At 63.1% G+C, this 57,671-nt stretch carries 52 protein-coding genes (2 of these 52 only partly in view); 46 read left to right on the top strand and 6 right to left on the bottom strand.

What is annotated here, in order from left to right:
* The 20 genes from U0004_RS22040 to U0004_RS21945 all read left to right on the top strand — a co-directional run.
* Positions 1-696 carry the 3' portion of a LysR family transcriptional regulator gene (locus tag U0004_RS22040; protein WP_070254084.1) on the top strand. It extends 279 nt beyond the left edge of the window, so only the last 696 of its 975 coding nucleotides appear in the window; the start codon falls outside the window, past its left edge; the stop codon is at positions 694-696.
* A gap of 257 nt (positions 697-953) precedes the next feature.
* Positions 954-3,806, top strand: a complete 2,853-nt coding sequence (locus U0004_RS22035) for a 2-oxoglutarate dehydrogenase E1 component (protein WP_034789088.1) — start codon at positions 954-956, stop codon at positions 3,804-3,806.
* A gap of 117 nt (positions 3,807-3,923) precedes the next feature.
* Positions 3,924-5,180 (top strand): 2-oxoglutarate dehydrogenase complex dihydrolipoyllysine-residue succinyltransferase, encoded by a 1,257-nt coding sequence (odhB, locus tag U0004_RS22030; RefSeq protein ID WP_070254083.1) that lies wholly within the window; start codon positions 3,924-3,926, stop codon positions 5,178-5,180.
* Between the two features lie 94 nt (positions 5,181-5,274).
* Positions 5,275-5,664 carry a PspC domain-containing protein gene (locus U0004_RS22025; RefSeq protein WP_070254082.1) on the top strand — a complete coding sequence of 130 codons (390 nt, stop codon included), beginning with the start codon at positions 5,275-5,277 and terminating at the stop codon, positions 5,662-5,664.
* Entirely contained in the window at positions 5,654-7,084 is a 1,431-nt protein-coding gene (lpdA, locus tag U0004_RS22020) for a dihydrolipoyl dehydrogenase (protein WP_070254080.1), read from the top strand. Before U0004_RS22025 ends, lpdA begins: the two co-directional genes overlap by 11 nt.
* A gap of 70 nt (positions 7,085-7,154) precedes the next feature.
* Positions 7,155-8,252, top strand: coding sequence for a cell division protein ZapE (zapE, locus tag U0004_RS22015; protein WP_034789077.1), 1,098 nt, complete (start codon positions 7,155-7,157; stop codon positions 8,250-8,252).
* Between the two features lie 19 nt (positions 8,253-8,271).
* A complete protein-coding gene (locus U0004_RS22010; protein WP_231958004.1) occupies positions 8,272-8,991 on the top strand; it encodes a hypothetical protein in 720 nt (239 codons plus the stop codon).
* Positions 8,992-9,130: 139 nt separating this feature from the next.
* Positions 9,131-9,331, top strand: a complete 201-nt coding sequence (locus U0004_RS22005) for a YdcH family protein (protein WP_034752051.1) — start codon at positions 9,131-9,133, stop codon at positions 9,329-9,331.
* A 43-nt stretch (positions 9,332-9,374) separates the two neighbouring features.
* Positions 9,375-11,429 (top strand): ATP-dependent DNA helicase, encoded by a 2,055-nt coding sequence (locus U0004_RS22000; protein ID WP_070254078.1) that lies wholly within the window; start codon positions 9,375-9,377, stop codon positions 11,427-11,429.
* 270 nt (positions 11,430-11,699) lie between these two features.
* Positions 11,700-12,305: a toll/interleukin-1 receptor domain-containing protein gene (locus U0004_RS21995; protein ID WP_034752049.1), complete on the top strand. Its 606-nt coding sequence runs from the start codon at positions 11,700-11,702 to the stop codon at positions 12,303-12,305.
* A 19-nt stretch (positions 12,306-12,324) separates the two neighbouring features.
* Positions 12,325-14,805, top strand: coding sequence for a tetratricopeptide repeat protein (locus U0004_RS21990; RefSeq protein WP_071653621.1), 2,481 nt, complete (start codon positions 12,325-12,327; stop codon positions 14,803-14,805).
* A 94-nt stretch (positions 14,806-14,899) separates the two neighbouring features.
* Positions 14,900-15,637, top strand: coding sequence for a 5'/3'-nucleotidase SurE (gene surE, locus U0004_RS21985; protein WP_034789072.1), 738 nt, complete (start codon positions 14,900-14,902; stop codon positions 15,635-15,637).
* 9 nt (positions 15,638-15,646) lie between these two features.
* A complete protein-coding gene (locus tag U0004_RS21980; protein ID WP_070254077.1) occupies positions 15,647-16,537 on the top strand; it encodes a protein-L-isoaspartate(D-aspartate) O-methyltransferase in 891 nt (296 codons plus the stop codon).
* A 42-nt stretch (positions 16,538-16,579) separates the two neighbouring features.
* Positions 16,580-17,497 carry a peptidoglycan DD-metalloendopeptidase family protein gene (locus U0004_RS21975; protein ID WP_070254075.1) on the top strand — a complete coding sequence of 306 codons (918 nt, stop codon included), beginning with the start codon at positions 16,580-16,582 and terminating at the stop codon, positions 17,495-17,497.
* An 8-nt stretch (positions 17,498-17,505) separates the two neighbouring features.
* Positions 17,506-18,537 carry an RNA polymerase sigma factor RpoS gene (gene rpoS / locus U0004_RS21970; RefSeq protein ID WP_034789065.1) on the top strand — a complete coding sequence of 344 codons (1,032 nt, stop codon included), beginning with the start codon at positions 17,506-17,508 and terminating at the stop codon, positions 18,535-18,537.
* 239 nt (positions 18,538-18,776) lie between these two features.
* Positions 18,777-20,117: a 23S rRNA (uracil(1939)-C(5))-methyltransferase RlmD gene (gene rlmD / locus U0004_RS21965; RefSeq protein ID WP_070254073.1), complete on the top strand. Its 1,341-nt coding sequence runs from the start codon at positions 18,777-18,779 to the stop codon at positions 20,115-20,117.
* 561 nt (positions 20,118-20,678) lie between these two features.
* Positions 20,679-22,634, top strand: coding sequence for a glycosyl hydrolase family 18 protein (locus tag U0004_RS21960; RefSeq protein WP_269462220.1), 1,956 nt, complete (start codon positions 20,679-20,681; stop codon positions 22,632-22,634).
* Between the two features lie 78 nt (positions 22,635-22,712).
* Positions 22,713-23,759: a cupin-like domain-containing protein gene (locus tag U0004_RS21955; protein WP_081345453.1), complete on the top strand. Its 1,047-nt coding sequence runs from the start codon at positions 22,713-22,715 to the stop codon at positions 23,757-23,759.
* A gap of 286 nt (positions 23,760-24,045) precedes the next feature.
* Positions 24,046-25,191, top strand: coding sequence for a cyclopropane fatty acyl phospholipid synthase (gene cfa, locus U0004_RS21950; protein ID WP_115057551.1), 1,146 nt, complete (start codon positions 24,046-24,048; stop codon positions 25,189-25,191).
* A gap of 28 nt (positions 25,192-25,219) precedes the next feature.
* Positions 25,220-26,065 carry a LysR family transcriptional regulator gene (locus U0004_RS21945; protein ID WP_070254069.1) on the top strand — a complete coding sequence of 282 codons (846 nt, stop codon included), beginning with the start codon at positions 25,220-25,222 and terminating at the stop codon, positions 26,063-26,065.
* A 59-nt stretch (positions 26,066-26,124) separates the two neighbouring features.
* Here the strand turns inward: U0004_RS21945 and U0004_RS21940 are convergent, their stop codons facing one another.
* Positions 26,125-26,811: a Bax inhibitor-1/YccA family protein gene (locus tag U0004_RS21940; RefSeq protein ID WP_034752039.1), complete on the bottom strand. Its 687-nt coding sequence runs from the start codon at positions 26,809-26,811 to the stop codon at positions 26,125-26,127.
* A 221-nt stretch (positions 26,812-27,032) separates the two neighbouring features.
* Here U0004_RS21940 and ndk point away from each other — a divergent pair, with 221 nt between their 5' ends.
* From ndk to U0004_RS21845, 19 genes are all read left to right on the top strand, one after another.
* Entirely contained in the window at positions 27,033-27,449 is a 417-nt protein-coding gene (gene ndk, locus U0004_RS21935) for a nucleoside-diphosphate kinase (RefSeq protein ID WP_034752036.1), read from the top strand.
* A 125-nt stretch (positions 27,450-27,574) separates the two neighbouring features.
* The gene (rlmN, locus tag U0004_RS21930) at positions 27,575-28,750 is read left to right on the top strand and encodes a dual-specificity RNA methyltransferase RlmN (protein ID WP_034752035.1); all 1,176 of its coding nucleotides are present in this window, start codon (positions 27,575-27,577) and stop codon (positions 28,748-28,750) included.
* A gap of 11 nt (positions 28,751-28,761) precedes the next feature.
* On the top strand, positions 28,762-29,538 hold the full coding sequence (gene pilW, locus U0004_RS21925) for a type IV pilus biogenesis/stability protein PilW (RefSeq protein WP_231958013.1): 777 nt from the start codon (positions 28,762-28,764) through the stop codon (positions 29,536-29,538).
* Positions 29,539-29,620: 82 nt separating this feature from the next.
* Positions 29,621-30,520, top strand: coding sequence for a helix-turn-helix domain-containing protein (locus U0004_RS21920; RefSeq protein WP_327076244.1), 900 nt, complete (start codon positions 29,621-29,623; stop codon positions 30,518-30,520).
* 38 nt (positions 30,521-30,558) lie between these two features.
* The gene (ispG, locus tag U0004_RS21915; protein ID WP_034789045.1) at positions 30,559-31,833 is read left to right on the top strand and encodes a flavodoxin-dependent (E)-4-hydroxy-3-methylbut-2-enyl-diphosphate synthase; all 1,275 of its coding nucleotides are present in this window, start codon (positions 30,559-30,561) and stop codon (positions 31,831-31,833) included.
* A gap of 69 nt (positions 31,834-31,902) precedes the next feature.
* Positions 31,903-33,264, top strand: coding sequence for a histidine--tRNA ligase (gene hisS, locus U0004_RS21910; protein ID WP_034789042.1), 1,362 nt, complete (start codon positions 31,903-31,905; stop codon positions 33,262-33,264).
* A 54-nt stretch (positions 33,265-33,318) separates the two neighbouring features.
* Positions 33,319-33,987, top strand: a complete 669-nt coding sequence (locus U0004_RS21905; protein ID WP_070254064.1) for a YfgM family protein — start codon at positions 33,319-33,321, stop codon at positions 33,985-33,987.
* An 85-nt stretch (positions 33,988-34,072) separates the two neighbouring features.
* On the top strand, positions 34,073-35,218 hold the full coding sequence (bamB, locus tag U0004_RS21900; RefSeq protein WP_070254062.1) for an outer membrane protein assembly factor BamB: 1,146 nt from the start codon (positions 34,073-34,075) through the stop codon (positions 35,216-35,218).
* A gap of 4 nt (positions 35,219-35,222) precedes the next feature.
* A complete protein-coding gene (gene der, locus U0004_RS21895; protein WP_034752028.1) occupies positions 35,223-36,569 on the top strand; it encodes a ribosome biogenesis GTPase Der in 1,347 nt (448 codons plus the stop codon).
* A 241-nt stretch (positions 36,570-36,810) separates the two neighbouring features.
* On the top strand, positions 36,811-37,047 hold the full coding sequence (gene hfq, locus U0004_RS21890; RefSeq protein ID WP_008450615.1) for an RNA chaperone Hfq: 237 nt from the start codon (positions 36,811-36,813) through the stop codon (positions 37,045-37,047).
* 114 nt (positions 37,048-37,161) lie between these two features.
* A complete protein-coding gene (gene hflX, locus U0004_RS21885) occupies positions 37,162-38,385 on the top strand; it encodes a GTPase HflX (protein ID WP_034752026.1) in 1,224 nt (407 codons plus the stop codon).
* Positions 38,386-38,387: 2 nt separating this feature from the next.
* Complete coding sequence (hflK, locus tag U0004_RS21880) at positions 38,388-39,680, top strand: FtsH protease activity modulator HflK (RefSeq protein WP_070254060.1); 1,293 nt, start codon at positions 38,388-38,390, stop codon at positions 39,678-39,680.
* A complete protein-coding gene (hflC, locus tag U0004_RS21875) occupies positions 39,680-40,567 on the top strand; it encodes a protease modulator HflC (RefSeq protein WP_034789029.1) in 888 nt (295 codons plus the stop codon). Before hflK ends, hflC begins: the two co-directional genes overlap by 1 nt.
* 270 nt (positions 40,568-40,837) lie before the next feature.
* Entirely contained in the window at positions 40,838-41,998 is a 1,161-nt protein-coding gene (locus U0004_RS21870; protein WP_070254058.1) for an ATP phosphoribosyltransferase regulatory subunit, read from the top strand.
* A gap of 3 nt (positions 41,999-42,001) precedes the next feature.
* Positions 42,002-43,315, top strand: coding sequence for an adenylosuccinate synthase (locus U0004_RS21865; RefSeq protein WP_034789024.1), 1,314 nt, complete (start codon positions 42,002-42,004; stop codon positions 43,313-43,315).
* Between the two features lie 66 nt (positions 43,316-43,381).
* Entirely contained in the window at positions 43,382-43,927 is a 546-nt protein-coding gene (locus tag U0004_RS21860; protein WP_034752020.1) for a phosphoribosyltransferase, read from the top strand.
* A 65-nt stretch (positions 43,928-43,992) separates the two neighbouring features.
* Positions 43,993-44,502 carry a GNAT family N-acetyltransferase gene (locus U0004_RS21855; protein WP_070254055.1) on the top strand — a complete coding sequence of 170 codons (510 nt, stop codon included), beginning with the start codon at positions 43,993-43,995 and terminating at the stop codon, positions 44,500-44,502.
* The gene (locus U0004_RS21850) at positions 44,472-45,425 is read left to right on the top strand and encodes a WD40 repeat domain-containing protein (protein ID WP_167468687.1); all 954 of its coding nucleotides are present in this window, start codon (positions 44,472-44,474) and stop codon (positions 45,423-45,425) included. Before U0004_RS21855 ends, U0004_RS21850 begins: the two co-directional genes overlap by 31 nt.
* Complete coding sequence (locus tag U0004_RS21845) at positions 45,422-45,727, top strand: NIPSNAP family protein (protein ID WP_034789018.1); 306 nt, start codon at positions 45,422-45,424, stop codon at positions 45,725-45,727. Before U0004_RS21850 ends, U0004_RS21845 begins: the two co-directional genes overlap by 4 nt.
* Before the next feature lie 6 nt (positions 45,728-45,733).
* Here U0004_RS21845 and U0004_RS21840 read toward each other — a convergent pair whose 3' ends face one another.
* From U0004_RS21840 to U0004_RS21825, 4 genes are all read right to left on the bottom strand, one after another.
* Positions 45,734-46,393, bottom strand: a complete 660-nt coding sequence (locus tag U0004_RS21840; protein ID WP_070254052.1) for a glutathione S-transferase family protein — start codon at positions 46,391-46,393, stop codon at positions 45,734-45,736.
* Positions 46,394-46,512: 119 nt separating this feature from the next.
* Positions 46,513-47,940 carry a Dyp-type peroxidase gene (locus U0004_RS21835; protein WP_070254051.1) on the bottom strand — a complete coding sequence of 476 codons (1,428 nt, stop codon included), beginning with the start codon at positions 47,938-47,940 and terminating at the stop codon, positions 46,513-46,515.
* Positions 47,941-48,014: 74 nt separating this feature from the next.
* Complete coding sequence (locus tag U0004_RS21830) at positions 48,015-48,479, bottom strand: hypothetical protein (RefSeq protein WP_139144070.1); 465 nt, start codon at positions 48,477-48,479, stop codon at positions 48,015-48,017.
* Positions 48,480-48,772: 293 nt separating this feature from the next.
* Positions 48,773-49,834: an AI-2E family transporter gene (locus U0004_RS21825; RefSeq protein ID WP_070254049.1), complete on the bottom strand. Its 1,062-nt coding sequence runs from the start codon at positions 49,832-49,834 to the stop codon at positions 48,773-48,775.
* Between the two features lie 202 nt (positions 49,835-50,036).
* Here U0004_RS21825 and U0004_RS21820 point away from each other — a divergent pair, with 202 nt between their 5' ends.
* On the top strand, positions 50,037-50,663 hold the full coding sequence (locus U0004_RS21820; protein ID WP_034789007.1) for a flavin reductase family protein: 627 nt from the start codon (positions 50,037-50,039) through the stop codon (positions 50,661-50,663).
* A gap of 8 nt (positions 50,664-50,671) precedes the next feature.
* Here the strand turns inward: U0004_RS21820 and U0004_RS21815 are convergent, their stop codons facing one another.
* Positions 50,672-51,328: a FadR/GntR family transcriptional regulator gene (locus U0004_RS21815; protein WP_254676035.1), complete on the bottom strand. Its 657-nt coding sequence runs from the start codon at positions 51,326-51,328 to the stop codon at positions 50,672-50,674.
* 409 nt (positions 51,329-51,737) lie between these two features.
* Between U0004_RS21815 and U0004_RS21810 the strand changes: the two genes are divergently transcribed.
* The 6 genes in view from U0004_RS21810 to denD are tightly spaced (at most 20 nt apart) and all read left to right on the top strand, a layout consistent with a single transcriptional unit that may run on beyond the window.
* Positions 51,738-53,006: an MFS transporter gene (locus U0004_RS21810; protein WP_327076262.1), complete on the top strand. Its 1,269-nt coding sequence runs from the start codon at positions 51,738-51,740 to the stop codon at positions 53,004-53,006.
* Positions 53,007-53,020: 14 nt separating this feature from the next.
* A complete protein-coding gene (gene ltnD / locus U0004_RS21805) occupies positions 53,021-53,920 on the top strand; it encodes an L-threonate dehydrogenase (RefSeq protein WP_070254047.1) in 900 nt (299 codons plus the stop codon).
* A 20-nt stretch (positions 53,921-53,940) separates the two neighbouring features.
* Positions 53,941-55,242, top strand: coding sequence for a 3-oxo-tetronate kinase (gene otnK / locus U0004_RS21800; RefSeq protein WP_081345452.1), 1,302 nt, complete (start codon positions 53,941-53,943; stop codon positions 55,240-55,242).
* Positions 55,239-55,883, top strand: a complete 645-nt coding sequence (gene otnC / locus U0004_RS21795) for a 3-oxo-tetronate 4-phosphate decarboxylase (RefSeq protein WP_034788996.1) — start codon at positions 55,239-55,241, stop codon at positions 55,881-55,883. Before otnK ends, otnC begins: the two co-directional genes overlap by 4 nt.
* A gap of 20 nt (positions 55,884-55,903) precedes the next feature.
* Complete coding sequence (gene otnI, locus U0004_RS21790; RefSeq protein ID WP_070254042.1) at positions 55,904-56,695, top strand: 2-oxo-tetronate isomerase; 792 nt, start codon at positions 55,904-55,906, stop codon at positions 56,693-56,695.
* A 2-nt stretch (positions 56,696-56,697) separates the two neighbouring features.
* Positions 56,698-57,671 carry the 5' portion of a D-erythronate dehydrogenase gene (gene denD, locus U0004_RS21785; RefSeq protein ID WP_070254034.1) on the top strand. The gene runs 4 nt beyond the window's last position, so only the first 974 of its 978 coding nucleotides appear in the window; the start codon lies at positions 56,698-56,700; the stop codon falls past the right edge of the window.

Below are 57,671 nucleotides of genomic sequence, written 5' to 3'. Positions count from 1 at the left end.
TTGCGCATCACCTGTTCGCAATCCCTGACGCAGACGGCGCTGGCTGGCGCAGTAACCGCTTACCTGCGGCGCTATCCGCGCGCCGCCGTCGACCTGCAGATGGAGAACCGCGCCGTCAACCTGGTGGAGCAGCGCATCGACCTGGCGATCCGCATCACCAACGCGCTCGAGCCGAACCTGATCGCGCGCCAGCTGGCCAGCTGCGCCTCGGTGGTGTGCGCCGCACCATCGTACCTGGCGGTGCACGGCACGCCGCGCCGGGCGCAAGACCTGGCCCTGCACAACTGCCTGACGTACACGTATTTCGGCAAGAGCCTGTGGCAGTTTACGCATGACGGGGAAGCGCTCACTGTCCCTGTCAGCGGCCGCCTGTCGGCGAATGAATCGCTGGTCCTGCTGGTGGCCACGGTGGCGGGGGCGGGCATCGCCATGCAGCCGCGCTTTTCGGCCACGCCGCTGATCGCCAGCGGGCAGCTGGTGGAGCTCTTGCCCGCGTACCAGCCGCAGGACATGGGCATCTACGGCGTCTACACCTCGCGCCAGCACATGTCGCCCCTGCTGCGCACCATGCTCGACTTCCTGGTGGAGTGGTTTGCCGGTGATCCCGATTGGTTGGCGGCCATCGCGGCGGCGCCGTTGCCGGGCAGACCAGATGGACGCAAGCGGCACACCGGCAGGGCCGCCGATGTGTTGTAAGCATAACAGTGACAGGCTTGCAAGCCCGGGAAAATCAACAACACAGCTTACATTTGCTTGCCAAATAAAATTCAACTAGGCGTTGTTGCGTTACAATACCGCGTGCTATTCTAAATGACGGTATGCAGAATGCTGGTGCAATAAAAAAGCCCTTCCCCACAACTTGATGTGCAATCCGCTAACCGGTCAGGCCGTGTCGCGGAAGGTTAGATTAACCCGCTAATTCCTCGCGAAGCGCGAAGAAAGGTGAGCAATATATGCAGCAATTAACGACCAACTCCTACCTGTTCGGTGGGAATGCTCCGTACGTGGAAGACCTGTACGAGGCGTATCTGAACAATCCAGGCTCGGTACCCGATAACTGGCGTTCCTACTTCGACGCAATGCAGCACGTGCCTGCCGTCGATGGCACCAACAAGCCTGACGTGGCGCATGCCTCCGTCGTCGCCTCGTTCGCCGAGCGCGCAAAAGCAGGTCCGATCCGCACAGTGACCGCTTCCTTCGATGCTGAAATGGGCCGCAAGCGCGTCGCCGCCACGCAGCTGATCGCCGCTTACCGCTACCTCGGTTCGCACTGGGCCAACCTGGATCCGCTGCAACGCCAGGAACGTCCGATGATCCCGGAACTGGAACCGAGCTTCTACGGCTTCACCGACGCGGACATGGACACCGTGTTCAACATCAGCAATACCTATTTTGGCCCCGAGACCGCCACCCTGCGCGATCTGCTGAACTATCTGCGCGATACCTACACGCGTTCGATCGGCGCCGAATTCATGTACATCTCCGACCCGGCCGAAAAGCGCTGGCTGCAAGAGAAACTGGAAGCGATCCGCTCCACCCCGAATTTCACCCCAGAGAAAAAAATCCACATCCTCGACCGCCTGACCGCGGCTGAAGGCCTGGAACGCTATCTGCACACCCGTTACGTGGGTCAGAAGCGCTTCTCCCTGGAAGGCGGCGAAACCTTCATCGCCTCGATGGATGAAACCATCCAGCGCGCCGGCGAAAAAGGCGTGCAGGAAATCGTTATCGGCATGGCCCACCGCGGCCGCCTGAACGTGCTGGTGAACACCCTGGGCAAGGCGCCGCAGGAACTGTTCGAAGAATTCGAAGGCAAGCATGGCGACGACCTGCCTGCCGGCGACGTGAAGTACCATCAAGGCTTCTCGTCGGACATCTCCACCGCGGGCGGCCCGGTCCACCTGTCGCTGGCGTTCAACCCGTCGCACCTGGAAATCGTCAACCCTGTGGTCGAAGGTTCCGTCAAGGCCCGCATGGATCGCCGCGGCGACGCGCAGGGCGCGCAAGTGCTGCCTATCCTGGTGCACGGCGATGCCGCTTTCGCCGGCCAGGGCGTGGTCATGGAAACGCTGAATCTGGCGCAAACCCGTGGCTACCACACCGGCGGCACGGTGCATATCGTGATCAACAACCAGATCGGTTTCACCACCTCGGATCCGCGCGATGCCCGCTCGACCCTGTACTGCTCGGACGTCGTCAAGATGATCGAAGCACCGGTCCTGCACATCAACGCCGATGATCCGGAAGCCGTGGTGCTGGCGACGCAGATCGCGCTCGACTACCGCATGGAATTCAAGAAGGACATCGTCCTCGACATCATCTGCTACCGCAAGCTTGGCCACAACGAGCAGGATACGCCGGCACTGACGCAGCCACTGATGTACAAGAAGATCGGCCAGCATCCAGGCACCCGCAAACTGTACGCGGACAAGCTGGTAGCGCAAGGCGTGATCCCTGCCGATGGCGGCGACAAGATGGTGGCCGCATTCCGCGACGCCATGGACGCCGGCAAGCATACCGTCGATCCGGTCATCTCGAACTTCAAGAACAAGTACGCCGTCGACTGGCTGCCGTTCCTGAACAAGAAATGGACCGATTCGGCCGATACCGCCGTGCCGATGACGGAACTGAAACGCCTGGCCACCCGCATCACCACCGTGCCGGAAGACTTCAAGGTCCACTCGCTGGTGGAAAAAGTACTGGGCGACCGTGGCACCATGGGCCGTGGCGAAATGAACCTGGACTGGGGCATGGGCGAACACCTGGCCTACGCATCGCTGGTATCGTCCGGCTATGCCATCCGCCTGACGGGCCAGGATGCCGGCCGCGGCACCTTCGTGCACCGCCACGCCGTCTTGCATGACCAGAACCGCGAGCGTTGGGATGCAGGTACCTACATTCCGCTGCAAAACGTGTCGGACAACCAGGCGCCGTTCACCGTCATCGACTCGGTGCTGTCCGAAGAAGCCGTACTGGCCTTCGAATACGGCTACTCGACCGCTGAACCGAACACGCTGACGATCTGGGAAGCCCAGTTCGGCGACTTCGCCAACGGCGCGCAAGTGGTGATCGACCAATTCATCAGCTCCGGCGAAGTGAAGTGGGGCCGCGCTTCGGGCCTGGTCATGATGCTGCCGCACGGTTACGAAGGCCAGGGTCCTGAGCACTCGTCCGCGCGTCCGGAACGCTTCCTGCAGCTGTGCGCAGATAACAACATGCAAGTGGTGCAGCCGACGACGGCTTCGCAGATCTTCCATTTGCTGCGCCGCCAGATGGTGCGCCAGTTCCGCAAGCCGCTGGTCATCCTGACGCCGAAGTCGCTGTTGCGCAACAAGGATGCCGGTTCGCCGCTGACCGACCTGGCCAAGGGTGGTTTCCAGACTGTCATCGGCGAAGTCGACGACAAAATCGACGCCAAGAAAGTCAAGCGCGTGGTCGCCTGCTCTGGCAAGGTCTACTACGACCTGGTCAACGCACGCAAGACCCGTGGCCAGACCGACACGGCCATCGTGCGCCTGGAACAGCTGTATCCGTTCCCGCACAAATCGTTCGCTGCCGAACTGAAGAAGTTCCCGAACCTGGTCGAAGTCGTCTGGGCGCAGGACGAGCCGCAAAACCAGGGCGCCTGGTTCCAGATCCAGCACAACATCTTCGAAGGCCTGGAATCGGGTCAGCGTCTGGCCTACGCCGGCCGTCCTGCTTCGGCGTCGCCTGCTGTCGGTTACTATGACAAGCACTACGCCCAGCAAAAAGATCTGCTGGAAACGGCATTCTCGAAGCTGAAGGGTTTTATCCTGACCAAGTAAGTGGCAGGATAGCGGGTGCCATGCGCATGCATGGCGCCTGTTCGCATACATCGTGACGGAGCGCCGCCCTTGCTACGCAGGGGCGGCGCCGCAATAACAAAATAAACGGAGTTTTACATGGCACAAATCGAAGTCAAAGTTCCCCAGTTGTCGGAATCGGTTGCAGAAGCGACCCTGCTTGCATGGCACAAGAAAGTCGGCGAACCAGTTGCGCGCGACGAAAACATGATCGATATCGAAACCGATAAAGTGGTGCTGGAACTGCCGGCGCCTGCCGCTGGCGTGATCGTGCAGATCATCAAGGATAACGGCGCCACCGTCGTCGCCGGCGAAGTCATCGCCATCATCGACACCGACGGCTCGGCCAAGGTCAGCCCGATGGAAGTGTCGGCCGTTGCCGCGCCAGCCCTGGCTGCTGCAGCGCAAGACACCGCCAACGCTACGGCGCCAGCCGCTGCAAGCAAAGGCGATGTCGCCATGCCTGCCGCTGCCAAGATCCTGTCCGAAAAAGGCCTGTCCGCTGGCGACGTCGCCGGTTCCGGCAAAGACGGCCGCGTCACCAAGGGCGACGCCCTGGCCGCTTCCGCCAAGCCAGCTGTCGCGCCACTGGCGCCAGCCGCTGCCAAGCCAGCGCTGCAACAAGTTGCCACGCCGTCGGCCGCCAGCCTGGGCGACCGCCCTGAAGAGCGCGTGCCGATGAGCCGCCTGCGCGCACGTATCGCCGAGCGCCTGCTGCAATCGCAATCGACGAACGCCATCCTGACCACGTTCAATGAAGTGAACATGCAGCCGGTCATCGACCTGCGCAACAAGTACAAGGACAAGTTCGAGAAAGAGCACGGCGTCAAGCTGGGCTTCATGTCCTTCTTCGTCAAGGCCGCCGTCGCCGCCCTGAAAAAGTACCCGATCATCAATGCCTCCGTTGACGGCAACGACATCGTCTACCACGGCTACTTCGACATCGGTATCGCTGTCGGTTCGCCACGCGGCCTGGTCGTGCCTATCATCCGCAACGCGGACCAGCTGTCGATCGCCGACATCGAGAAAAAAATCGGTGAATTCGGCGCGAAAGCCAAGGAAGGCAAGCTGACCCTGGACGACCTGACGGGCGGCACGTTCTCGATCTCGAACGGCGGTACCTTCGGCTCCATGCTGTCGACCCCGATCATCAACCCGCCACAATCGGCCATCCTGGGCGTGCATGCGACCAAGGACCGCGCTGTCGTGGAAAACGGCCAGATCGTGGTACGTCCGATGAACTACCTGGCCATGTCCTACGACCACCGCATCATCGACGGCCGCGAAGCCGTCCTGGGCCTGGTGGCGATGAAAGAATCGCTGGAAGATCCTGCACGCCTGCTGCTGGACCTGTAAGCACCGTAGTCCCCCGGCGTCGCCGCCGGGGCAATGTAGCTGATACCCCTTGCCAGAAGACGCAGCTGGCTGATCTCAATGAAAGAGGATTCCCATGAACGTCTCTGAAGAAATCAAGCGTCTGCACGAGTTGCACCTGGCGGGCGCCCTGAGCGACGCGGAATTCGCGCAAGCGAAAGCCAAGTTCCTGAGCAATATCAACCTGGACAAGCCGGACAGCGCGTCCGGCGCCGGCGCCGATGCGGCTGCCGGCCCGGCGAACGACCTGGTGCAGGAATTCAACCGCCTGCGCCGTTCACGCAACGACCGCTGGCTTGGCGGCGTCTGCGGCGGCCTGGGCCGCGCTTCCGGCATGGAAGCGTGGATCTGGCGCCTCGTCTTCGTCCTGTTTACATTGACCTTCGGCTTCGGCGTGGTGATTTACCTTCTATTGTGGATTTTCGTACCAGACGAAGAGATTGGAATAACAAAACATGAGTACTAAACAATTTGACGTAGTTGTCATCGGTGCGGGCCCTGGCGGCTACATCGCCGCCATCCGCGCAGCGCAGCTGGGCTTTTCCGTCGCCTGCGTCGACGAGTGGTCGAACGCCAAGGGCGGCGCCGCTCCTGGCGGTACCTGCACCAACGTCGGCTGCATCCCGTCGAAAGCGCTGCTGCAATCGTCCGAGCATTTCGAACACGCGGGCCACAGCTTCGCCGAGCACGGCATCGATGTCGCCGGCCTGAAGCTGAACCTGGGCCAGATGCTCAAGCGCAAGGACACGGTCGTCAAGCAAAACAACGACGGCATCCTGTACCTGTTCAAGAAGAACAAGATCGCCTTCTTCCACGGCCGCGCCGCTTTCGCTGCCGCCGCCGCTGGCACGTATGAGATCAGCGTGACGGGCGAAGCCAACGAAACCCTGACGGCCAAGCACGTGGTCATCGCCACGGGTTCGAACGCGCGCGAACTGCCGGGCGCACCATTCGACGAGAAACTGATCCTGTCGAACACGGGCGCACTGGCCATCGACGCCGTACCAGCCAAGCTGGGCGTCATCGGCGCCGGCGTGATCGGCCTGGAAATGGGCAGCGTATGGCGCCGCCTGGGTTCCGACGTCACCGTGCTGGAAGGCCTGCCGGTCTTCCTGGGCGCCGTTGACGAGCAGATCGCCAAGGAAGCGTCGAAGCTGTTCACCAAGCAAGGCTTGAAGATCAACCTCGGTTGCAAGATCGGTGCTATCACGCCGGGCAAGAAAGACGTCACCGTGGAATTCGTGGACGCCAAGGGCGAAGCGCAAAAAGCCGTGTTCGACAAGCTGATCATCTCGATCGGCCGCACGCCGAACACGAATGGCCTGGGTGCCGACAAGGTCGGCCTGCAGCTGGACGAGCGCGGCTTCATCGCCGTCGACGGCGACTGCAAGACCAACCTGCCGAACGTATGGGCAGTGGGCGACGTCGTGCGCGGCCCGATGCTGGCGCACAAGGCGGAAGAAGAAGGCGTTGCCGTGGCCGAGCGTATCGCCGGCCAGCATGGTCACACCAACTTCAACACGATTCCCTGGGTGATCTACACCTCGCCGGAAATCGCGTGGGTCGGCAAGACCGAGCAAACCCTGAAGGCCGAAGGCATTGCCTACAAGGCCGGCACCTTCCCGTTCATGGCCAACGGCCGTGCGCGCGCGCTGGGCGACACCTCGGGCATGGTGAAATTCCTGGCCGATGCGACCACCGACGAAATCCTCGGCGTGCACATCGTCGGCCCGATGGCGTCCGAACTGATTTCCGAAGCCGTCGTGGCGATGGAATTCAAGGCCTCGGCCGAAGACATCGCGCGCATCTGCCACGCTCACCCATCCCTGTCGGAAGCGACCAAGGAAGCGGCACTGGCGGTTGACAAGCGCACGTTGAACTTTTAATTGTAGTTAGTCCTACGGGGGCGCTCGCGGATTTTTTCCGCCGGCGCCCTTGTGCGTTAAAGCGAATCCCATGAACGTAGAAGAGTTTTACCAGCACGCGTTGCAGAAGCGTGATTTCAAGGCCGATGCCGCCCAGCGGCGCGCGGTCGACCGCCTGCAGCTGTGCTATGACGAGTGGGTGGCCTACAAGGGCCAGCGCTCGAGCACCTTCAAGCGCCTGCTGAACCGTCCTGCCGTGCCGAAAGGCGTGTATATGTGGGGTGGGGTGGGGCGCGGTAAATCGTTCCTGATGGACAGTTTTTACTCGGTCGTGCCCCTGGTGCGCAAGACGCGATTGCACTTCCACGAATTCATGCGCGGCGTGCACCAGCAGCTCGATGAATTGAAAGGCGTGGCCGACCCGCTCGACGAGGTGGCCAAGCGCATCGCCAAGAAATACCGTTTGATCTGTTTCGATGAATTCCACGTCTCCGACATCGCCGACGCGATGATCCTGTACAACCTGCTGTCGGCCCTGTTCGCCAACGGCGTGTCCTTCATCATGACTTCGAATTACGACCCGGACCTGCTGTATCCGGACGGCCTGCACCGCGACCGCATGCTGCCGACCATCGCGCTGCTCAAGGACAAGCTCGACGTGATGAACGTGGACGCCGGCGTCGATTACCGCGGCCGCGCGCTGGAGCAGGTGGAAAGCTACTACACGCCGCTCGGCGCGGACACGGACAAGGCCCTGCGCGACGCTTACACGCGCATCGCCGAGACGGCCGATGAAGACGCGCGCATCCGCATCGAGAGCCGCGAAATCCATTGCCTGCGCCGCGCCGGCGGCATCATCTGGTTCGATTTCGCCACCCTGTGCGGCGGTCCCCGCTCGCAAAATGATTACCTGGAAATCGCCAGCCGCTTCCATACGGTGATATTGTCCGGCATACCGGCCATGTCGGCGGCGCAGTCGTCCGAAGCGCGCCGCTTTACGTGGCTGATCGACGTGTTTTATGACCAGAAGGTCAAGCTGATCATGTCAGCCGAAGTGCCGCCGGATGAGCTGTACACGAACGGCATGCTGGCCAATGAGTTTCACCGCACCGTTTCGCGTATCATCGAGATGCAATCGCGCGAATACATGGAAAAAGAACAGCGCGGCGCGGCCGACGCGATCGTTTGAGGCAGGGATAAGGAACATGATGGCAAATACACTATACAAGCTGGGCGCGGCGCTGGGCCTTGCCTTGGCGTTGTCCGCCTGCGCGCATCAGGGTAGCGCAGCATTGGATGAGGTCGGCGCGCCGCAGGTGCCCGCCACCTTGTCGGTGGAAGAAGCGGACGCCAAGCTGAAGCAGTCGGCCAGCGAGCGCGAGGCGGCGGAAAATGAGTTTGCCGCGCGCGAACTCGAGTGCTACAACAAGTTTTTCGTGAATAACTGCCTGGACCAGGCCAAGGAAAAGCGCCGCCTGATCCTCGTGCGCCTGCGTGCCGTCGACGCGGAAGCGAATTACTTCAAGCGGGCCGAATCCGTGCGCCTGCGCGATATCGACCTGGCCCGGACGCAGGAAAGTGCGCGCCTGGATGCCGAGCAGCGCGCCGCGGCCGTGCCCAAGCCCGTGAAAGTGGTCGCGCCCGAGCCGGCGCCACCGAAGGCGCAAGGCAAGAGCGTGGCCGAGCGCGAAGCCGAGCACGCGGCGAAGATGGCGAAACAGGCTGCCGCCGATGCCGCCGAAGCGCCGCGCCGCGCGGCCCGTGAAGCGCAGTATGCGAAAAAACAGGCGGATGCCGTGGCACGCCAGAAACGCGTGGCGCAACGCCTGGCCGAGCGCCAGGCCGAAGCGCATGCCAAGGCTGCCAAGGCGGCTGCCGCCGCTGCCAGCACGCCGGCCGTGGCTGTGCCTGTGCCGCCTGCCAAATAAGACCTGTCGCGCAGGGGGCATGCCGGAAATGGCGTGCCCTAACGCGCGCGGCAGGTTAAACTACGCACTATGGCTGCCTGTGTACGCTGCGCGCGCCGGTTTCCCATTACTGTTACCAACACTGCCTGGAACGCAACACATGAGCGATGCACAGCAAATAGAGCGGCGCCTGATTGAACTCAACGTGGAACACCGCGATCTCGATGCCGTCATCGAGTTGCTGATACTCGATGGTCACCATGACGAGCTGCAGCTGCGCCGCCTGAAAAAGCGCAAATTGCAATTGAAGGATCACATCACCTTGCTGAAAATGCAGTTGGTGCCCGACGTTCCCGCCTGAGGGGCGCCAGTAGCGTCCAGTCCAGCCTTCACCTAAGTATATTTTGACCGATCACAATTTATTGCCCGCAAGTCCAGATGGCCAGCCTGCCGATCTGCCAGTCAGTCTGCCAGCCGAACCCCAGGCGGCGCCTGGCAAGCATGATGCCGACATCGAGCGCCTGTTTGGCGCCGGCGGCCCGCTCGGTCCGGCGGTGGGCAGCTACAAGCCGCGCCGTTCGCAAACGGAGATGGCGAAAGCCATCGCCAGCGCCATCGACAGCCAGACGACCCTGATCGCCGAGGCCGGCACGGGCACCGGCAAGACCTTTGCCTACCTGGTGCCGGCCCTGATGTGGGGCGGCAAGACCATTGTATCCACCGGTACCAAGAACTTGCAGGATCAATTGTTCCTGCGCGATATACCCACCGTGCGCGCCGCGCTGCAGGCGCCCGTTTCCGTCGCCTTGCTGAAAGGCCGCTCGAACTACGTCTGCCATTACCACCTGGAACGCACCCTGCAAAACGGCCGCATGACGTCGCGCGACGACGTGGGCCATCTGCGCGAAATCTCGCGCTTCATCAAGATGACCAGCTCGGGCGACAAGGCGGAACTGACCAAGGTGCCGGAAAACGCCATGATCTGGAACCTGGTGACGTCCACGCGCGACACCTGCATGGGCGCCGAGTGCCAGTATTACCAGGATTGTTTCGTCATGAAGGCCCGCAAGGAAGCCCAGCAGGCCGACGTGGTGGTGGTCAACCACCATCTGTTCTTTGCCGACGTGGCCCTGAAGGACACGGGCGTGGCGGAATTGCTGCCATCGGCCAACACCATCATCTTCGATGAGGCGCACCAGCTGCCCGATACGGCCACTTTATTCTTTGGCAATACGGTATCGACCTCGCAAATCCTGGAACTGTGCCGCGACGTGCTGGCCGAAGGGTTGGCGCATGCGCGCGGCATCGACTGGGCCAAGACGGTCACGGTGGTGGAAAAGGCGGCGCGCGACCTGCGTTTGACCTTCCCGCAGGATATCGTGCGCCTGTCCCTGCCGCAGATCGCCCCGTCGAGCGACTTTTTCCCCGCGCTCGACACCCTCAAGGATGAGCTCGACGGCATGGTGGCCGTGCTGGAAACCCAGGCGGAACGGGCGGAAACCCTGGAGCAGTGCAGGGTGCGCGGCGTCGAGCTGGCGCAGCAGCTGAGCGGCTGGAAGTTCGATCCGAAGGCCAAGGTAGCGGCCGGCGAAGAAGCCGTGTTCTGGGTGGAAGCGTTTTCCAGTTCCTTGCAGTTGCATAAAACGCCATTGTCGATCGCGCCGATCTTCAACAACCAGCGCGAAGGCACGCCGCGCAGCTGGATTTTCACGTCCGCCACCCTGGCCGTGAAAAACGATTTCAAGCATTTTTCCGAGCAGATGGGTTTGACGGGCGAACCATCGCACACGTGGCCGAGTCCGTTCGACTATGGCCAGCAAGGCTTGCTGTTCGTGCCGCAAAACCTGCCGCAACCGAATTCGCTGGGCTACACGGATGCCGTCATCGATTGCGCCCTGCCCATCATCGAGGCGGCGGGTGGGCGCACCTTCTTCCTGTGCACCACCTTGCGCGCCGTCAAGCGGGCCGCCGAGCGCCTGGCCGACGAATTCAAGCAGCGCGGTCTGAACTTCCCCCTGTTCGTACAGGGAGAAAAGGGCCGCACGGAATTGCTGGACCAGTTCCGCGCGGCCGGCAATGGCGTGCTGATCGGTAGCCAGAGCTTCTGGGAAGGCGTCGACGTGCGCGGCGATGCGCTGTCCCTGGTGATCATCGACAAGCTGCCGTTCGCGCCGCCCGACGATCCCGTGCTGGCCGCGCGCATCGAAGTGATGGAAAAGCAGGGCAAGAATGGATTCATGCACCACTCGCTGCCGGAGGCCATCATCAACCTGAAGCAGGGCGCGGGCCGTTTGATCCGCGACGAGGGCGACCGTGGCGTGCTGATGATCTGCGATCCGCGCCTCATTTCCAAGCCGTACGGCAAGCGCATCTGGCAAAGCCTGCCGCCGTTCAAGCGCACGCGCGACACCGCCGAAGTGGTGGAGTTCTTCCGCAGCCTGCCTGCCAAGGGCGCTTAAGCCCTGCTTGCCGGCGCCGTCCGCGCGCCGGCGTATTTCCCTTTGTTATCAAGCGAGTAGCGTTTTGTGCGCGGCGCCGCCTTGCGCGCCTGGCATGCCAGAAATCGGCGCGATCACGCCAGTTTCTGGCTTTTTTCTGCATGTCCAGGACGCCAGACACATCTTTGTGCCAGCGCAAACAGGCTTGTTGCCGAGCGGTCTACAGTGAGCTCATGCCTTGCAGGATCAAGGCGCGGCGATGGCAGGCCGCACGGGGAACAGGGGGATGCCATGGAGATCCGCTACGGCTGTTTCTTGAGCTACGCGCACGGCCAGTATGCGTTCATGAACAAGTTCAAGAATGACCTCATCGAGGCGCTGGCGTGCTATCTGGAGCCGCACCTGGACCGCGAGGAAGTCCTGTTCATCGACAGCGAGCAGCTGGGTGGCGGCGACGATATCGACCTGCGCGTGGCGCGCGCCATGTGCCAGAGCGTCTGCATGATCGTGCTGTACACGCCCAAATATGAAGCGCACGGCTATACGCGGCGCGAATTTGCCGCCATGCAGCTGATCGAACAGGAGCGGCGCGCCTGGTATGAACTGCCCAGCCACTTGATCATCCCCATCATCATGACGCGCCATCCGGACGGCTTGCCGCCGCAAATCACGGAGTCGGGCCTGTACGTCGATTTTTCCGGCTACACCCTGGCCAGCGGCGACTTGAAATCGAATCCGCAATACCTGCCCGATATCGAACGCATCGTGCAGCGCATCGCCACGCATTACCACTTGCTCAAGCGGTCAACACCGCCCGGCCACGATTGCAGCCGTTTCGTGTTGCCCGATATTCCACCGGAATGGCGCGCCATTCCGCCTCCCCACTTTCCGCGTTAATCACGTAAAAGGTCCTGTCATGGAATGCCAACGCCTCTCCCTGCCGCCTTTGAGCGCCCCTGGCGAAGTCGTCACCTTCTATTCCTACAAGGGCGGTACCGGCCGCACCATGGCCCTGTCGAACATCGCCGTCCTGCTGGCGCGCCGTGAAAACGCCAGCGTGCCCGTGCTGATGCTCGACTGGGACATGGAAGCGCCGGGCCTGCACCATTATTTCGAGCAGCACGAGGAGCGGCCGGGCGTGCTCGAGTTCTTCGAAGCGTGCCGCCAGCAGCTCGAGCGCATCAGCCTGGAAACGGCGGGCGGACGCGCCAGCGGGCAGGCCAGGGGGCGCGAAGATGGAGGACGCGAGGATGCGGCGCTGGCCCAGCGCGTGCTCGACGCCATCGACTGGCAGCAGTACGTGGTGCGCGTCGACCAGGGCAGCCCGCTGTACCTGATGCGCGCGGGGCGCTTCGACGCCAGCTACAGCGAGCGCCTGGCGCAGATGCGCTGGGATCAGCTGTTCGACACGTGCCCGGCCCTGTTCCGCTGCTTCGCCGATACCCTGGCCCAGCATTTCCGCTATGTGCTGGTCGATTCGCGCACGGGGCGCACGGACAGCGCCGGCATCTGCACCACCTTGCTGCCGAAAAAACTGGTGGTGGTCTTCACGCCGAACCGGCAAAGCCTGGAAGGCGTCGATGCGCTCGTCACGCGGGCCATCGAGTACCGCCGCAGCCATGAAGACGAACAGCGTCCGCTGCTCGTGTACCCCTTGCCCTCGCGCATAGAAATGGGCGATGGCGCGCAGCGCGCCGAGTGGCGCCGCGGCGACGCGCACAAGGGCATCGCCGGCTTCCAGCCCATGTTCGAGCGCCTGCTGCGCGCTTCCTACGGCTTGCCGCAGATCGCCCTCGACAGCTATTTCGACGAAGTCCAGCTGCAGCAGACGAAAACCTTTGCCTACGGCGAGCAGCTGGCCGTGCGCATCGACCAGGGCGGCGACCGCTTTTCCCTCACGCGCACCTTCGAGGCGTTTTTGCACTGGCTGACGGGCGGCTACTTCCCCTGGCAATCGAGCCGTGAAATCGCCTTGCTGGGGGCCATCAGCGAAGCGCGCCAGGCCTTGCTGGCCGAGCCGGGCCGCGCCGTGGCCCTGCCGCTGGCGCGCGATCTGGCCCGTCTGGGCGAGCTGTACCGCAAGGATGGACGCAGCGGACAGGCGCTCGAGGCCTTCCGCCAGAGCGTCGAGATCCGCGTGCGCCTGCTGGGCGAGGAGCATCCCGACAGCCTGGCGTGCAAGAGCGGCATGGCGCGCCTGCTGCGCCAGCTGGGCAAGTTCGATGAAGCCCGCTTCCTGGAAGAGGACGTGCTCGACGTGCGCGAGCGCGTGCTGGGCAGCGAGCATCCCGACACCTTGGCTGCCCGCGCCTGCCTGGCGAAGACCCTGTTGCTGCAGGGGGAGCTGGCGGCGGCGCTGCTGCTGCAGGATGCCGTGTTGGCAAGCCATGCGCGTCAGCTGGGCGGCGAGCATCCGCTGACCCTGGAAGCGATGGATGGACGCGCCGCCACCTTGCTGCGCATGGGCCGGCTGGCGCAGGCGCAGCAAGTGCTGGCCACGGTGGTGGCGGCGCGCGAGCGCCTGTTTGGCGCCGAGCATGGCGATACCTTGCGCAGCAAGCTGGCCCTGGCGCAGGCCTTGGGGCGCGAAGGCGACCTGGAAGGGGCGCGGCGCCTGTTCGCTGCCGTGCTGCAGGCGCAGGAGCGGCGCCTGGGCAGCGACCATGCGGCCACCCTGGCCACGCGCGATTTGCTGGCCGATATCGTGGCCGGGCAGGGTGACTGGGCCGGCGCGCGCCAGTTGCATGAAGACCAGGTGGCGGCGCGCGAGCGCACGCGCGGGCTCGACCATCCGGAAACCCTGATGAGCCAGCGCAAGCTGGCCGAGGCGCTGCTGCGGCGCGGTGAACTCGATGCGGCGCGCAGCGTGCAGGAGCAGGTGCTGGAAGTGCATGCGCGCCTGCTGGGCGAAGACCACCTCGATACCTTGCACAGCAAGACGCAATTGGCCGGCACCCTGCAGCAGCAGGGTGACAGCGCGGCCGCGCGCCTGCTGGAAGACGCCGTGCTCAGCGGCAGCGACCGGCTCTTGAACGCGCCCGTCACGGGGCATGCGGACAGCGTGCTGGACGGCGCGCGGCATTTGCAGGAAACCATCCTGGCCGGCCGCGCCAACGGGCACGAAGGGGCCGAGCCGGATACCCTGGCCAGCATGATCTCGATGTTGCAAGGCATGATAGAACGCGAACAGTATGCGCAGGCGGGCGAACTGGCCGAACATCTGAAGTCCTGCCTGCTGCGCCCGGGCGTACCGGGCAAGCTGCGCAGGCGCGGCATGGCGCAGCTGAAAAGAATGTACAAATTACAAGGCGACCTGAATGCCTTGCTGGCCTTGCAGGAAGATGAAGTGCAGGCGCTGGAAGGGGCGTTGTCGGAAGCGCGCATCGAGCAGCGCTGATGCGGCGCGCCATGTCCGCGCGGCAGCAGAAATAATGCTGTCTATCGGCGTGCGGCATGCGCAGTGTTGGCATCGCTTCGGGTAAAATCCCGTTATGAGAATTCTTATCAGTAACGACGACGGTTACCTGGCGCCAGGCCTGGCGGCCCTGGCCGACGCGCTCGCACCCATTGCCGACATCGTCGTGGTGGCGCCCGACAGCAACCGCTCGGGCGCATCCAATTCGCTGTCCCTGGACCGGCCCTTGTCCGTGCACAAGGCCGCCAACGGCTTTTACTTCGTCAACGGCACGCCCACCGATTGCGTGCACGTGGCGCTGACGGGCATGCTCATCGAGCGCCCCGACCTGGTGGTCTCCGGCATCAACAACGGCCCCAACATGGGCGACGACACCTTGTATTCGGGTACCGTGGCGGCTGCCACGGAAGGCTATCTGTTCGGCATTCCCGCCATCGCCTTTTCCCAGTCGCAGTTCGGCTGGGCCAACCTGGACGCGGCCGCCCGCGTGGCCAGGGAAATCGTCGAGCGCCAGTTTGACGCCCTGCAGAAACCGTATCTGCTGAACGTGAATATCCCCGCCATCCCTTACGAGCAAATGCAAGGCGTGGTGGCCACGCGCCTGGGCAAGCGCCATTCGGCCGAGCCCGTGATCCGCGCGCTCGACCCCCGTGGCCGTGAAATCTTCTGGATCGGTCCTGCCGGCGCGGCCAAGGAAGGCGGTCCGGGCACGGACTTCCATGCCGTTGAGCATGGACAAGTATCGATCACGCCGCTGCAGATCGACCTGACCCATACCACCCAACTCGATGCACTGGCAAAAGGCCTGGCATGAGCGCTCACTATGACCGATAAGCCGCGTACCTTCCCCCTGTCCCTCGATTCGCTGGCCGGCAAGCCCGCCAGGCAGGGCGGGGGACAGTCGCTGGCCCAGTCCAGGATCGCCACGCCGCAGACGGCCACGCAGAATGCGGCGCAAAACGCGGCGCGGGGCGTGGCGCAGCCGTACGGCACGCACGCGGCCATCGCGCCGTCGCGCGCCCAGGCCATCGCCAATGAGCGGGCGCAGCCTGCGGTGGTATCACCGCCGCGACAAAACCCGCTCGTTTCGGAGGCCGTGCGCCGGGCCATGGTAGCCCGCGTGGCGAAGCAGGGCGTCAAGGACCAGGTGGTGCTCGACGCCCTGCAAGCCGTGCCGCGCCACATGTTCATGGACGAGGCGCTGGCGTCGCAGGCGTATATCGACGCCTCCTTGCCCATCGGCCACCACCAGACCATTTCGCAGCCGTACATCGTGGCGCGCATGATCGAAGTGATGCGCCAGGGCGGCAGCCTGCAGCGCGTGCTGGAAATCGGCACGGGCTGCGGCTACCAGGCGGCAGTGCTGTCGCTGGTGGCGAAAGAGGTGTATTCGATCGAGCGCATCCGGCCCCTGCACGAGCTGGCGAAGGCCAATCTGCGTCCGCTGCGCGTGTCAAATCTGCGCTTGCAGTACGGAGATGGTATGCTTGGCCTGCCGCAGGCGGCGCCCTTTGACGGGATCATCCTTGCCGCAGCCGGCCTGGAAGTCCCGCAAGCCCTGCTGGAACAGCTGGCGCCCGGCGGGCGTCTGGTTGCGCCGGTGGGGGCTAAATTGCAACACTTACAACTCATTACCCGGGTGGGGAAAATGGAATGGACTAGCCAAACCCTGGAAGATTGCCATTTCGTACCTTTGCGCCCGGGCACCATATGATCCCCGGATCAGCTAGCAAGCAGGACATACAATTACATGCGAATGATTAAGAAAAGTAACATACTTCTATGTAGCATCACCTTGGCCGCGCTGTTGAGCGGTTGCGGCACCACGGGCGTCCAGGCGCCCGTCGTGGAGCGCCATCCATCGAGCAGCAGCGCCGCAGCCAGCGATCCGCGCGACCGCGACCCGGCTTATTACACGGTCAAGCGTGGCGACACCCTGTTGCGCATCGCCCTCGAGCACGGGCAGAATTACCGCGACCTGGTGGCCTGGAATGACTTGAGCAACCCGAACGACATCAAGGTCGACCAGGTGCTGCGCGTGTTGCCGCCAAATGGCGACACGGGCGGCGCGCAAACGTCGGCCATCGTCATGCCGCCGGTGACGGAAGTCAAGCCGGCCGCGCCTGTCGTGCCGAAGAAAACGGGCCCGCGCGGCGAGAAGCGCGCGTATTCCGACGCCACCCTGGCCGAATTGCGCGCCGATGGCGGCACCGGCGACGTCAAGCCTGCGCCGGCCCCGGCAGCAGCCGTCGCCACCGCACCGGCCGCCGCCGCGGCAGCCCCTGCGGCATCGGCGCCCGGCGACGAGAAAATCAGCTGGATGTGGCCTTCCGAAGGCAAGGTCATCGGCACTTTCGACGAAGGCAAGAACAAGGGCGTCGATATCGCCGGCAAGGCGGGCCAGCAGGTGGTGGCCGCCGGCGCGGGAAAAGTCATGTATGCCGGGAGCGGAATCCGTGGTTATGGTAATCTTGTCATCGTGAAGCACAGTAATAGTTTATTGTCGGCGTATGCGCATAACCGCAGCATCCTGGTGAAGGAAGGGCAGAACGTCAACAAAGGCCAGGCCATCGCCGAAATGGGCGATTCCGATGCCGACCGCGTGAAGCTGCACTTTGAAATCCGCCAGCAGGGCAAGCCTGTCGACCCTTCGAAATTCCTGCCTAACCGTTAGGTAAAGCAATGACACACGCGCCGCACGATCAGCTGGACGATGACCCGGAACCCCCGGAAGACGGGGCAGACGAAGTCGTGACGGACGATGCCGGCGAACTCGACGGCATTGACGCCGTCGACGCGGGCGAGGGCGGCGAGGTGGCCAGCGTCAGCGTGCTGGTTGAAAGTGTCGATGAACTGAAAAAAGTGCTGGCGGCCGAGCTGTCGACCGATACCACGCAGCACTATCTGAACCAGATCGGCACGCGGCCCCTGCTGACGGCGGCGCAAGAGGTGCATTACGCCACCCTCGCCAAGCAGGGCAATTTTGAAGCCCGGCAAACCATGATCGAGCACAACCTGCGCCTGGTCGTGTCGATCGCCAAGCATTACATCAACCGCGGCGTGGTGTTGCTCGACATGATCGAGGAGGGCAACATCGGCCTGATGCGGGCCATCGACAAGTTCGAGCCCGAGCGCGGTTTCCGTTTTTCCACCTACGCCACCTGGTGGATACGCCAGAGCATCGAGCGCGCCATCATGAACCAGGCGCGCACGGTGCGCCTGCCCGTGCACATGGTGCGCGAACTGAATCAAATTCTGCGCGGCAAGTACCACCTGGAAGCCCAGCACCACGATGGCAAGGATGCCACGGCGGAAGACATCGCCCACCTGGTGGGCCGACCAGTGGAAGAGGTGCAGGATATCCTGGCCCTGTCCGAGCACGCCACTTCGCTCGACGCGCCGCTCGACAACGACCCGCAATCGTCGCTGATGGACATGTTGCCCGGCGCCAGCGAAGACGGTCCTGACGCGCGCGCGGAGCACCATGAAATGACGGTGCTGGTGCGCGACTGGCTGACCAAGCTGCCCGACAAGCAGCGCGTGGTCATCATGCGCCGTTTCGGCCTCGACAACGACGATCCGGCCACCCTGGAAACCCTGGCCGAGGAAATGGGCGTGACGCGCGAGCGCGTGCGCCAGATCCAGCAAGAGGCCTTGATCAAGCTCAAACGGGCCATGGCGGCACGCGGCGTCGTGCGCGACTCCTTACTGTAGCAAGTCTGATAAAACGCCCATGGCGGCGTTGCATGGCCTCGCCGTACTGTCGTACTGTCTTCGGCCACGCGCCTTGCCCTGCGCATTTTCTCAGGCTTGCTGCCCGGTGCGGGCTTGAGCGGCTTTTGCCTGTCGCGATCTGCTATCATACGCCCCGCTCGCGGCGCCTGACCTTTCCCCCATTCTTTCAAGTTCCAGCGCGGCCCTGCGTCCTGGCCCACTCTTACCTATTGATCGCTATGCAAGAAAATATCATCGAAATCAAATCGCTCGACATGGACGCCCGTGGCGTTGGCCATATTGAGAACGAAGACGGCTCGCCGGGCAAGGTTGTGTTTGTCGAAGGCGCATTGCCGGGCGAGCGCGTCAGCTTTGTGACGTTCAAGAAAAAGAAGAACTGGGAAATGGCCCGCATGACGGCGCTGCACCGCGAATCGTCGATGCGCGTGACGCCCAAGTGCAATCATTTCGACAATTGCGGCGGCTGCTCGATGCAGCACCTGGAACCGTCGGCGCAGGTGGCGATCAAGCAGCGCGTGCTGGAAGACAACTTGTGGCATATCGGCAAGGTGCGTCCGCAGAGCATCATGCGCCCCATGTATGGCCCGACCTGGGGCTACCGCTACCGCGCGCGCCTGTCCGTGCGCCACGTCAAGAAGAAGGACGCCGTGCTGGTGGGCTTCCATGAAAAGAAATCGGCTTTCGTGGCCGACATGGATAGCTGCGAGATCTTGCCGCCACACATCTCGGCCATGCTGCTGCCGCTGCGCGGATTGATTGCTTCGCTGTCGATCTTCGACCAGATGCCGCAGATCGAACTGGCTGTGGGCGAAGACGTCACCGCCATGGTCTTGCGCATCATGGCGCCGTTGACGGCGGACGATGAAACGAAACTGAAGGCCTTTGCCGACGAGTACGGCGTGCAATGGTGGCTGCAAGTCAAGGGCCCGGAAACGGCCGTGCCGTTCTATCCGCTGGACAAGCAATTGCATTACCTGCTGCCGGAATTCGGCGTCAAGATGCCGTTCAAGCCCGTCGATTTCACGCAGGTGAACCACCACATCAATCGCGTGCTGGTGTCGAAAGCCTTGCGTTTGCTGGAAGTGCAGCCGACAGACCGCGTGGCCGACCTGTTCTGCGGCCTGGGCAATTTCACCTTGCCGCTGGCCACGCAAGGCAGCGAGGTGGTCGGTATCGAAGGCAGCACCACCCTGACGGAGCGGGCGCTGGAAAACGCGCTGGCCAATGGCCTGGCGGAAAAAACCTCGTTCTCGACGCGCAACCTGTTCGAAGTGACGACGGACGACCTGATCGCGCTGGGCAAGTTCGACCGCATCCTCGTCGACCCGCCGCGCGATGGCGCCATGGCCCTGTGCCAGGCGCTGGTCGGCCTGTCGCAAGTGCGTCCGGACCTGCTGCCGAAACGCATCGTCTACGTTTCGTGCAGCCCGTCGACCCTGGCGCGCGACGCCGGCATCCTGGCGCTGGAAGCCGGCTATGTGCTGAGCAAGGCGGGCGTGGTGAACATGTTCCCGCACACTTCCCACGTGGAATCGATGGCGGTCTTTGATCTGCTCTGATGGCACACCTGATAAAACGTCCATAGCTGCGTTGCCTTGCCTAGCCGTACTTGCGTACTGTCTTTGGCAAGGCGTCTTGCCCTGAACGTGGAAAAACGTCCATAGCTGCGTTGCCTTGCCTAGCCGTACTATTCGTACTGTCTTCGGCAAGGCGCCTTGCTCTGAACGTTTTTCAGGCGCGCCGAGGGTATCCCGGCCGCTTGCACAGGTTCCGCTTTTTCTCCCACCTCCACACCAATACCACTTACAGCGTGTTATAAAACTGGTCTGTATTTTCCCGATCCAGCGTCTTTTTACATCCTTCCTCTGCCGTTTTTTCATTGTCCAGTAGGACAACACGCCATTTGCCTCCGCCGCTGCGCTTCTTGCGCAAAGTGGTATTGCCCACTTTGAGGCCACTTCAAAACCACTTGACCGCCTATTTTTTCAGCAGCATGCTGTTCTTGCAACTGCAAAAAACAAAATCACAGGGTAGCTCTTCATTGAAGCAAAGTGGTATTTCCGCAAACCTGAACAGGAGACAACGTGGAAAATTTAATACTCAAAAAAACGATCAGGAACATGATGGTATGTCTGGCCAGCGGTGGCGTGCTGGCGGCATGCGGCGGTGGCGGCGGTGACGCCGGCGCGCCGGCTGGGTCGCAATTGCTGGCGGCCAGTACCGTGGTCGCTTGCGTGCCGTGGCAAGAGGGCGGCACGTATAACGCGGGCACGGTGGTCACCTACCTGGGCGCCAACTATACGGCCCTGGTGACGCAGACGGATCACGTGGGCTCGGGTTGGAATCCCGTTTCCACGCCGAGCCTGTGGAGCGCCGGCGGCACCTGCGACGGCGGCACCACGCCGACGCCGACTCCCACCCCAACGCCGACTCCAACTCCCACGCCAACCCCGACCCCGGTGCCTACGCCGACTCCAACCCCCACTCCGACGCCAACGCCAACCGGCGGCACCTGCGCGCTGGCGTGGGTGGCCGGCACGGCTTACAGCGCGGGCGCCACCGTCAGCTATGCGGGCACGAATTACCGCGCCAACTACTGGACGCAGGGCGACAATCCGTCGACCAGCAGCGGCGCCGCCGGCACGGGCAAGCCGTGGACCAGCCTGGAGATCTGCAGTACCACGCCGACACCTACTCCAACGCCGACGCCAACCCCGACTCCAACACCGACACCGACGCCGACGCCGACGCCGACGCCGACGCCGACGCCGACTCCAACACCTACTCCCACACCAACGCCAACGCCAACGGGCCGCGAAGTCGGCTCCTATTTTGCGCAGTGGGGCGTGTATGGCCGCGACTATGAAGTGGCGAACGTGCACACGAGCGGCGTGGCCGACAAGCTGACCTTCATCAACTATGCCTTCGGCAACATCTATCCGAAAAACGGCGGCTATGAATGCGCCATGATCACCAAGACGGAGCCGGGTGCGACGAATCCGAATTCGCCGGACGCGGGCACGGGCGGCGATGCCGAGGCCGACTACATCCGCACGCCGAAGCGCACCGTCGATGGCCAGGCGATTCCTTGGGATGCACCGTTGTCGGGCAACTTCCTGCAGCTGAGAAAACTCAAGGCGGCGCACCCGAACCTGAAATTGTTCATCTCGCTGGGCGGCTGGAGCTGGTCGAAGAACTTCTCCGTCGGTTCGGCCACGGATGCGCTGCGCAAGCAGATGGTGCGTTCCTGCATCGATATCTACATCAAGGGCAACCTGCCGGTGCAGGGCGGTCGCGGTGGCGTGGGCGCGGCGGCCAACATCTTTGACGGCATCGACATCGACTGGGAATATCCGGTCGGCGGCGGCCAGCCGTACAACACGGTCAGCCCCAACGACAAGCGCAACTTCACCTTGCTGATGGCGGAATTCCGCAGCCAGCTCGATGCGCTCGGTGCAGCCAACGGCAAGCGCTACCTGTTGACGGCCGCTGTCGGTGCCGGCAAGGACAAGATCGACAACACGGAACCGGCCCTGTACTCGCAGTACATGGATTGGATCAACCTGATGACCTACGACTTCCACGGCGGCTGGGAAAACAGCACCAACTTCAACGCCCAGCTGTTTGCCGATCCTGCCGATCCGTCGACGGGCATGGCACGCGAATACGTGGGTGACAAGGCGGTGCAGTACATGATTGCCGCCGGCGTGCCGCGCGACAAGCTGCTGCTGGGCATACCGTTCTATGGCCGCGGCTGGACGGGCGTGGCGCCGGGGCCGAATGGCGATGGCCTGTACCAGGCGGCCACGGGCACGGCGCCGGGCACCTACGAGTCGGGTATCGAGGACTATAAAATCCTCGTGGCCAAGGCTGGCACGCGCTATTACCATCCCGTGACCAAGCAGCTGTACCTGTACACGGGGGCGGGCGGCCAGTGGTGGAGCTATGATGACCCGACCGTCATCGGCACCAAGGTGAAATATGTGAAGGACCAGGGCTTGCGCGGCGCGTTCTCGTGGGAACTCGATGGCGACGCGAATGGCGTGCTGGCAACCGAGGTGTGGAAGGTGCGGTAATACTGCGCTAGAGTAGGAGGCGGCCGGGCGGCATACGCTGCCCGGCCGCTTGTTCACATAAAAAACAGGAGACGGGCGATGGCGGCGGTATCGACATTCGGAGTCAAGCAGAAAGAACAGCAGCCGGAACAGGAGCTGAGCCGCGAATGGCGCAGCTGGATCGCGGAAAACCTCATGCTGGGCAGCCACCCGTCGGCGCTGATGCCGGTGCTGCAAAAGGCAGGCATTACGGAGCCCCTGGCGCGCCGCGAAGTGGAGCTGGCGCTGCAGAGTCCCTACCTGGCCGGCGCCGTGCGCCTGTCGAACCGGCTGGCCAAGCGCGACTGGGTGATCGACATCCAGCGCAAGCTGAACCAGTTGCGTCCACCCGAGATTCCCCGCCGCGAGAAACTGACGGCGCACGAGTTCCTGACGGAGTTCTATTCCACCAACCAGCCGGTGATCATCACGGGCATGATGGACGACTGGCCCGCCATGGCCAAGTGGAGCCCGGCCTATTTCCGCGAGCATTACGCGCAGCGCGAAGTGGAAGTGCAGTTCGGCCGCGAGGCGGATGCGCAGTACGAAATGAACAGCGTGGCGCACAAGCGCAAGATGGCGTTTGGCGAGTACGCCAGCCTGGTCGAGGGCAGCGGCGCGACCAACGATTTCTACATGACGGCGAATAACAATTCGCAGAACCGGCAGGCGCTGCGCGAGCTGTGGGATGATATCGGCCAGCTGCCCGAATACCTGGAGCAGAGTGGCGGCCTCACGGGTTTTTTATGGTTTGGCCCGGCCGGCACGGTGACGCCATTCCACCACGACCTGACGAACAACTTCATGGCGCAGGTGCAAGGGCGCAAGCGGCTGCGCATCATGGCCGCCTGCGAGGTGGCGCGGGTGTACAACCAGCGCCACTGTTTTACGCCCGTCGACGGGCGCGATATCGACCTGCAGCGCTATCCGCTGATGGCGGACGTGCAAGTGCGCGAATGCGTGCTGGCGCCGGGCGAGATCCTGTTTCTGCCCGTCGGCTGCTGGCATTTCGTCGAAGCGCTCGACATATCGATGACGGTGGCGTTTACCAATTTCAAATGGGATAACGATTTTTACAGCAAGTATCCGCCGAATCACGACTTTTGATCGTGGGCTAAGCTGCCGCGAACAGCCGCCGTACAGGCGGCTTTTTTCATGCTTCAGAGCGTTTCGTGCAAAAAATATTTCCATGGAAAAATTGATTCAAATCATTTCACAGCAAATATTTTGATATGAATGGCCATGATGTTTCATTATCCAGATGGCGATGGCGGGCGGATAATTTTATGGCTGGCGCGGCGCCGGGCTGCGGAGTGGACTTGCCGGCGCGCCAGCACCGACAACCATCTGGAGGCGGCAGGGCATGAACACGCAGCACACGACACAAGCAGCAATGCAGTTGCAGCAAACACCGAAAATCACCATGGACACGCGGTTGACGCGCGAGGCGGCCGAGCTGCTGGCGAAGGCCGACATCCATTTGAATGGCCGCGCCGCCTGGGACATGCAGCTGCGCAAACCGGGCGTACCGGAGCGCGCCTTCGCCAGCGGCAACCTTGGTTTGGGCGAAGCGTACATGGATGGCGACTGGGATGCGAACCAGCTTGACGAATTCTTTTGCCATTTGCTGCGCGCCAGGGTGGCCGACGACGTGCGCCCCATGCGCCTGGCCTTCCATGCGCTGACTGCGCGCCTGTTCAACCTGCAGACGGAACGCCGCGCCTGGATGGTGGGCAAGGAGCACTACGACCTGGGCAATGCCTTCTATGCGGCCATGCTCGATCCGCGCATGACGTATACCTGCGGCTACTGGAAGGATGCCGGCAACCTGGCCGAGGCGCAGGAAGCCAAGCTCGATCTGATCTGCCGCAAGCTGCGCCTGGAACCGGGCATGCGCGTGCTCGATATCGGCTGCGGCTGGGGCAGCTTCATGCGCTATGCGGCGGAGAAATACCAGGTGCGGTGCGTGGGCGTGACGATCTCGAAGGAGCAGGCAGAATATGCGCGCGGCATGCCGGGCGGCGAGCACCTGGACTTCCGCCTGCAGGACTACCGCGACACTGATGAAAAATTCGACCGCATCGTCAGCATCGGCATGTTCGAGCACGTGGGCCACAAGAACCATCGCACCTTCATGGAAGTGGCGCACCGCTGCCTGGAAGACGACGGACTGTTCCTGCTGCACACGATCGGCAAGAACAAGCGCCATTCCACGTGCGATCCGTGGATCGACAAATACATCTTCCCGAATGGCGACTTGCCGTCGCTTGGCCAGATCGGCGACGCCATCGATGATCTGTTCGTGGCCGAGGACTTGCATAACTTCGGCGCCGACTACGACAAGACCCTGATGGCCTGGCATGCGAATTTCGAGCAGGCGTGGCCGCGCTTTGCCGCCCAGCTGGGCGAGCGCTTCCACCGCATGTGGTCCTACTATCTGCTGTCCTGCGCCGGCGCCTTCCGCGCGCGCGACCTGCAGCTGTGGCAATGGGTGCTGGCCAAGCAGGGCGTGCTCGGTGGCTACGAGCGTGTCAGTTGAGATGTGCGGCAACTGATATGATGGATTGATGGATATCAATCAAGCGCGTACCTTCCTGGAAGTGGCGTCCTGCGGCAGTTTCATCATGGCCGCTGAACGCATGCACGTGACGCAGACGGCCGTCAGCGCCCGCATCCGCTCGCTGGAGCAGCAACTGGGGCGCCAGCTGTTCGTGCGCAACAAGGCGGGCGCGCGCCTGACGTCGGCCGGCGAGCGCTTCATGCGCCATGCGGCCACCATGGTGCAGGTGTGGGAGCGGGCGCGCCACCAGGTGGCCTTGCCGCCCGGGCGCGACGACGCCGTCAGCATCGGCTGCGAGCTGAGCCTGTGGCAGCCGCTGCTCGGCGACTGGCTGATACGCATGAGCCGCGACTGTCCCCAGATCGCCTTGCGAGCCGAGGTTGACAGCCCCGCGCGCCTGCTCGACGCCGTGCATGACGGCTCGCTGGACCTGGCCGTGCTGTACAACCCGCCGCAGCGCCCGGGCCTGGCCAGCGAATTGCTGGCCGAGGAAAAGCTGGTGATGGTGACCACGCGCGCCGACGGGCAGATGCATGTCGACACGTATGTGTATGTGGACTGGGGCCCCAGCTTCGCGGCCAATCACCAGGCGGCGTATCCTGAGCTGAGCAGTCCGCCCGTCTCGATCTCGCTGGGGCCGCTGGCCCTCGTGTATCTGCTCGACGTGGGCGGCGCCAGTTACTTCCGCATCGGCTCGGCCCAGCCCTACCTCGATGCGGGGCTCTTGCACCGCGTGCGCGACGCGCCCGAATTCTCGCATTCTGCCTACGCCGTGTATGCGGCCCAGCGCGACAACCCGACCCTGGATCGCGCCCGCGCCTGCCTGCTGGGGGTGGCGGAAAGGGGCAAATAGGTGCGACAGACGTAAAAAAGCCGACCCGAGGGTCGGCTTTTATTTTCGTGCGTTAGCGCTTAGTCGCGGCTGCCGCCAGCGAAGCCCAGCAAAGAGAGCAGGCTGGTGAAGATGTTGTACACGTCCAGGTAGATGCGCAGGGTGGCCGAGATGTAGTTGGTCTCGCCGCCGTTGATGATTTGCTGCACGTCATACAGGATGTAGGCCGAGAAGATGGCGATGGCGACCATGGAGATCACGATCGACAGTGCCGACAGGCCCAGGAAAATGTTCGCTACCGATGCCAGGATCAGCACGATCACGCCGGCGAACAGCCATTTGCCCATGGCCGAGAAGTCGCGCTTCGAGACCGTGGCGATCGTCGCCATCACGGCCAGGATGGTGGCCGTGCCGCCGAATGCCGTCATGATCAGCATGCCGCCATTCGAGTAGCCGAGCGTGCGCGTCAGGATAGGCGTGAGCATCAGGCCCATGAAGAAGGTAAAGCCGAGCAGGACGGCGACGCCGAGGCCCGAGTTCTTGGTCTTCTCAATCGCGTACATGAAGCCGAAAGCGACGGCCATGAAGATGATGAAACCCATGCCGCCGGTCAGCATCGGCAAATGCATTTGCACGCCGATGAAGGCGCCCAGCACGGTCGGGATCATGGACAGCGCCAGCAGCCAGTAAGTGTTGCGCAAGACCTGATGGCGGACTTGCTGCATGCCCCCCGACAGGTCAAAGGTGCGTTGCATGTTCTGATTCATAGTGCCTCCGTGTTGTCAATTCAAATTACTGCTTTACCCAAGGATAGCATGAGGGCCGGAATTTGCCAAAAAAGCAGCTTAAGATTTCATTAAACGGGGGCAGGGCGGCAAGATGCCCCCTGCCTGTCTGGGTGATATGGGGTGGAGTATGGTAAAATCAAAGGTTGATTGAGTTATCAATTTACCGTTTTAAACCTTACTTTTTATTGGAGTTTTCACACATGGCAATCGAACGCACCCTGTCGATCATCAAACCAGACGCAGTTGCAAAAAACGTAATCGGTCAAATCTACTCCCGTTTTGAAAACGCTGGCCTGAAAATCGTTGCAGCACGCATGACCCAACTGTCGCGCGAACAAGCTGAAGGCTTCTACGCAGCGCACAAAGAACGCGGCTTCTTCAAGGATCTGGTCGACTTCATGGTTTCCGGTCCAGTCATGATCCAAGCCCTGGAAGGCGAAAACGCCGTTCTGGCCCACCGTGACCTGATGGGCGCGACCGATCCGAAGAAAGCAGAAAAAGGCACGATCCGCGCCGATTTCGCCGATTCGATCGACGCTAACGCCGTACACGGTTCCGACGCTGTCGAAGCTGCTAAAGTGGAAATCGCTTACTTCTTCCCAGAACTGAAGGCTTAATTGCCTTAGATAACGTTATTTCCTGGCGTTATCTGTGAAATAACTTATCACCCCCTGTTCCCGCTGCGCTGTGGAGTTTTCGCTCCGGATGCGCGCGGGGACGGATTTTTAGAATAGACAAGATCATGAATACGACGACCCTCACCAACTTGCTGGACCTCGATCCCGCGCAACTCATCGCCTACTGCGCCGAGTTGGGAGAGAAACCGTTTCGTGCGAAACAATTGCAACGTTGGATACATCAGTTCGGCGCTTCCGATTTCGACGCCATGACGGACCTGGCCAAGTCGCTGCGCGACAAGCTGGCCACGCGCGCCGAAGTGCGCGCCCCGGCCATCATCAGCGACCACACGTCGACGGATGGCACGCGCAAGTGGCTGGTCGACGTGGGCAATGGCAATGCCGTGGAAACCGTGTTCATTCCGGAAGAAAACCGCGGCACCCTGTGCATCTCGACCCAGGCCGGCTGCGCCGTGAACTGCCGTTTCTGCTCGACGGGCAAGCAAGGCTTCAACCGCAACCTGTCCGTGGGCGAAATCATCGGCCAGCTGTGGATGGCGGAATTCGAATTGCGCCGCACCAAGGGCATCGAACCGGGCCCGAAAGGCGAGCGCCAGATCACCAACGTGGTGATGATGGGCATGGGCGAGCCCCTGCTGAACTTTGAGCCGACCGTCACTGCCCTGAAATTGATGCTTGACGACAACGCCTACGGCCTGTCGCGCCGCCGCGTGACCCTGTCGACGTCGGGCGTGGTGCCGATGATGGACAAGCTGTCGCAGGAAGTGCCGGTGGCCCTGGCCGTCTCGCTGCACGCCTCGAACGACGCCTTGCGCGACGGGCTGATTCCACTGAACAAGAAATACCCGCTGAAGGAATTGATGGCGGCCTGCAAGCGCTACCTGGAATTTGCCCCGCGCGACTTCATCACCTTCGAGTACTGCATGCTGGACGGCGTCAACGACAGCGACGAGCATGCGCGCGAACTGCTGGCGCTGGTGCAAGACCGCGAGTTCGGCGTGAACTGCAAGTTCAACCTGATCCCGTTCAATCCTTTCCCCGAGTCGGGCCTGTTCCGCTCGAAAAACCCGCGCATCAAGGCGTTTGCCCAGGTGCTCATGGATGGCGGCATCATCACCACCGTGCGCAAGACGCGCGGCGACGATATCGATGCGGCCTGCGGCCAGCTGGCCGGCGAAGTCAAGGACCGCACCCGGGTGCAGGAGCGCATGGAAAAGATGACTGAGTATCAACAAAAATTTGGCGCCAATTTCGGCAAGATCGTGGAGATCCGCTCCTGATGCGGGGAAGCATGGCTTATCCTGGCGTACTTGCCGTGGCTGTTGTCAGCCTGGGCGTGCTGCTGGCCGGCTGTGCTTCCACCGCAGACAAGGAGCAGGCTGCATCTGTCGAGCAGCGCGCCGCCTTGCGCTTGCAGTTGGCCAGCGCCTATTATATGCAAGACCAGTTTGTGGTGGCGTTGGCGGAAGCGGAGCAGGCGGTGCAGCTGGTGCCGGGCAACGCCCAGGTGCGCGGCATGCGCGCCCTGATTTTTGCTGCTATGCGCCAACCCGTGGCTGCTGAAAAAGATTTTCTTTACGCATTGCGCCTTGCGCCCCACAATCCCGAGTTGAGCAATAATTATGGCCTGTTTCTGTGCCAGACCGGGCGCGCGGCGCAGTCGTTGGCGTATTTTGATGCCGCATTGCAAGATGTCGCCTATGGCACGCCTGAACTGGCGCTGCATAATGCGGCGGCGTGCAGCCTGGTCATGAAAGATTACCCGCGCGCCGCCGGCTACTGGCTCAAGGCGGAGCGCATCGCACCTGGCGCGGCAATTACCTATGCCGGCCTGGTGCGCGTGTATTACCAACAGCAAGACTACCGGCAAGCGGCTCATTACCTTGAGCGGCTCGGTAAAGTAGCGACAATGGAGGGCCAGACGGCCGATGTGCTGTGGCTCGGGATCAAGGTGCAGCATAAGCTCGGGGATGCGGGTGCGGAAGCTGGCCTGGGGGCGCTGTTGCGCAACCACCATTCCGGCTCCCCCGAATATGCTGCTTATCAAAATGGGGCGTTTGATGAGTGAGACAGGGATACCAATGAATTCAGAGTGGGCAGAAACGCCTCAGCAGCAGCCCCAGGGCAATCTTGCGTTGGCAGGCGCACAGTTGAAAGCGCAGCGCGAAGCGCTGGGCTGGCCGGTGGAGCAGGTGGCCGACCAGCTCAAGCTGGCGCCGCGCCAGGTGATCGCGCTGGAAGAGGGCGACATGGCGGCTTTGCCGAATCTGGCCGTGGTGCGCGGTTTCGTGCGCGCCTACGCCAAGGTGGTGCGTCTCGACGCGGCGCCGCTGGTGGCCATGATCGAAGTCCATCCGGCGCCGGCGCAGCAGGACCCGGCCGCGCCCGTGCGGCGTGAAATTTCCGCCACGTTTTCCGAATCGCGCTTCCCGTCGATGACGCAGCGCTCGTCGAACCAGACTCCCCTCTGGATCGCCGGCGCCGTGGCTGTCGTCGTGGCGGCCGCCTTTGGCGCGTATAAACTCGGTTATGTGCCGGCCAGCCTGCTGTCCTCGCAGGCCGGGAAAGAAACGGCGCATGCGGAAGTGGGCCCCGTGGAAACGACCCTGATCAAGCCGGGCCAGGACTTGACGCCCGTGCAGTCGCCGTCCGTGCCCCTGATTTCCGTGCCGCCGCCAGGCAACGATACGCAGACGGGCGCACCGGCCGCCGTCGCTTCGGCGCCGGCCGCTGCCGTAGTGCCGCCAGCCGCCGCGACCGCTCCAGCGGCGACGCCTGCCGTCACGCCGCCCGCGGCTGCAGCTGCCGTGGGCGCGAATGCGCTGGTGCTGAAGGTCGAGCAGGATTCCTGGGTGGAAATCCGCCGCCCCGGCAGCACGCCGCTGATTTCGCGCATGGTCAAGGCGGGCAGCACGGAAACGTTCGATATCACGGGCCCGGCCACCCTGGTGGTCGGTAAGCCTGGTGTCGTGCAGGCAACCTTGCGCGGCGCCAAGCTGGATCTGCCGACCGTTGCCGGCGGCACGATTTCCCGTGTCAGCATCAAATAATTGCAGTAACCGTTCAAGCAAACTCAGAAGATAATATTATGGCTACCTCGAAAACAGCGATCGGCTCCGGTCCATCCGGCCGTCGCGACAGCCGCAAGGTGCTGATCGCGCACGGCCAGCGCCAGATCTGGGTGGGCGGCGACGCCCCCGTGGTGGTGCAGTCGATGACGAACACGGATACGGCCGACGCCATCGGCACGGCGATCCAGATCAAGGAACTGGCGCGTGCCGGTTCGGAGCTGGTGCGCCTGACGGTGGACCGTCCGGAAGCGGCCGCGGCCGTGCCCTACATCCGCGAGCAGCTCGACAAGATGGACATCGACGTGCCGCTGGTGGGCGATTTTCACTATAACGGCCATACCCTGCTCAACGATTACCCCGATTGCGCGCGCGCGCTGTCGAAGTACCGCATCAACCCGGGCAACGTGGGCAAGGGCGCCAAGCGCGATACGCAATTCGCGCAAATGATCGAGGCGGCTTGCCGCTACGACAAGCCGGTGCGCATCGGCGTGAACTGGGGCAGCCTGGACCAGGCCTTGCTGGCGCGCATCATGGATGAAAACGCGGGCCGCGCCGAACCGTGGCCGGCGCAAGCCGTCATGTATGAAGCGCTGGTGACGTCGGCGATTGAAAACGCCGTGCGCGCCGAGGAACTGGGTCTGGCGCGCGACAAGATCATTCTGTCGTGCAAGGTTTCGGGCGTGCAGGACCTGATCGCCGTGTACCGCGAACTGGCGCAGCGCTGCGACTATCCGCTGCACCTGGGCTTGACGGAAGCGGGCATGGGCAGCAAGGGCATCGTGGCGTCCACCGCGGCCCTGGCCGTGCTGCTGCAGGAAGGCATCGGCGACACCATCCGCATTTCGCTCACGCCCGAACCGGGCGGCGACCGCACGCGCGAAGTCATCGTCGGCCAGGAAATCCTGCAAACCATGGGCTTGCGCAAGTTCGCGCCCATGGTCATCGCTTGCCCAGGCTGCGGCCGCACGACGTCGACCACCTTCCAGGAGCTGGCCGACAACATCCAGACGTATCTGCGCGAGCAGATGCCGGAGTGGAAGAAATCGTATCCGGGCGTGGAAGCGATGAACGTGGCCGTCATGGGCTGCATCGTCAACGGCCCCGGCGAGTCGAAGCATGCGAACATCGGCATCAGCCTGCCCGGCACGGGCGAGTCGCCTGCCGCGCCCGTGTTTGTCGACGGCGAAAAAGTCGTCACCCTGCGCGGCGAACGCATCGTCGAGGAATTCCAGGACATCGTCTTGAATTATGTTAAAAGCCATTATGGCAAGACCGCGCCGGTTGCCGCGTAATCGGTCGGGTAGGTCGGATTAGCGCTACGCGCGTCATCCGACAATCAAGTTAAAGCAAAGAAGAACACTATGTCCGAAAATAAAAAAGCAGAAAAAATTACAGGCGTGAAGGGCATGAACGATGTCCTGCCAGCCGATGCCCCGCTGTGGGAATTGTTTGAAAACACGGCGCAATCCGTGCTGCAAAGCTATGGCTTCCAGCAAATCCGCACGCCGATCGTGGAAGAAACGAAATTGTTCGCGCGCGCCATCGGCGCCGTGACCGATATCGTGGAAAAGGAAATGTATTCGTTCACCGATTCGATGAACGGCGACAACCTGACCCTGCGTCCTGAAGGCACGGCCGGCGTGGTGCGCGCCGTGGTCGAGCACAACCTCGTCTACGAAGGCCCGAAACGCCTGTGGTACAAGGGCCAGATGTTCCGCCACGAGCGCCCGCAAAAAGGCCGCTACCGCCAGTTCCATCAGTTCGGCGTGGAAGCCATCGGCTTCACGGGCCCGGATATCGACGCCGAGATCATCATGCTGTCGCGCCGCCTGTGGGATGACCTGGGCCTGGAAGGCATCCGCCTGGAACTGAACTCGATCGGCGACGCGGCCGAGCGCCTGCGCCACCGCGCCGACCTGATCGCCTACCTGGAAAGCCACAGCGAGCTGCTCGACGAAGAAGCCAAGCGCCGCCTGCACAGCAATCCGCTGCGCATCCTCGACACCAAGAACCCTGCGATGCAGGACCTGGTCAATGGCGCGCCGAAGCTGCTGGACTACCTGGGCGAGGAATCGTTGGCCCACTTCCACGGCGTGCAGAAGATATTGAACCACAACAATATCCCGTTCACCATCAATCCACGCCTGGTGCGCGGCCTCGATTACTACAACCGCACGGTGTTCGAGTGGGTCAGCGACAAGCTGGGCGCGCAAGGCACGGTCTGCGCCGGTGGCCGCTATGACGGCATGGTGGAAATGTTCGGCGGTAAATCGACGCCCGCCGTCGGTTTCGGCATGGGCGTCGAACGCCTGGTATTGCTGATGAAAGATGCGGCCGAGCCCGAGCAGCCAGCCCAGTGCGACGTCTACCTGGTGCACCAGGGCGAGCAGGCAGGCTTGCAAGCCTTCGTGCTGGCCGAGCGGATTCGCGATGCGGGCCTGGACGTTGTGCTACATTGCGCAGCGAGCAACGGCGGCGGCAGCTTCAAGACGCAAATGAAAAAGGCCGACGCCAGCGGCGCGGCGTTTGCCGTGATCATGGGCGACGATGAAATCGCCAATAACGTTGCTACGGTGAAAGCCATGCGCGAAGCCGATGCCGGCGCGCAGCAGAACACGGTGCCGTTCGACGATGTCGTCGACTACGTGGTGGACCAGATCATCGGCGACCACGATTGCGGCCATGACCACGGTCCTGGCGGCCACGTGCATCACCACCATTGATTTGCTGCAAGACCGTACTACCCTCGATCAACTACTCATTAAAACTGACGACCCATGGCATACGATCACGAAGAACAAGAACAACTGGCAACCCTCAAGGCCTGGTGGCAGCGCAATGGCAATCTGACCTCCTGGGTCCTGATCGTGGCGCTGGCAGGCTACAGCGGCTGGGCTGGCTGGCAGTACTACCAGCGCACGCAGGCTGCGCAAGCGGGCCAACTGTACGACGAACTGCAAAACGCCATCGCCGCCAAGGACACCGCCAAGGTGATGCGCGCGGCTGGCGACATGCAATCGCGTTTCAGCGGCACGGCGTATGCGCAGATGAGCGCCCTGGCCGCGGCCAAGGTGGCGTTTGACGCGAATGACCTGAAAACGGCCAAGACCCAGCTGCAATGGGTTGCCGAGCACGGCACGGAAGAGTACAAGGCGATCGCCAAGCTGCGCCTGGCCGGCGTCCTGCTGGATGAAAAAGCCTACGATGAAGCGCTGAAAGTACTGGCGACGGCTTCCGTGGCGCAATTTGCCGGCGCCGTGGCCGACCGCAAGGGCGACATCCTGGTGGCGCAAAACAAGCTGGCCGAGGCACGCACGGCTTACCTGGCCGCACTGGCCGCGACGGACAAGAACAACCCAGGCCGTCAATTGATCCAGGTCAAGCTGGAAGCGATTGGCGGTACGGTACCGGAAGACAAGGCCAAGGCTGACAAGGCTGCCGCCTGACAGGAACACTGACGGCGTGGCCGGGCGGCGTTGTGCGCCGCCTGCCTCGCCCTTACAAGTACAAGAAAAAGGTTGGATAACACTTATGCGTGTCACTGAAAAGCTGGTAGCTGCAAGTCTGTTGGCCCTGATGGCCGGTTGCTCGTCCTGGAACCCGTTCGCCTCGAAAGATCCGAAAGTCGAACCGGCCAAGCTGGTCGAGTTAAAATCGAGCATCGCCGTGCGCGACGCCTGGAAGTATTCGATCGGCAAGGCCGGCGTCTACGCCTTCACGCCTGCGCTGGCCGGCAACAGCCTGTACGTGGTCAGCGCCGATGGCGCGCTGGCGCGCCTGGACGCGGCCAGCGGCCGTGAGACGTGGCGCGTCAAGGCCGGCAGCGACATCACGTCCAGCGCCGGCAGCGATGGCACGCTGGTGGCCGTGGGCGCTGCCAAGGGCGCCGTGCTGGCGTTCGATGCCGACGGCAAGCAGCTGTGGAAGGCGCAGGCGTCCAGCGAAGTCTTGACGGCGCCCGTCGTAGGGCAGGGCGTGGTGGTGGTGCGCAGCGTGGACAACCGCATCGTCGGTTTCGACGCCAAGACGGGCGAACGCAAGTGGACGGTGCAGCGCGCCACGCCGGCCTTGACCTTGCGCAATGCGCCGGGCATGGTGCTGGGCGGCGCGAACATCTACGTGGCCCAGCCAGGCGGCAAGCTGCTGGCTCTGACGGCGGCCACCGGTGTGGTACGCTGGGAGATCGTCGTCAGCGAACCGCGCGGCGCCACCGAACTGGAGCGCGTTTCCGATATCGCCGGCGCACCGGTGGTATTCGAAGGCGAAGTGTGCGCCGTCACGTACCAGGGCAAGGCGGGCTGCTTCGATGCCGCCACGGGCGTGCCGCGCTGGACCAAGCCGATCTCGTCCGATGTGGGCGTGGCCGTCGACCAGCGTTTCGTGTTTGTTGCCGATGCCCAGGGCGCCGTCGTGGCGTTCAGCCGCGAAGGCGGCCAGAGCGCCTGGAAGAATGAGGCGCTGGCGCGCCGCCGCCTGTCGACGCCGGCCTCCTACGGCCGCAGCGTTGCCGTCGGTGACTATCAAGGTTACATCCACTTCCTGTCACGGGAAGATGGCGCATTAATAGGTCGTGTCAGCACCGACGGTAGCCCGATTGTTTCGGCTCCCGTTGTTGCCGGTTCGAATTTGATTTTTCAAACCCAATCAGGGACAGTGACCGCTCTCGCGGTCGAGTAATACAATGAAGCCGGTAATTGCACTAGTAGGTCGACCCAATGTTGGGAAATCGACTTTATTCAATCGTCTGACCCGCTCGCGCGATGCGCTGGTGGCGGATTTGCCTGGGTTGACGCGCGATCGTCACTATGGCGAAGGCCGTGTCGGCGAACGTCCCTTCCTGGTCATCGATACGGGTGGTTTCGAACCCGTCGCCAAGGAAGGCATCATGCACCAGATGGCACTGCAGACCAAGCAGGCCGTGGCCGAGGCCGACGTGGTGGTGTTCATCGTGGACGGCCGTCAGGGCCTGACCCCGCATGACAAGACCATCGTTGACTTCCTGCGCAAGAGCGGCCGCCCGGTCTTGCTGGTGGTTAACAAAAGCGAAGGCATGCGCTACACGGCCGTCGTGTCCGAATTCTATGAATTGGGCATGGGCGATCCGTATGCGATCTCGTCGGCGCACGGCGACGGCGTCAACGACCTCGTCGAAGTGATGCTGGACCTGGCGTTCGCGCAGCGTCCGGATGAGCCTGAAGAGCTGGAAAAGACCGACCGTGGCATCAAGATCGCCCTCGTCGGCCGTCCGAACGTGGGCAAGTCGACGCTGATTAACACGCTGCTGGGCGAAGAGCGCGTGATCGCCTTCGACATGCCGGGCACGACGCGCGATTCGATCGAAATCCCGTTCGAGCGCGATGGCCAGCAATACACCTTGATCGACACGGCCGGTATCCGCCGCCGTGGCAAGGTGTTTGAAGCGATCGAGAAATTCTCGGTGGTGAAAACGCTGCAGTCGATTTCCGAAGCCAACGTGGTCGTGCTGATGCTCGACGCGCAGCAGGATATCTCGGAACAGGACGCGCATATCGCCGGCTTTATCTTGGAATCGGGCCGCGCGCTGGTGGTGGCCGTGAATAAATGGGATGGCTTGCAATCGCACGAGCGCGATGAAATCAAGATCGATATCGACCGCAAGCTCGATTTCCTGTCGTTCGCGCAGATGCATTTCATTTCGGCGCTGAAGGGCACCAATATCGGTCCGCTGATGAAGTCGCTCAACGCCGCGTATGCGGCCGCCATGTGCGACCTGTCGACACCGAAGCTGACGCGTGCCCTGATCGAGGCCGTGGAGAAGCAGGAGCCGCGCCGCAAGGGATCGATTCGTCCGAAGTTGCGCTACGCGCACCAGGGCGGCATGAACCCGCCTGTGATCGTTATTCACGGCAATGCGCTCGACGCCGTTGGCGATCCTTACAAACGCTATCTGGAAAAACATTTCCGCGATACGTTTGCGTTGGTCGGCACGCCGCTGCGCATCGAACTGCGCACGGGTAAAAACCCGTTTGCACGCACGCCAAGCAAGTAATGATTTAAATGCTGAATTAAGTGCATATTAAGGCGCCGCAGAGATAATGCGGCGCCAACAGCCAATTCAATGGCTTTTGCACGAGAATAATAAAGTGTTAATGCGCCATGCGCGACAGCGATCGCGAAAACAGGTTACAGTAGCTATGACGCATCTTTCTTTCTTTGAAAGGTGTGAGAGCACTTGAAATCAAGCGAGTCGCCTCCAATTCTTACACAACAACATAAACAACGGAGCTGTTATGAGCAACAAAGGGCAACTGTTACAAGACCCATTCCTCAATGCATTACGCAAAGAGCATGTTCCTGTCTCGATCTACCTGGTCAATGGCATTAAATTGCAGGGCCATATCGAATCGTTCGATCAATATGTCGTATTGCTGCGCAATACGGTGACACAGATGGTGTACAAGCATGCCATCTCGACAGTGGTGCCGGCCCGTGCCGTCAATCTCAATATTGAATCTGAAGCGGAGTAAAGCGTTGAGCTTGACGGCCCAGCGCCTTTCACCCTCTATCGCCCCCGTCCGCGCCAGCGGCGCTGATGCGTTTGCATCGGCGTCGGCGTCCGCCGCAACTCATCAGATGCCATCATGCGCGCGGCACTAGTCGGGGTTGACTTCGGTCACAGCGACTTCGCCGCCAGCATGGAGGAACTCATGCTGTTGTCGCGTTCGGCTGGCGCGGACCCGATTTCCACCATCACGGCCAAGCGATCCAGCCCCGATTCCGCGTATTTCGTCGGCAGCGGCAAGGCCGATGAAATTGGCGACGTCGTCGTCAACGATGGCCTGGAAATCGTCATTTTCAATCATGCCCTCTCACCTGCCCAGCAGCGCAATCTGGAAAAGCGCCTGAATGTGCGCGTGCTCGACCGTACCAGCCTGATCCTCGACATCTTCGCGCAACGCGCCAAGAGCCACGAGGGCAAGCTGCAAGTCGAGCTGGCCCAGCTGCAGCATCTGGCCACGCGCCTGATCCGCGGCTGGACCCACCTTGAGCGGCAGAAGGGCGGTATCGGCTTGCGCGGTCCCGGCGAGACGCAGCTCGAGACCGACCGCCGGCTGATCGGCGACCGCGTCAAGGCCTTGCGCGCCCGTCTGGAAAAGCTGCACAAGCAGCGCGAAACGCAGCGCCGCGCGCGCGGCCGCAATCACACATTCTCGGTGTCCCTGGTCGGCTATACCAATGCCGGCAAGTCGACCCTGTTCAATGCCGTGACCAAGGCCGGCGTGTATGTCGCCGACCAGTTGTTCGCCACCCTCGACACCACCTCGCGCCGGGTTTACCTGGGCCAGGAAGTGGGTAACGTGGTGATCTCCGACACGGTCGGCTTCGTGCGCGAATTGCCGCACCAGCTGGTGGCCGCATTCCGCGCCACGCTTGAAGAAACCATCCATGCCGATTTGCTGCTGCATGTCGTCGACGCCGCGTCCCCGGTGCGCATGGAGCAGATCGAGCAGGTCAACCTGGTCTTGAAAGAGATCGGCGCCGATCATATTCCGCAAATCCTCGTGTGGAACAAGATCGATGCGGCCGGGCTGGAGCCTTCGGTGGAGCGCGACGAATATGCTACGATCAGTCGCGTGTTCGTCAGTGCGCAGAAGGGCAGCGGGCTCGACCTGCTGCGCGATGCGATAGTCGAGATGGCCAGGAAGGCGCCCGGTTCGGCCCACCTGTACCAGAACGATGAAGCACCGCAGGAAGATCAGTTTGACGGTCAGTACGACCAGCACGATGGCGCCGCCCCGGACCAGGACGAAGAGCCTGGCGAGGACGATAGGATTTCCACCCACTCCCAAGTCGGAACACGATAGTTATGCTTGTCTCCCTACTCAAAAAAACAGGCTTGAAGTTGTCCCTGAACGATCCCCGCTGGGGCAATCGCAAGGACGACGGCAAGAAAGCCCAAGAAGGCAAAAAGCCCGGCGAAGGTCCGCCGGACCTCGATCAGTTGTGGCGCGATTTCAATCAGCGCCTGAACGCCTTTTTCGGACAGAAGAACCGTCCCGACAACGGCGGCAATAACAACGGTGGCGGCGGTGGCCCGCGTCCCGACATGAAGGGCGCCGGCATCACCGCCGGCGTGGTCGGCGTGATCGCCGTCTTCATCTGGCTCGCCAGCGGCGCCTTCATCGTGCAAGAGGGCCAGAACGGCGTCGTGCTCACGTTCGGCAAGTACAGCCACACCACGCCGGCCGGTTTCAACTGGCGCTGGCCGTACCCGTTCCAGACCGACGAAACCGTCAACGTGTCGCAGGTGCGCACGGTGGAAGTGGGTTACCGCCAGTCGCTGCGCAACAAGCAGGCCAGCGAGTCGCTAATGCTGACGGACGATGAAAACATCATCGACATCCAGTTCGCGGTGCAATACACCCTGAAAGATCCCGTGGCGTGGCTGTTCAACACGCGCGACCAGGAAGACACCCTGCGCCAGGTCGCCGAAACGGCGATCCGCGAAGTCGTCGGCCGCAGCAAGATGGACTTCGTGCTGTACGAGGGCCGCGAAAAGGTGGCTTACGATACGCAGCAGCTGATGCAGCAGATTCTCGACCGCTACAAGGTCGGCGCCGTCATCACCAACGTGACGATGCAGGCCGTGCAGCCGCCGGAGCAGGTGCAAGCCGCCTTCGACGATGCCGTCAAGGCAGGCCAGGACCGCGAGCGCCAGAAGAATGAAGGCCAGGCTTACGCCAACGACGTCATTCCAAAAGCCCGCGGCGCCGCATTCCGCCTGATGGAGGAAGCGGCCGCGTACAGCGCGATGGTGACCGAGAACGCCGCCGGTAATGCTTCGCGCTTCAAGCAGGTGCTGGTCGAGTACCAGAAGGCGCCGGTTGTCACGCGCGACCGCATGTACCTCGAAACGATGCAGCAAGTGTTCAGCAGTGCCAGCAAGGTCATGGTTGACGCGAAGACGGGCAGCAATCTGCTGTACCTGCCGCTCGACAAGCTGATCGCCCAGACGGCTGCCACCGATGCCGCCGCTGCCGCCGCCCGTGCTGCCGCGACACCCGCAGCCAACACCGTTTTGCCACAGGAAGCCATGCCGACAGTAGAAGTCAATACGCGCCGCGACAGCCGCTCTTCGCGTGAACGGGAGAGCCGCTAATGAACCGTATCGTAGCCGCCCTGATCGCGGGCTTTATCGCGATCATGCTCTTGTCCTCGACCGTGTTCGTGGTCGACCAGCGTAAGTATGCGGTCGTCTTCGCCCTCGGTGAAGTCAAGGAAGTCATCAGCACGCCGGGCCTGTATTTCAAGCTGCCGCCGCCGTTCCAGAACGTGCTGTACCTGGACAAGCGCATCCTGACCCTGGATACGCCGGAACCGGAACGCTTCATCACGGCCGAAAAGAAGAACATCCTCGTCGACGCGTATGTGAAGTGGCGCATCGCCGACCCGCGGCTGTATTTCCGCAGCTTTGGCGGCGATGAAAAGCCGGCCCGCAACCGCATGTCGCAAATCGTCAAGGCAGCGCTGAACGATGAAATCACCAAGCGCACCGTGCGCGAAGTGATCTCGGGCCAGCGCGGCAAGGTGATGGAAGCGATCCTGGCGAAGGTCTCGGCGGAAGCCAAGGCCATCGGCGTGGAAATCGTCGACGTGCGCCTGAAGCGCGTCGACTACGTCGAGCAGATCAACAACTCCGTGTACGAGCGCATGAAGTCCGAGCGCGTGCGCGTGGCCAATGAGCTGCGTTCGACCGGTTCGGCCGACTCCGAGAAAATCCGCGCCGACGCCGACAAGCAGCGCACGGTGATCCTGGCCGAAGCGTATCGCGAAGCCGAGAAGATCCGCGGCGAGGGCGATGCCAAGGCATCGCAGATCTATGCGGAAGCGTTTGGCAGGAATCCGGAGTTCTACAAGTTTTACCGTAGCCTGGAAGCCTACCGCGCCACGTTCAAGGACAAGGGCGACGTGATGGTGGTCGATCCGAGTTCGGAATTCTTCAAGTACTTCAAGGGCGGCGGCGCAGCCGGCTCGGCCAAGAAGTAAGGCAGCATCGAGACTGCGCCCGGCCGCAAGGACGGGTGCGGCAGCAGCGGGGCCGGCGTGAATGCCGGCCCCGTTTTTTTGTGTCCGCCATGTTGTTGCGGGAAGGCGTAAAATGCGGTGTTTTTAGGGCTGTGCGGCGGCGTTTCGGACAACTTATCCCTAAAGGCCCGTGTTTTCGCGTAAAATATCAGGTTCGGCCTCTTGCCTGGCGCGCCTGCCGCTGCCTCGCATGATGCATTTTTTCAACTTTCTTCCGTATCTCGCTCCCTCATGCCGAATTGGCTTTTGCCCGAAAATATTGCCGATGTTCTGCCGTCGGAAGCGCGCAAGATCGAAGAGCTGCGCCGCCTCATGCTGGATAATTTCCGTCTGTACGGATATGAACTGGTGATGCCGCCGCTGCTCGAGTATCTGGAATCGCTGATGACTGGCGCTGGCAAGGATACCGACCTGCGCACGTTCAAACTGGTCGACCAGCTGTCGGGCCGCATGCTCGGCCTGCGCGCCGACATGACGACGCAAGTGGCGCGCATCGACGCGCACCTGCTCAACCGTGCCACCGTCACCCGCCTGTGCTACGCCGGCAGCGTGCTGCATACCCGTCCGTCGGGCCTGCACGCCACCCGCGAGCCGCTGCAGATCGGCGCCGAAATCTATGGCCACGCCGGCCTGGAAGCGGATGCCGAGATCCAGGAACTGGCGCTCGCTTCGCTGGCACTGGCCGGATTCGACGCGGTACGCCTGGATTTGTCGCACGTCGGCCTGTTGCGCGCTATCATTGCGCAAGACGCCAATGCCGAGCGCGACGAAGCTGCGCTGTACACCCTGCTGCGCGCGAAAGATGCGCCGGGCCTGCGCGCCCTCACGGCCGGCTATGACGCCGTGACGCGCGATGCGCTGCTGGCCTTGCCGAACCTGTATGGCGACATCGACGTGCTGGCGCGTGCGCGCGAAGTGCTGCCGCCGCTGCCGGGCGTGCTCAAGGCGCTGGCCGAACTGGCCGCGCTGGCAGGATCCGCGCTGGGCCGCGCCGAAGTGGCGATCGACCTGGCCGACCTGCGCGGCTACCAATATGAAAGTGGCGCGATGTTTGCGCTGTATGTACCTGGCTTGCCGAACGCGGTTGCGCGCGGCGGCCGTTATGACCACGTCGGCGAAGCGTTCGGCCGGGCTCGTCCCGCGACCGGCTTCTCGCTCGATTTGCGCGAACTGGCGCGCCTGTTGCCGACCGCGGAACGGAAGCATTCGATCCGCGCGCCGTGGGGCAGCGCGCCAGAATTGAAGGAAAAAATCGCCGAGTTGCGCAAGGCGGGCGAGGTCGTGATCCAGAGTATGCCGGGTCACAGTAATGAACAAGACGAGTTCGAGTGCGATCGCGTGCTGGTACTTGCCGATAATGGTAGTAGCTGGATTCTTAAAAACTTAGGTTGAGTGATGTCAAAGAAAATTATGGCAAAGAACGTTGTTGTCATCGGCACCCAATGGGGCGATGAAGGTAAAGGCAAGATCGTCGATTGGTTGACCGATCACGCCCAGGGTGTGGTGCGCTTCCAGGGCGGCCACAATGCAGGCCACACGCTGGTCATCGGCGGCGTGAAAACCGCGCTGCAGCTGATCCCGTCGGGCATCATGCGTCCAGGCGTCGCCTGCTACATCGGTAACGGCGTGGTCGTTTCCGTGCCGGACGTGCTGCGCGAAATCGACAAGCTGGAAGCCGTCGGCGTCGAAGTCGCCTCGCGCCTGAAAGTGTCGGACGCCGCACCGGTGATCCTGCCTTACCACTCGGCACTCGACCTGGCGCGTGAAGCTGCGCGCGGCGCGGCCAAGATCGGCACCACGGGCAAGGGCATCGGCCCGGCCTACGAAGACAAGGTGGCGCGCCGCGCCATCCGCGTCGCCGACCTGCTGAACGAGAGCCGTTTCGCTGAAAAACTGGCGGAAAACCTCGATTACCACAACTTCGTGCTGGAGCACTACCTGAAAGCTCCACGCATCGATTACCAGAAGACCCTCGACGACGCGCTGGCCTATGTGCCGCGCCTGCGCCCGATGGTCACCGACGTGTCGAGCGCGCTGTACAAGGCGCACAAGGCCGGCGCGAACCTGCTGTTCGAAGGCGCACAGGGTTCCCTGCTCGACGTCGATCACGGCACCTATCCGTTCGTCACCTCGTCGAACTGCGTGGCTGGCAATGCCGCCGCCGGTTCGGGCGTCGGTCCTGGCATGCTGCACTACATCCTGGGCATCACCAAGGCTTACACGACGCGTGTCGGCTCCGGCCCGTTCCCGTCGGAACTGCCAACGGATGCGGGCGTCGGCCACCACCTGGCGCAAGTCGGCCATGAATTCGGCACCGTGACGGGCCGTGCCCGCCGCTGCGGCTGGTTCGACGCCGCCTTGCTGCGCCGCTCCGTGCAGATCAACGGCGTGACGGGCATGTGCCTGACCAAGCTGGACGTACTGGATGGTATCGAAACGCTGAAACTGTGCACCGGCTATACCATCGACGGCGTGGCTACGGACATCTTCCCATCGGGCGCCGAAGAAGCCGCCCGTTGCGTACCTGTGTACGAAGAGATGCCAGGCTGGACGGAAAGCACGGTCGGCGCGAAATCGCTGGCGGCCCTGCCGGCAACGGCGCGCGCTTATATCAAGCGCATCGAAGAACTGGTCGGCGTGCCGGTGGACATGGTTTCGACCGGTCCGGATCGTGAAGAAACGATCGTGCTGCGCCACCCATTCGAGTAAGCTGCTGGACACAATCCGCCGCAAGGCGGATTTTTTTAATCACGCTAATAATAAGATTCCACTATCATGACTACCCCACAATCGAACGATCAACATCTCTGGGTCAACTGGGAAGAATACCACCGCCTGATCGAGCGCCTGGCGCTCAAGGTCTACGAATCGGGCTGGAAATTCGACCAGGTATTGTGCCTGGCGCGCGGCGGCGTGCGTCCCGGCGACGTGTTCTCGCGCATTTTTGATTTGCCGTTGGCCATCCTGTCGACCAGCTCCTACCGCGAAGACGCGGGCACGGTGCGCGGCGATCTCGATATCGCCAAGTACATGACGATGACCAAGGGCCCGCTGGCTGGCCGCATCCTGCTGGTCGACGACCTGGCCGATTCGGGCGTCACCCTGGACAAGGTCACGCGTCACCTGAAGGAAAACTTCCCTGACGTGACCGAAGTCAAATCGGCCGTGATCTGGCTGAAAGGCTGCTCCGTCGTGCGTCCCGACTACTTCCTCGATGAACTGCCGCACAATCCGTGGATCCACCAGCCGTTCGAAGACTACGACGGCCTGCGTCCGCACCAGCTGGCGGCGTGGATCAAGAAGGGCGAAGCAGGCAAGTAATCGCGTGTGCGCTTGCAAAAAAAAGACGATCGTGTATCGTCTTTTTTTTCGTCCAAGGAAATGCCATGACCATACTGACGACGGCGCGCCTGCGCCTTGAACCGATCACCGAGCAGCACTACGAGCGCATGCGCACCCTCAACACGGATCCCGAGGTGATGACCTATCTGAATGCGGGCCAGCCCGAGACGGAAGAAAATACGCGCGCGGCCGTCACGCGCATCACGGGCCGCTGGGCCGAGTGGGGCTATTCGTGGTGGGCGCTGATACGCCTCGATGATGGCGAGATGGTGGGCATGGCTTGCCTGCAGCATCTCGATGGCGACAAGACTAAACCGCATGAAATCGGCTGGCGCCTGGCGCGTACAGGCTGGGGCCAGGGCTATGCCAGCGAGGCGGCTGCCGCCATCATCGCACATGCCTTCGATGTCGTCGGCGCGCCCGCAGTGGTGGCCGTGGCCCATCCGGACAATGCCGCCTCGATCAAGGTCATGACGCGCCTGGGCATGCAATACGTGGGCATGGGGCGCCATTACGACCTCGATTGCGTCGTGTACCGCCTGGCACGCCCGTGACGGCGACGCGCAAGCCCTTGAAGCTGGGCTGTAGCTACGGCGTGCAGTTTTCACCCGATGGCACGCGCCTGGCCGTGCTGGGGCGCGACCTGGTGCTGTGGGACGTGGCGGCACGACAGAAACTGTGGCGCGGCAAATTCATCGCGCACATGTCGGGCATGGCCTTCTCGCCCGACGGCAGCCGGCTGGCCATCAAGAGCACGACGGGCCAGATTGCCGTGGTGGATGCCGATGCGGGACAATTGCTGTTCAATTTCCAGAACAAGAAGGATGGCGAAGGCTGCGGCCCCGCGTGGTCGCCGTGCGGCAGGTATCTGGTCGATGGCGCCTGGGATGGCCGCCTGCGGGTGCGCGACGCGCAGACGGGCGAGGCGCTCTTCACGCAGGCGCACCCGGGCGAGATGCTGCGCGGCATGTGGGCTATCGATGGCGGTCGGCGTTTGCTGCTCCTGCATGGCGTCAAATCGGTGGAGGAAGGGCAAGTGCAGCCGCCCGACTATGGCAGCGTGTGGGACTGGCCGCTGCAGGCGGGCGCCGGCCGCGTGGTGCTGTCGCTGCCGAAGCTGGCGTCGTGCGCGCCGTCGCCCGATGGCGAGCATCTGGCAGTGCTGCATTACGTTGACGGCCAAGAGTCTCTGTCCGTGCATGCGCTGGACGATGGCCGCCGGCTGGCCACGGTGGCCGTGGAGGCGGGCGGCGGCACGGGCGGCGCCTTGCGCTGGCTGCCCGACGGCAGCGCGCTGGGACGCATCGGCAAGGGCAAGCTGCTGTTCTACGCCTGGCCGGGACTCGGCGTGCTTGCCGAACACGCCGTTGCCTATCCCTGCGCGCTGGACTTCTTGCCTGGCACGCCACTGGCCGCCATCGGTTCCTGGGAAGCTGGCATGCTGATGGATCTGAACCTTCACAAGGAAACCGCATGATCACCTGTTACCTGCGTTACATCATCGACCCGTATAAATTGCGGGAATTCGAAGCCTACGGCAAGCTGTGGATACCGCTGGTCGAACGTTTCGGCGGCCAGCACCACGGCTACTTTTTACCCTCCGAAGGCGCCAGCAACGTGGCGCTGGCCATGTTCTCGTTCCCCAGCCTGGCTTTGTACGAGCAGTACCGCAGCGACTCGATGCAGGACGCCGAATGCCAGGCCGCCTTCCGCTACGCCGAGGAGACGCGCTGCATCGTCAGCTACGAGCGCAGTTTTTTCCGCCCCGTGTTTGGCTGAACAAGGTCAGTCGCGCTGCGGTGCGCCCAGGGGGAAGAGGTGGCGGTATGGGCGCGCCTCTTCCACCGCGCGGGCGAACGATGGGCGGGCCAGCAGGCGCGCGCGGTAGGCGCGCAGCAGGGGCAGCGTTGCGGGAATCGGCTGGGTCCAATCCGCATAGAACAGCGCGGGGGCGGCGGCGCAGTCGGCCAGGCTGAAGTGGTCGCCGGCTGCCCACGTTCTGCCGGCCAGGTGCTTTTCCAGCCAGGCGTAGGCGAGGTCCAGCTTTTCGCCGGCAAATGCACGGCCTTCCCTTGTCTTCACCGGGTCGCCGGTCAGGGCGGCGCCGACGGCATGCTGCACGGGTGTCATGATGTGCAGGTCGAAATAGCGGTCGAGAAAACGCACGTCCAGCGCCTGCATCGGATCGTCCGGCAGCAGGCGCAGCGGGCCGGGATGGGCCAGTTGCAGGTATTCGATGATGATGCTGGTCTCGGCGACGTTGCGCTCGCCGTCCACCAGCAGCGGAAACTTGCGCAGCGGCCAGCGTTCCAGCCATTGCTGCAGGTGCTGCGGCATGTCCGGCGCCAGGCAGCGGAAGGAGAACGGGATGGCGTTCTCGTACAGCGCGATGAGCACCTTCTGCGTGTACGAGGAAAAGGGGTGGCCGTAGAGTATCAGCGACACGGTGGGAACTCCTGTCATTGTGAAAGGTTGGCAACACGCGCGTGTGCCAACGATAGTGCAATGACAGGATCAATGCAAGCGGTCCGCGCCGTTCCCGCTTGCCTCCGTGGCGCGCCCGCCTAGCCGAGGTTCGCCAGGTAGCGCAATCCCGTGATGCTGGGGAAAAAGCAATACACGCCGCCACGCGTGATGACGCTGCGCGAGAAATGCTGCAGTTCGGTATTGCCGCTTCCCTTCGCGCCCACGCCGGGCAAGGTGAAGGAACTGACGGTCGGGTCGTTGATGCCCAGGAATACGTCCTGGCCGCTGATGTTGAACGTGGCATCGCCCGCCTTGGGACCGGCCGGGCCGACGGCCGATTTGACGAAGGCATCGTCATTGTTCCATTGCTTCATCAGGAATTCGAACTGATTGCGCAAGCTGGCATTGATGAAATAGCCGACCAGGCCGCGCTGCTCTGCGATGGGCGCTGCCGGATCATATTCGCTGCCGTAGGGCATGGCGCGCCGCACGATGCGGTGGTGGCGAGAGGGGGCACCCACGACGGCTTCGTCGCGCGGATTGTTGCGCCGGATGTGCGCGCCGATCGGGCATTTCAGGCCCAGCGTGTCATCGAGTTCCGGCTGCCCATCGACATAGTGAAAGCGGTTCAGGCTGGCGTCCGGCAGCACCGGCCCGGCCTCGTCCGGCCTGAGCACGAGCGGATTGCCGTTGCGCCAGCGCCCGCACATCTTGGCGGCCACCATTTCTGTCGTGAGTCCGGAACTGGCCGCGCCCTGGCTCAGGATGCTGTCGAACAGGGGCACGTCCTGCTCCAGGATGCGGAAGGCGGCATAACTGCCATTGGTGGATAGCTGCGGCGGCTGCACCTGGTAGGTGCCGCCGTTTTCATTCGGATAGCCGAGCAGGAATTCCCCCGTCTTCACGCTGTTGAGCGGGTCAGGGGCGTGTTCGCGCTTGCGCTGCGGGGCGCCATCGACGTCGGGCTGGGCGATGCTGTCGCGGTAGCCGAAATGCACGCGGTTGTCTGGCAGGGCCACGCCGTCGTGCGCATACAGTTCGCGCCAGCCCGCAGCAAAGGCGCGGCGTAGTGTGGCCGAGGTCGCCTGTAGCACTTCCGTCGATTCGCTGACCCACAGGCTCAGCAGCGCATGCACCTGGCCATGCTGGGTAGCCGGCCCCAGGTTGCCGAGCCAGTGTTCGGGGGCGCTGTCGCCCACGTCGCCCACGGCAGTGACGCTGGCCGGATCGGCCGCGCCCCGTTGAAATGCCTGGTCAAAGGTGGTCAGGTCGGTCGCTGCAACGCCCAGCGCCGACAGGCCGGGAGCGGTAAAGCTGAGGTTCAGGAAGCAGGGGGGCTTGGGGTGGATGTGCCGCGCGGTGGTAATGGACGGCAAGCCGTCGCTGCCGTCGAGCAGGGCCGCGATGGTGCGCCGTGCCTGCGCCGCATCCGTGATGCTGAAGATGAAATGGCGCGCCAGGTTGACGCGGTAGCCGCGCAGGATCGTGCCTTGCACGTCGTCGTAATCGATGGTGGAATCGGCCATGCTGTCTCCGGGGGCTGGGGTGGTGGCTGGCAGGGTGGTGGGGCCGCTTGCGCAGCCCCGGCGTGGCTTTCGGCTCAGGTTCGGAATGCGGCGATGATTTTCTGGACGGTCTGCGGATAGGCGCTGTACAGGCCGTTATTGGGCACGTGCTGCGCGGCGTCGTTGGCCGTGATGAAGGCTTCAAATGCGGCCACATGGTTGGCAACAGGAATCAGCGCCTTGCCGCCCACGACAAATTGCAGCAGCGCGTCGAACACCTCGCCCAGTTGGCCCACGAAATCTTCGATGTAGTCGTTGAAGTTGCCGTCATACTCGGTGATCACGCCGATGATCAGGCTATCGGAAGTACCCGCCGATTGAATGTTGGGCAGCAGATTGGGCTGGGAGCGGTCCAGCAGGGTGAAGCGGGCAAAGTGCACGGTACCGATCTCGGTGAGGGCGGCATTGATCTTCGCCTGGAATTCCACCAATGTTGCGGCGATGGCGGTCGGATTGGTGCCGGGTAGCGCCGGCATCATTAAGCACAGTGGATTTGCCATGGGAGGCTCCTCATTACGTGGTTGTCGGGAGGACCGACACTACGCCGCGGCGCCCACTGCGTCAAAAGCTATATTTTCGCATTTGTTGCTAAATGCGCACTATTGCAACATGATAGTCGATATGAAATCCGGTCTCATGTGGATAGTTGCCGAGGCTGGCCAGCACCGGCGGACACTCTGTCGCCAGGCTGTTCCGGCCTGTTTCTGGAAGCGCAAGTGGCGCCGCCGGCAAGCCGGATTCCATCGCCATTATTTTTGCAGGATGGGACGCTGACGCTCCCGATTGCCACGCCTCAATCCTCGGCCTGGAATTCGCTGGCCGAGACGAACAGATCCCACGAGGCGATGAACAGGGCCGCCACCACGGGGCCGATGACGAAGCCGTTCAGGCCAAACAGGGCCATGCCGCCCACGGTCGACAGCAGCACCACGTAGTCGGGCATCTTGGTGTCCTTGCCGACCAGGATGGGGCGCAGCACGTTGTCGACCAGGCCGATGACGAAGACGCCGAAGGCGGCCAGGCCTGCGCCTTGCCAGATGGCGCCCGTGGCCAGGAAGTAGACGGCCACGGGCGCCCAGACGAGGGCGGCGCCGACGGCCGGCAGCAGCGACAGGAAGGCCATCAGCACGGCCCACAGCAGGGGCGCGGGCACGTCCAGGAACCAGAACGCCAGGCCGCCGAGGGCGCCCTGGGCGATCGCCACGAGGATGTTGCCTTTCACCGTGGCGCGGATCACCGTGGTGAAATTGGTGAACAGGCGCTGCTTGTATTTTCGGCTCAGCGGCACGGCGCCCTTGATACGGGCTGACAGGGAGGAGCCATCGCGCATGAGGAAAAACAGCAGGTATAGCATGATGCACAGGCTGGTGAGGAATTCAAACGTGTACAGCCCCACATTGATGGCTTTCACGGCCACCACCTGGCTCACCTGCGTGGCGCCCTCGGCCAGCTTGTCCTGCAGGCTGGCCAGGCTGGTCAGGTTGAAGCGGTCGAGCAAATTGATCAGCCATTGCGGCAGCACGGCCATGATTTTATTGAAGAACATGGCGACCGTGATTTCACCCGAACGTACCATTTCCACGACGCTGGCCGCCTGATTCACCAGCGACACGGAAATGAGCGACAGCGGCAGGATCACGATGACGATGATCAGCAGCAAGGTCAGCAGCGACGCCAGGCCTGCGCGGCCCTTCGTTTTCAGCAGCAGCCAGCGGTACACGGGCGCGAACAGGATCGCCAGGACGACGCCCCAGAAGATGGCGCCCGCATACGGCGCCAGTATCCAGCCGAAGCCGATGGTGACGATGCTCAGGAGGAGCAAGAACACTTTCTGGTGCAGCGTGAGAGTATGCATGGGCGGTAGCGTAATGATAAGGGTTGAGTTGTCCCATCATAAGCGAGGCGTGGTACGGCGCGCCATACAATTGTGCCTTGGTCGTCTGTGCGCGAGCGCGCCTGGCGCCGGCGGGATGGCAACACGGTAGCGGCAATTCCAGTAAGCTGTCGCTCCAGGCGTTCCATCCCGGGCGCCTTTGACTTGGACTTCAGGAACGCGCGTGGCCGACAACATTCACTTTTATGAACCTGCACAGGGCCACGGCCTGCCGCATGATCCCTTCAACGCCATCGTGGGGCCGCGGCCCATCGGCTGGATCGCTTCGCGCAGCGGCGAGGGCGTGCTCAACCTGGCGCCGTACAGCTTTTTCAATGCCTTCAATTACCACCCGCCGCTGATCGGTTTTTCCAGCATCGGCCGCAAGGATACCTTGCGCAATATCGAGCAGACGGGCGAATTCGTGTGGAACCTGGCAACCCGTCCGCTGGCCGAGGCGATGAATGCCAGCTGCGCGCCGGCGCCGCCCGAGGTCGATGAATTCGCGCTGGCCGGCCTGACGCCGGCCGCCTCGCGCCTCGTGAATGTACCGCGCGTGGCCGAAAGCCCTGTGTCCTTTGAATGCCGGCGCACGCAGATCATCGAGCTGCAGGGCGTCAATGGCGCTGGTGTCGGCAGCTGGCTGGTGCTGGGGGAAGTGGTGGGCGTACATATCGCGCGCCACCTGCTGACCGATGGCGTGTACGACACCGCGGCAGCGGCGCCGATATTGCGCGGCGGCGGTCCGGCCGATTATTTCGAGATTGGACCGGACAGCTTGTTCCACATGCGCCGGCCCAGCTATCCCTGAGCCAGGATTTATTTCTGCATGATGGGATCGCGTCCCAGGGTGCGGGCCAGCGCGCCGCCGTCGCCGCGCCAGAATTCGCGGTCGGCCAGACGCACGCGTTCGGCCGCATGCTGCATGTGTTCCATGGCCGCCTGGCGCGCCCGCTGCGGGTCGCCGTCGGCAATCGCCTGCACGATCTTTTCATGTTCGCGCCGCACTTCGATGGAAAAGTCCGTGCGCCGCGCTTCATTCGCGCGCGTCACCTTGACGGCCGAGCGGATCGGGTCGGCGAACATGGCAACAAACTTCGGCCAGTAAGGGTTGCCCGTCGCCTCGGCGATGCACAGGTGCAGGCGCACGTCTTCTTCCACGCCATCGACGCCGGCCGCCACGGCTTCCTCGATGCGCCGCAGCGCGTGCTCGATGTCGGCCAGCTGGCCCGGCGTGCGCCGCACGGCTGCCAGCGCGGCGATTTCCGCTTCCAGTCCCTGGCGCACTTCGATCAGGTTCAGCAGCGATTGCACCGATTGCTCCGTCAGCGCATCGCCCCGTTCCCCGGCCTTCGCGCCATCCTGCGCGCACACGAACGTGCCGCTGCCCTTGCGCGTGACGAGGATGCCGTCCGCCTGCAGCAGGGCGATGGCTTCGCGCAGCACCGTGCGGCTGACGCCAAAGTGGCTGGCCATGGCTTGCTCCGACGGCAACGCGTGCCGCCGGCCAGGCCATCGTGGTGGAGCTGCTGGCGCAGCCGTGCCGCCACGCGCGCACCCAGGGTGCCGGTCGTGAAGCTGCCCGCGGCGGGCTCCGGCGCGGGAAGGGTGAAGCTGAACGTGCGGTCCATCGGGTGCATCCTTGCGCTAACGGTTTTCAAATGGGGCTTGCCTGCTTGCCATTATATGGAATATACAGCTTGACACACATAAAACACACACATAATATACATCCATACAAATTTTAGACAAGTTGCCAGCCACCACCGGTGGACCATAAAAACCCGGCACGGTCGATCCCCCAGTGATCAGGAGACAAGCATGGAAGTGTCACAGGCAATGCCGGGCCAGCCAGCCGGCCGGCGCGGCCGCAAGCCAGAAAACCATCGATGACGCCGTCTACCGCAAGGTGACCTGGCGCATCATTCCCTTCCTCATGCTGTGCTACATCGTCGCTTATCTCGACCGTGTGAACGTGGGCTTCGCCAAGCTGCAAATGCTGGCCGACCTGCAGTTTTCCGAAACCGTGTATGGCCTGGGTGCGGGCGTGTTCTTTCTTGGCTACTTCCTGTTCGAGGTGCCCAGCAATGTGATGCTGCACAAGATCGGCGCGCGCGTGTGGATCGCCCGCATCATGATCACCTGGGCCATCATCTCGGGCGCCTTCATGTTCGTCACCACGCCAACCCAGTTCTACGTCATGCGCTTCCTGCTCGGCATCGCCGAAGCGGGCTTTTTCCCCGGCATCATCCTGTATCTGACCTACTGGTATCCGTCCGAGCGCCGCGCGCGCATGGTGTGCACCTTCATGGCCGCCATTCCCGTCGCGGGCCTGATCGGCGGCCCCCTGTCGGGATGGATCATGGAAACCTTCGCCGGCTGGCACGGCTATGCGGGCTGGCAGTGGATGTTCGTGCTCGAAGCGATTCCCGCCGCGCTGATGGGCGTGGCCGTGCTGCTGTACCTCGATAACAGCATCCGCGCCGCGAAGTGGCTGACGGAAGATGAAAAAGTCATCCTCGAACAGCGCATCGCCACGGAAGCGCAGGGCAAGGTCTCGCACCCGTCGATCCGCGCCATGTTTGCCGACCCGCGCATCTGGGTCATGGCCCTGATCTATTTCTGCTGCGTGATGGGCCAGTATTCGCTGACCTTCTGGCTGCCCAGCCTGATCAAGGCGGCCGGCGTGACGGGCGTGCTCAATATCGGCCTGTTCACGGCGATCCCGTACTCGGTAGCCGTGGCGTCGATGATCCTGCTGGGCCGCAGTTCGGACAAATACCGCGAACGCCGCTGGCACATGGCCATCCCGCTCGTGGTGGGCGCCGCCGCCATCGTCTGCAGCGCGCTGGCCGGCGCCCACAACACGGGCTGGGCCATCTTCTTCCTGACGATCGCCGCCGGCGGCATCCTCGCCGCCTCGCCCATGTTCTGGAGCCTGCCGACGGCTTTCCTCGGTGGCGTCTCGGCCGCTGCCGGTATCGCCGCCATCAACTCGGTGGGCAATCTGGCCGGTTTCGCGGCGCCGTACATGATCGGTTCCATCAAGGACCTGACACAGTCGACCGACATCGCCATCTACCTGCTGGCCGGCATCCTGGTGATTGGCGCCATCATCATCATGCGCGTGCCGGCCAAGCTGGTGAACAAATAAAACTGGAGTAGAAGATGAACGTAGCAATCAAAAAAGTGGGCGTGATCGGCCTGGGCGCCATGGGCATGGGCATCGCGCAATCGTTGCTGCGCGCGGGCTTCGACGTGCATGCCTGCGACGTGCGTCCGGAAACCGTGCAGACGCTGGCCGGCCAGGGCGCCCATGCGGCGCCGTCTCCCGCCGCGCTGGCGGCGCAGGTGCAAGCCTTGCTGATCGTTGTCGTCAATGCGCAGCAGACGGAGGCCGTGCTGTTTGGCGAACACGGCGCGGCGGCCAGCCTGGCGCCGGGCAGCGTGGTGATCGCCTGCGCCACCGTGGCGCCCGAGTTTGCCGAGGCCCTCGGCGCGCGCCTGGCGGCCATGGGATTGCGCTTCATCGACGCGCCCATTTCCGGCGGCGCGGCCAAGGCGGCTGCCGGCGAGATGTCGGTGATGGCGGCCGGCGCGCCCGATGCGTTCGACGCTTGCGCCGGGATTTTCGACGCCATCTGTGCAAAGCTGTACCGCCTGGGCGAACAGCCGGGGCAGGGGTCGAAAGTCAAGATGATCAACCAGTTGCTGGCCGGGGTGCACATCGCCGCCGCAGCCGAAGCGATGGCGCTGGGCCTGCGTGCCGGCTGCGACCCGGACGCCCTGTACGAAGTCATTTCGAACAGCGCCGGCAGTTCCTGGATGTTCCAGAACCGGGTGCCGCATATTTTGAAAGGCGACTACGCGCCGCTGTCGGCCGTGAATATCTTCGTCAAGGATTTGGGCATCGTGCTCGATTACGCAAAAAAAAGCGTGTTCCCGCTGCCCCTGTCGGCCACGGCGCACCAGATGTTCATGCAGGCGTCGGCGGCAGGCTTTGGCGGCGAGGACGACTCGGCCGTCATCAAGACTTTCCCGGGCATCGATCTGCCGGCGAAAGCGTAACTGAATAAAAAGGAACAATCATGACCGTACTACTGGGATGTATCGCCGACGATTTCACGGGTGGCACCGACCTGGCCGGCATGCTGGTCAAGGCCGGCATGCGTACGGTGCAGCTGATCGGCGTGCCGCAAGGTCCGCCGCCAGCCGATGTCGACGCCGTCGTCATCGCCCTCAAGTCGCGCACGAATGCGCCCGAGGAGGCGGTGGCTGAATCGCTGGCCGCGCTGGCCTGGCTGCAGCAAGCCGGATGCAGGCAGTTCTATTTCAAGTACTGCTCCACGTTCGACTCCACGCCGCGCGGCAATATCGGCCCCGTGGCCGAGGCGCTGATGCGGGCGCTCGACACGGATTTTACGATTGCCTGCCCGGCGTTCCCCGCCAACGGCCGCACCATCTACAAGGGCAACCTGTTCGTCGGCGACGTGCCGCTGGCCGAATCTGGCATGCGCGACCATCCCTTGACGCCGATGACGGATTCGAACCTGGTACGCGTGCTGCAGCAGCAGGTGCAAGCCAAGGTAGGCCTGGCCGATTTCTCCGTGGTGGAGAAGGGCGCCGCCGCCATCGCCCAGCGCTTCACGGACTTGCGCGGCCACGGCTGCCATTTCGCCGTCGTCGATGCCGTCTCGAACCGCGACCTGGAAGCCATCGGCGCCGCCTGCGCGGACCTGAAACTGATCACGGGCGGCTCCGGCATCGCCCTGGGACTGCCACAGAATTTCCGCCAGCGGGGCCAGCTGGCGCCATCGCCTGCGGGCCAGGCGGGACGCTTGCCGCCACCGACGGGCTTGCGTGCCGTGATCTCGGGCAGCTGCTCCGTGGCCACGCAGCAGCAGGTGGCGCACTTGCGCGAACTGGCGCCATCGTTCCACGTCGACCCTTTGCAGCTGGCGGCCGGTGGCGAGGTGGTCGACGCCGTCGTGGAGCAAGCCCTGGCCTGGGCCGGCGCGCACCTGGCGCAAGGCCCGGTGCTGATCTACGCCACGGCCACGCCGGACGCCGTGCGCGCCGTGCAGGCGCAACTGGGCGTGGAGCGGGCCGGCGCCCTCGTCGAGGAAACCCTGGCCGCCATCGCGCAGGGGCTGGTGCGCCTCGGCGTGGGCCAGCTGATCGTCGCTGGCGGCGAAACGTCGGGCGCGGTAGTAAAAGCGCTGGGTGTGGCGGGTTTGCGCATCGGCCCCGAGATCGATCCTGGCGTGCCGTGGACGCAAGCCTTGCCGGCGCTGGGCGAAGATGGCGCGGCGCCGTTGGCGCTGGCCCTCAAGTCCGGCAATTTCGGTACGGTGGATTTCTTCAGCAAGGCCTGGCAGGTGCTGGCATGAGCACCACGGAATCGCGTCAGCGCGAGCTGATCGTCGACTTCGGCAAGTCGCTGTTCGAGCGGGGCTTGACGGCCGGCAGCAGCGGCAACCTGAGCGTGCGCCTGTCCGACGGCTGGCTGCTCACGCCAACGAATGCCAGCCTGGGGCGGCTCGATCCGGCGCAATTGTCAAAGCTGGACTGGGACGGCAACCTGATCAGCGGCGCGCCGCCGTCAAAAGAGGCGTTCCTGCACCGCGCCATGTATGCGGAGCGGGGCGGTGCCGGCGCCATCGTGCATTTGCACTCGACGCATTCGGCGGCCGTGTCGTGCATGTGCGGCTTGAACCATGACGACTGCATTCCACCCCTGACGCCATATTTTGTGATGAAGGTGGGGCGCTTGCCCCTGGTGCCATATCACCGGCCGGGCGACCCGGCGCTGGCGGGCGCGATTGGCGCCATGGCGCGCAAGCATTCGGCCGTGCTGCTGGCCAATCACGGTCCCGTCGTCTCTGGCACGAGCCTGGAAGCGGCCGTGTATGCGGCCGAGGAACTGGAAGAGACGGCCAAGCTGTTCCTGCTGCTGCGCGACGTGCCCACGCGCCCGCTCGACGCGGCGCAGATCGCCGACCTGAAGCACACGTTCAAACTCGAACTATAAGATTCCCAAGGAGATATCGCATGCCCCGCTTTGCCGCCAACCTGACCATGATGTTCAATGAAGTGCCCTTCCCGCAGCGTTTTGCCGCCGCCGCGCAAGCGGGTTTCCAGGGCGTCGAATTTCTGTTCCCTTACGATTACGCGCCGCAGGAAGTCGCGGGCTGGCTGCGCGAGCACGGCTTGCAGAACGTGCTGTTCAACCTGCCGCCGGGCGACTGGGCGGCCGGTGAGCGGGGCATCGCTTCGCTGCCGGGCCGCGAAGCGGAATTCCGCGCTGGCGTGGCGCGCGCCATCGAATACGCGCTGGCGCTGGGCACCCCGCGCGTGCACATGATGGCGGGCTTGCTGCCCGTGGGCGCCGACCTTGCCCTGCACCGCGCCACCTACCTGGCCAATCTGCAGTACGCGGCCAGGGCCGTGGGCGAGCATGGCATCGAGCTCTTGATCGAACCGATCAACGGACGCGACATGCCCGGCTACTTCCTCGTCACGCAGGCGCAGGGCCATGCGCTGCGCCTGGAGTCAGGCGCGTCCAACGTCAAGGTACAGATGGATTTTTATCACACGCAGATCGTCGAAGGCGATATCGCCATGACGTTCAGGAACAACTTCGACGGCATCGGCCATGTGCAGATCGCCAGCGTCCCGGCCCGCAATGAACCGGACGATGGCGAAGTCAATTACCCGTATTTATTCACGCTGCTGGATGACCTGGGCTACGAGGGCTGGATCGGCTGCGAATACCGTCCGCGCGGGCGCACCGAAGAGGGCCTGGGCTGGCTCGCCGCTTACAACAACAAACAAGGAGCATGAAGATGAAAGTACTCATTACCGGCGGCGCCGGTTTCCTGGGGCAGCGCCTGGCGCGCCAGTTGCTGGCGCAAGGCCCGCTGACGGACAGCCAGGGCCAGTTGCAAACGATCAGCGAGCTGGTATTGGTCGACGTGGTGGCTGCGCATGACTTCAACGATGCGCGCGTAAAAGTCGTCACGGGTGACATCGCCGACGGTGCCCTGATGCGCGCCACCATCGATGCGCAGACAAGCTCGATCTTTCACCTGGCCGCCATCGTCAGCGGCCAGGCGGAAGCCGATTTCGAGCTGGGCATGCGCATCAACCTCGATGCGTCGCGTTTGCTGCTCGATATCTGCCGCGAACTGGGACACAAGCCGAAAGTGGTGTTTACCAGTTCCGTGGCCGTGTATGGCGGCAAGCTGCCGGACGTGGTGCAGGATACGACGGCGTTGAACCCGCAGTCGTCCTACGGCGCGCAAAAGGCCATCGGCGAACTGCTGCTCAACGATTACAGCCGCCGCGGCTTTGTCGATGGCCGCGTGCTGCGTTTGCCGACCATCAGCGTGCGCCCGGGCAAACCGAACAAGGCGGCGTCGTCGTTCGCCAGCGGCATCATCCGCGAACCCTTGAATGGCGAGGCGGCCGTCTGCCCCGTGTCCACCGACCTGCGTCTGTGGCTGCTGTCGCCGCGCGGCGCCATCGCTTCCCTGATCGCCGGCCATGAATTGGCGGGCGAGGCGTTTGGCGCCAGCCGCACGGTGAACTTGCCGGGCTTGAGCGTGAGCGTGGGCGAAATGATCGCCGCACTCGAAGCCGTAGCCGGCAGCGAAGTGGCGGCCCGCATCAGCTACGCGCCCGATCCTGCCGTCGAGCGCATCGTCAAGAGCTGGCCCGGCGCCTGGGATACGGCACGGGCCGAAGCGCTGGGTTTGACGGCCGATGCGGATTTCGCCGCCATCATCCGTGCGTATGTCGACGACATGAAAGCGGCCGG

Source organism: Janthinobacterium lividum, from assembly GCF_034424625.1.
Lineage (GTDB): Bacteria > Pseudomonadota > Gammaproteobacteria > Burkholderiales > Burkholderiaceae_D > Janthinobacterium > Janthinobacterium lividum.
The sequence above is the reverse complement of the archived record's forward strand: the minus strand, read 5'-3'. Positions and strand labels throughout refer to the sequence as shown.

Coding starts and splice junctions, on each gene's coding strand:
- U0004_RS22035 (WP_034789088.1), top strand. CDS start 954: ATGCAGCAATTAACGACCAACTCCTACCTGTTCGGTGGGAATGCTCCG.
- odhB (WP_070254083.1), top strand. CDS start 3,924: ATGGCACAAATCGAAGTCAAAGTTCCCCAGTTGTCGGAATCGGTTGCA.
- U0004_RS22025 (WP_070254082.1), top strand. CDS start 5,275: ATGAACGTCTCTGAAGAAATCAAGCGTCTGCACGAGTTGCACCTGGCG.
- lpdA (WP_070254080.1), top strand. CDS start 5,654: ATGAGTACTAAACAATTTGACGTAGTTGTCATCGGTGCGGGCCCTGGC.
- zapE (WP_034789077.1), top strand. CDS start 7,155: ATGAACGTAGAAGAGTTTTACCAGCACGCGTTGCAGAAGCGTGATTTC.
- U0004_RS22010 (WP_231958004.1), top strand. CDS start 8,272: ATGGCAAATACACTATACAAGCTGGGCGCGGCGCTGGGCCTTGCCTTG.
- U0004_RS22005 (WP_034752051.1), top strand. CDS start 9,131: ATGAGCGATGCACAGCAAATAGAGCGGCGCCTGATTGAACTCAACGTG.
- U0004_RS21995 (WP_034752049.1), top strand. CDS start 11,700: ATGGAGATCCGCTACGGCTGTTTCTTGAGCTACGCGCACGGCCAGTAT.
- U0004_RS21990 (WP_071653621.1), top strand. CDS start 12,325: ATGGAATGCCAACGCCTCTCCCTGCCGCCTTTGAGCGCCCCTGGCGAA.
- surE (WP_034789072.1), top strand. CDS start 14,900: ATGAGAATTCTTATCAGTAACGACGACGGTTACCTGGCGCCAGGCCTG.
- U0004_RS21980 (WP_070254077.1), top strand. CDS start 15,647: ATGACCGATAAGCCGCGTACCTTCCCCCTGTCCCTCGATTCGCTGGCC.
- U0004_RS21975 (WP_070254075.1), top strand. CDS start 16,580: ATGATTAAGAAAAGTAACATACTTCTATGTAGCATCACCTTGGCCGCG.
- rpoS (WP_034789065.1), top strand. CDS start 17,506: ATGACACACGCGCCGCACGATCAGCTGGACGATGACCCGGAACCCCCG.
- rlmD (WP_070254073.1), top strand. CDS start 18,777: ATGCAAGAAAATATCATCGAAATCAAATCGCTCGACATGGACGCCCGT.
- U0004_RS21960 (WP_269462220.1), top strand. CDS start 20,679: ATGATGGTATGTCTGGCCAGCGGTGGCGTGCTGGCGGCATGCGGCGGT.
- U0004_RS21955 (WP_081345453.1), top strand. CDS start 22,713: ATGGCGGCGGTATCGACATTCGGAGTCAAGCAGAAAGAACAGCAGCCG.
- cfa (WP_115057551.1), top strand. CDS start 24,046: ATGCAGTTGCAGCAAACACCGAAAATCACCATGGACACGCGGTTGACG.
- U0004_RS21945 (WP_070254069.1), top strand. CDS start 25,220: ATGGATATCAATCAAGCGCGTACCTTCCTGGAAGTGGCGTCCTGCGGC.
- U0004_RS21940 (WP_034752039.1), bottom strand. CDS start 26,811: ATGAATCAGAACATGCAACGCACCTTTGACCTGTCGGGGGGCATGCAG.
- ndk (WP_034752036.1), top strand. CDS start 27,033: ATGGCAATCGAACGCACCCTGTCGATCATCAAACCAGACGCAGTTGCA.
- rlmN (WP_034752035.1), top strand. CDS start 27,575: ATGAATACGACGACCCTCACCAACTTGCTGGACCTCGATCCCGCGCAA.
- pilW (WP_231958013.1), top strand. CDS start 28,762: ATGGCTTATCCTGGCGTACTTGCCGTGGCTGTTGTCAGCCTGGGCGTG.
- ispG (WP_034789045.1), top strand. CDS start 30,559: ATGGCTACCTCGAAAACAGCGATCGGCTCCGGTCCATCCGGCCGTCGC.
- hisS (WP_034789042.1), top strand. CDS start 31,903: ATGTCCGAAAATAAAAAAGCAGAAAAAATTACAGGCGTGAAGGGCATG.
- U0004_RS21905 (WP_070254064.1), top strand. CDS start 33,319: ATGGCATACGATCACGAAGAACAAGAACAACTGGCAACCCTCAAGGCC.
- bamB (WP_070254062.1), top strand. CDS start 34,073: ATGCGTGTCACTGAAAAGCTGGTAGCTGCAAGTCTGTTGGCCCTGATG.
- der (WP_034752028.1), top strand. CDS start 35,223: ATGAAGCCGGTAATTGCACTAGTAGGTCGACCCAATGTTGGGAAATCG.
- hfq (WP_008450615.1), top strand. CDS start 36,811: ATGAGCAACAAAGGGCAACTGTTACAAGACCCATTCCTCAATGCATTA.
- hflX (WP_034752026.1), top strand. CDS start 37,162: ATGCGCGCGGCACTAGTCGGGGTTGACTTCGGTCACAGCGACTTCGCC.
- hflK (WP_070254060.1), top strand. CDS start 38,388: ATGCTTGTCTCCCTACTCAAAAAAACAGGCTTGAAGTTGTCCCTGAAC.
- hflC (WP_034789029.1), top strand. CDS start 39,680: ATGAACCGTATCGTAGCCGCCCTGATCGCGGGCTTTATCGCGATCATG.
- U0004_RS21870 (WP_070254058.1), top strand. CDS start 40,838: ATGCCGAATTGGCTTTTGCCCGAAAATATTGCCGATGTTCTGCCGTCG.
- U0004_RS21865 (WP_034789024.1), top strand. CDS start 42,002: ATGTCAAAGAAAATTATGGCAAAGAACGTTGTTGTCATCGGCACCCAA.
- U0004_RS21860 (WP_034752020.1), top strand. CDS start 43,382: ATGACTACCCCACAATCGAACGATCAACATCTCTGGGTCAACTGGGAA.
- U0004_RS21855 (WP_070254055.1), top strand. CDS start 43,993: ATGACCATACTGACGACGGCGCGCCTGCGCCTTGAACCGATCACCGAG.
- U0004_RS21845 (WP_034789018.1), top strand. CDS start 45,422: ATGATCACCTGTTACCTGCGTTACATCATCGACCCGTATAAATTGCGG.
- U0004_RS21835 (WP_070254051.1), bottom strand. CDS start 47,940: ATGGCCGATTCCACCATCGATTACGACGACGTGCAAGGCACGATCCTG.
- U0004_RS21830 (WP_139144070.1), bottom strand. CDS start 48,479: ATGGCAAATCCACTGTGCTTAATGATGCCGGCGCTACCCGGCACCAAT.
- U0004_RS21825 (WP_070254049.1), bottom strand. CDS start 49,834: ATGCATACTCTCACGCTGCACCAGAAAGTGTTCTTGCTCCTCCTGAGC.
- U0004_RS21815 (WP_254676035.1), bottom strand. CDS start 51,328: ATGGCCAGCCACTTTGGCGTCAGCCGCACGGTGCTGCGCGAAGCCATC.
- ltnD (WP_070254047.1), top strand. CDS start 53,021: ATGAACGTAGCAATCAAAAAAGTGGGCGTGATCGGCCTGGGCGCCATG.
- otnK (WP_081345452.1), top strand. CDS start 53,941: ATGACCGTACTACTGGGATGTATCGCCGACGATTTCACGGGTGGCACC.
- otnC (WP_034788996.1), top strand. CDS start 55,239: ATGAGCACCACGGAATCGCGTCAGCGCGAGCTGATCGTCGACTTCGGC.
- otnI (WP_070254042.1), top strand. CDS start 55,904: ATGCCCCGCTTTGCCGCCAACCTGACCATGATGTTCAATGAAGTGCCC.